Raw genomic sequence first — 54,867 nt, 5'->3', positions numbered from 1 at the left:
TCGGGGCGGCGACGTTCTCCGGACTGCTGTTCTATCTGCCGGCGCGACTAGGAGAGAACGTCTCGCTGGGCGGCACTCGCGCACCCGGCAACATCGTCGACGCGGTCGCCGGATTCGCGTCACTTGACCCGCTCCCTCTCCTCGCATACACCATTAGCAACGTCAGCACGCTCCGGTTCGTGCTCATTGGCGTCGTCCTGATATACATCATCCAGAACCAGCCGGACGGGCTGCTCGGCCACCGGAACGAACCTGCAACGAGTGTGAGTCTGGACAGACCACAGTCCGGGTCCGGAGGTGAGGCCGATGAGTGAACCCGAGGCCGCAGAGCAACGGGAGACGGCCGTCACGAGCGACGCTATCGACTCTCCCCTGCTCGTAGTCGACGGCCTCCGCAAGGAGTTCGGCGGCGTCGTCGCGGTCGACGGGGCGACGTTCTCCGTGGCAGAGGGGTCGCTCACCGGTCTCATCGGGCCGAACGGGGCCGGTAAGTCGACAACGTTCAACTGCATCACGGGCATTCACGAGCCGACCGGTGGGCGGGTCACCTTCGACGGTCAGGACATCACCGGACTCGCACCGTACACGCTCGCGAACCGGGGGCTGGTCCGGACGTTCCAGATCGCCCGTGAGCTATCGGACATGACCGTTCTGGAGAACGTGATGCTCGCACCGGGCGGACAGGCCGGGGAGTCAGTCGTCCGGTCGGTGACGCCGGGGCTTCGCGGGGACGTAATCAAGGACGAGGTGGCTGTCCGGGACCGCGCGTGGGAGACGCTGGAGTTCTTCGAGATCGACCACCTCGCCCACGAGAACGCCGGCAATCTCTCCGGTGGTCAGCGGAAACTGCTGGAGATGGCGCGGGTCCTGATGACCGACCCCGAGATGATTCTGCTGGACGAGCCGCTTGCCGGCGTCAACCCGACGCTGGAGGAGAAACTGCTGGAGCGGATCCACGAACTCCGCCGGGAGCAGGGGCTGACCTTCCTGCTCGTCGAACACGACATGGACGTCATCATGAACAACTGCGAACACATCATCGTCATGCACCAGGGAAGCGTCCTCGCCGAAGGGGACGCCGAGACTATCACGTCGGACGAGCGGGTACTCGAGGCGTACCTCGGAGGTGACGTATGAGCCAGCGCGCGACGGAGTCCGAGACCGTCACCCTCCCCGACCCGAGCGAACGCCTCCTCGCAATCCGGGACCTCGATGCCGGCTACGGCGACCTGCAGGTCCTCAGCGACGTCCACATGGACGTTGCGGACGGCGAGTACGTCGTTATCGTCGGCCCGAACGGGGCCGGCAAGTCGACGGTGATGAAGTCCGTCTTCGGCCTGACGACGTACATGGGCGGGGACGTCATCTTCGACGGGACCGACATCAGCCGGCGCAACCCCGACGAGATCATTTACGAGGGCATCAGCTACGTCCCCCAGACCGGCAACGTGTTCGGGTCGCTGAGCGTGCGCGAGAACCTCGAAATGGGCGCGTACATCCTCGATGAAGTCCCAGAGGACCGCATCGAGGAGGTGTACGAGCGGTTCCCCATCCTCCGGGAGCGGTCCGACCAGTCGGCCGGGACGCTGTCGGGCGGGCAACAGCAGATGCTCGCCATGGGCCGGGCGCTGATGCTCGACCCCGACCTGCTGTTGCTCGACGAGCCCTCCGCCGGGCTGGCCCCGGACCTCGTCGACGATATGTTCGACCGTATCGACCGCATCAACGACGACGGGACGGCGATTCTGATGGTCGAGCAAAACGCCAAGGAAGCGCTCCGGCGGTGTGATCGGGGCTACGTGCTCGTCCAGGGTCAGAACCGCTACGAGGACGAGGGGACGGTTCTCCTCAACGACGAGCAGGTCCGTCAGGACTTCCTCGGCGGGTAACTCGAAAAAAGAGCCGGCGCTGACAGACCCGTTATTGGTTCATCGCGCTGTTGATTTCAGACGTGTAGGAGGACTGCTGTTGCTCGAAGCCGACCTGGTTCACGATGGTCCCGCCTTCCGCTTCGAACGCGCCGGCGAACGCCTCCTGTAGCGCCTGGCCGTAGCTGTTGTTCACGTACAGCGTCGATGCGGTCTCGGCACCGAGTTCGTCCACGCCGACTTGCGCCAGAACCTGCCCCTGCAGCGCGTCGCTGGGCGGGGTTCGGAACATATAATCGTTGTCTTCGAGGTCGGTAATCGTCGGCGACGTGGACGCAGGCGAACAGCCGACGACGCCGCTGTCGACGAGCACGTTTCTGGCGACCTGTATCGACGTCTCGGAGCTGGCCGCTCCGGTGATCGACGGATACCCCTCGCTGACGAGGGAGTTGGCCGCGTCGATGCCCGCCTGTGCCTGGGTCTGGGTGTCACCGACCTGGTAATCGAACTCGAAGTCGACCTCGCCTTCGAGTTGCAGGGCCGGGAGGATCGCCCCGTCGCGGATCGGCCTGCCGAGCGGCCCGAGATCGCCGGTCTCAGGCATCAGCACACCGAACCGGACCGTTCGTCCGGGGTCGCTGCCAGAGCCGTTCGGTTCCGGTTGCGGGATGTCGTCGCCCGCGTCGAAGTCGACGGTGTTGAGCGTATCGACGCCCCCACCGTCCTGAAAGCCGAAGACCTGGTACTGCGCCGAGGCCATGTCCCCGTTTTCGTCGAAGTCGACTGCACTCGAAGCCCCCTCGTACTGAATGTTCTCGCCCGCGGCGGCCGCTTCGACGGCCGCTGGCAGTTCGGAGGGGCCGTACGTGTCGCCGCCCGGATTGGCGACGACACGCATATGATCTCGGACGGCCTGTCCGTCGTTTTCCCCGGCCAGCAGGTTGGCGAGAATCTGGACCGCTGTCGCGTCGTAGGCCTGTGACGTGAACACGCCGGCCTCGTCGTAGTCGAACTCGGAGGTGAACTGCTCCGTGAACGTATCGACGCCGGGCCCGGCCGCTGACGGGGCTGTGCCGCGGACGTTCGACATGTCGTCACCGACGTTACTCGGCAGTTCGCCGTCCTGCAGTCCGTCGGTGACGAGGATGTCGGCGGCGTCGTCGCCGTAGTCGGCGTAGAAGTCCTTGAACAGTTGCACACCGCTCTGGGGATAGCCGACGACCATCAACACGTCCGGCGATTCCGGGCCGCTGTCGCCACCCGAGTCGGTCCCGGTACCGGTCATCCCACCATCGCCGCCGTCTCCGCCGTCTCCGCCGTCAGTCTGTTCGGTTGAACAGCCTGCCAACCCACCAAGCAGACCCACGGTGCCTATCGCCCCAGTGCGCTTCATGAACGCTCGCCGATTGGTATCGCGACTCATACCACTTACCACTGATTCACATCTTATAAAACTATATCCTCCCGTAACCTTGCTGTTCCGTAGTCTGCTCCAGTCACGCCGATATTTTTTGTTGTCGGCGTTAGATATTAACGCCGGAGAAACCGCTATCGGCCCAGACGTCGCTCGGACTCTCAGCACATCCGCGAAAAAACGTCGAGTGTCGCCCCTTATTCGACGCGGCCGACGACCTTGTCGTACTCTTCAGCGGCCTTGTCCCAGTCGACAACCTCGAAGAAGGCGTCGATGAAGTCGCCGCGAGCGGGGCCGTAGTCGTAGTAGTAGGAGTGCTCCCAGACGTCGAGCGCGAGGATTGGATGGGAGCCCCAGAGCGCGCCCTGGTCGTGCTTGTCGACCGGCACGTTGCGCAGTTGCTTGGCAACGGGGTCGTACACGAGCAGCGCCCAGCCGCCGGCGGCTGATGCGGCGGCTTCGAACTCGCCCTTCCAGCCTTCGTAAGAGCCGAAGTCCTCCTCGATGCGGTCGAGGAGCTCGCCTTCCGGCTCACCGCCGCCGTTGGGGTCCATGTTCTCCCAGAACAGCGTGTGGAGATAGTGCCCACAGCCGTTGTGGGTGACGTTGCCCATGGCAGCCGCGCTCGAACCGAAGTCACCGGATTCGCGGTTCTCTGCGAGCGTCTCCTCGGCCGATTCGAGGCCGTTTACGTACCCCTGGTGGTGGGTGTCGTGGTGCCAGGTGAGCACCTGTTCGGAGATGTGTGGCTCCAGTGCGTCGTAGTCGTACGGGAGCGGTGGCAGTTCGGGATTGGAATGTTCGGGCATATGAAAACGCCTCCATCACTATCTGTCGCGCGGCTGCCTGTTAAACGTTTAGGAGCCATTTGGTATCACTGTACACGGACAGCGGGACGGAACCGTAACTGTCCGTTGTTGCACCGCCACATATCGGCTCCGCCGCGGGTGTAAGTGTTCAGGAGAGTCCAGCACAGCAGAATGTTCCCATCCTAGTCGTCACCCCTGGCCCGCTCGAACATCGAGAGGGCCTGTTCGCGGCGCTTGCTGTGGTCGACAACGGGGTCAGGATACTCCGGGGCGGCGTTGCGCCGCTGGGTGAGCGAGCAGTCGTTCCAGTCGTGGATTACTTCGGGCGCGGCGTCCCGCAGTTCCGGGACGTACTCCTTGATGTACTCGGCGTCCGGGTCGTAGTCTTCGCCCTGCGTCATCGGATTGAAGATGCGGAAGTAGGGCTGAGCGTCGGTCCCCGTGGAGGCCGCCCACTGCCAGCCGCCGTTGTCGTTGGCCGTGTCGTGGTCGACCAGTTTCTCCCGGAACCACTCGTAGCCGTGGCGCCAGTCGACGAGCAGGTCCTTCGTGAGGAAGGAGGCGACGATCATCCGGACGCGGTTGTGCATGTACGCCTCCTCGCGGAGCTGTCTCATTCCGGCGTCGACGATGGGATAGCCCGTCTCACCGTCCTTCCAGGCCTGCAACAGCTCCTCGTCGTTTTCCCACTCGATAGGGTTCTCGTAGGACTTGTAGTTCGAGCTGACGACGTGCGGATGGGCAAACAGCACCTGTGTGTAGAACTCCCGCCAGGCTAGCTGGGACTGGAACTCCCGGACGGACTCCCGTCGGTCACCGCCAGTCCCCTCTTTGGCGTCCTCGGTGCGGTCGTACACTTCGCGGATGCCGATGGTCCCGAACTTCAGATGAGCCGAGAGCCGCGAGGTGCACTCGTCGGCCGGGAAGTCCCGGCGCTCCTCGTACTCGTAGACGTTCTCGTCGAGGAAATCATCGAGCAGGGCGCGTGCTTCGTCGGTCCCCGCTGCGGGCACGTCCGCCTCTGGCTCATCGAAGCCGAGGTCGGCCAGCGTCGGGAGCGCGTCGCCGTCGACATCAGCCAGTTCGTCGGCTGACGGGGGTTCGTAGGGGGCCGTCTTCTCGCGGTCGTGCCACTTCCGGCCGAAGTAAGTGAAGACGCTGTAGGGGTCGCCGTCGTTCGTCGTGATCTCGCCCGGTTCGTGCAACACGGCGTTCTGGACCGCTTCGCGAGCAACGTCCGCGTCGTCGAGCGCTTGCCGGACCACTGCGTCGCGATCCCGAGCGAGTCCGGAGTAGTCTTTGCCCCAGGTGACCGTGTCGACGCCGTATTCGACCGCCAGGTCCGGGATGACGGCGGTCGGGTCCCCGCGGGCGACGACGAGGTCACTGCCGCGGTCGCGGTACCACTCGCGCAAGCTGTCGAGAGCGTCCAGCATGAACGCGACCCGGGGCGGGCCGGCGTGGTCGAGAACGGCCCTGTCGAAGACGAACACCGGGACAACGGGGTCGGACGGGGTCGCCGCGGCGAGGCCGGCGTTGTCCGTCGCCCGGAGGTCACGGCGATGCCAGTGCAGGCGCATACCTAGTACACGGACTAGCCCGGGCAAAAGGTACTGCCCAACGATGTTGGTCTGGCAGGCGCTGACGGACACCACTGTTATCTTTCCGCCGGTCGAGAGCCACCACATGGAAGATGCGACAGTGACGCTGTCTGTCGACGACGGGATTGCCACAGTGACGCTGAACCAGCCGGAGTCGCGAAACGCTCTGTCGGCGGAGTTGGCCGAAGCACTCACTGCCCGGTTCGAATCGGTGACCGACAGCGACGCCCGGTGTGTCGTGCTGGAGGGCGCGGGCCCGGCGTTCTGTGCCGGCGGGGACATCAATGCAATGCTACAGGGAGTGAAGCACGACCGACCGCCGGCCACACAGGTCGAACTGGTGGTCTCGTCACTCCACGAAGCGATCCGGACCGTCCACAGCTGTCCCCTCCCGGTCGTCGCGAAAATCGACGGCCCCGCCTTCGGTGCCGGTGCGGGACTTGCGCTGGCCTGTGATATACAGGTTGCGAGCACTGCCGGCCAGATCGGCTTCGGCTTCCGCCAGGTCGGACTGGCGAGTGACTCCGGCGTCTCCTATTTCCTTCCGCGAATCGTCGGCCCGAACAAGGCCAAGGAACTGCTGTTCACCGGCGAACTGCTGGACGCCGAGGCGGCCGGGGAACTCGGGCTGTTCACCCGGGTGTTCGACGCGGAGACGTTCGAATCGGAGTTTTCGGAACTCGTCGCCGACATCGCCGCTGGACCGACGGTCGCGCTCGGCCACGCCAAGCGGTTAGTCAACCGGAGTCTGGACAGTTCGCTGGAGCAGGCACTCGAAAACGAAGCCACCGCACAGGGCGTCGCTTTCACGACCGACGACCACGAGGAGGGCGCAACCGCGTTCGTCGAGAAACGTGACCCGGAGTTCACGGGTCAGTAAACTGATTACTGTGACCAGCGTCAGGACTGGTCCACCCAGCCACCACCGGAGAGACAGATGCCAGCTACGATCCATCTCACACCGGACCGAGCATCGACCGGAACCACGACTACCCGCTCTTTCTCCCACAAGTGGAGGGCGACTGTAGCATGACCGACGACCCCCCGGACTGGGAGTTCAGCGAGCGGGACATGTACATTCTGCGCGAACTCTCGGCGGACCCACAGCGGTCGTCCCGCGAGCTTGCGGACTTGCTGGAGTCCGAATACGGCATCGACGTGTCCCATGTAACGGTCAGCGAATCGATCCGGGAGATGCGCGCCGCGGGCGTCTTCCGGGAGACAATCGTCCCGAACGAGGAACTGTTCAATTTCGCGCTGTTCGAGTTCAAGTTCAACCCCGAGCATTTCGCCGACTCTTGGCACGACGCGATGGTCGCTATCCGGGACGACCGGCACACGCTGTTTTACTTCCTCTCCGACGGCGAGTATCAGTGGAAGTCAGTGATGATGTTCCCGAGTCGGACGGCCGAATCCCGCTGGATACACGACTTCTACAAGGACCACGGCGACGTGATTCAGAACATCCGGAACTCAGTCGTCCACAACGTCCTGAAATTCAAGACGGACCCGGAGCTGTTCACCGAACTCGACGGAGAGCGGTCGTAACCAAGGGGGAGAGCGATCGTAACCAAGGGAAGGCAGATCGAGATAAAGACGAGAGAGACTGCGACTCGATAGCGTCGTGCTTACAGTTTCCGCTCGGCGTCTTCGGCCAGTTCCTTCATTCGCTTGCTGACCCGGCCCGCATCCGAGAACTCGTCTTCGCTCATCGCCGTCGCCAGGGAGTTCCCGAGCACGAACACGGCGTGTTTATGCTCGCTTTTCGACTTGTGGACATCCGATGGCCGCACGTCGAGTTCCTGATAGGCGTCGAAGAGGTCCGGGTCGACCGAGTCCATGTCGTCGCGGAAGTACTCCATGATCGTCACCATCTGCTCGTGTAGCTCGAGAAGCTCGTCTTTGTGCATAGCTACAGTATGCGGTGGCACGTCCATAAGAATTGCTTGAGAAGGGATACCAGACGCTCACGCCCGTATTTTCAGAAGACGTACTCGTCGTCGTGGCCCATCATGCCGTCTTCTTCGAACCCTGGCTCCTCGTCTTCGTCCTGTGGTCCGGAGGTTTTGTACGCCTTGAGCCCGGTCGACAGGAGGTCCTCGATGGCTTCCTCGCGGTTGAGGAACTCGCCTTTCTCGACGAGCTGCGCGATCTGCATCTCCAGGTGTTCCGGGATATTGATCTCTACCTTAGGCATCGCAACATAGGGGGCTTCGACTATGCCCTATTTAAACCTGACGGGGGTGTGTTCGCAGATTGCAGAATTACAATTGTAGAACCGTGAGAGGAAATTCGTAAACTCGGAGATTAATTTCCGCGAATCTGAACCAATAGCCGGCAGAGTACGTGGCGGGCCAGAACGGCGTGAAATCGACAGTTCCACCGTGTCCCTCTGATTGATTCCGACTACGCAGAATCGAGCGTATAGTTAGGCTCAAAGGTGCGCAATCCTAAGGCATTGCTGATGGAACCACTGCGTGGTGACGAGACGACGGTTGGTGAGACAACGGTCGTCGCACGCGGGTGTCGCCTCGACGATGCACCGGTTCGGGCGGTACTCGAAACGGACGCTCGCCCCCGGTTCTTCTGGGCGGCCGGTACAGAGTCAATCGCGGCCCGCGGGAGCGCGGCGACTGTGACTGCCGACGGGCAGTCGCGGTTCGACGACGTGCGGACAGCGCTCGAGGCGCTGTTCGCTGACTGCTCAGTTCCCGACGACCTCCCGAGCGCCGCCCGACCGCGAGCGTTCGGTGGGTTCGCTTTTCACAACGGAACGCACGAGGAGGCGGACTCTCCCTGGGACGGGTTCCCCAGTGCGGCGTTTTTCCTCCCCGAGATACAGGTAACCAAGAAAGACGACGACGCCTGGCTCACAACGGTCGCGACAGGTCCCGAGGCCGCGACCGAAGCGGAGACGCTGCTTGAGGAGTGGCGCGACCGACTGGTCGCAGACTCCGAGAGCGAGCCGGGAATCCCACCGGGGATCTCACACCGGGAGCGCACGCCGACACAGGACGGCTGGCGCGAGCAGGTGGCGGCCGCCGTCGCGAGCGTCGACCGCGGCGACCTGCAGAAGGTCGTGCTCGCCCAGAGCCTCAGCGCCACGTTGGACACGGAGCTCTCGGTCCCGGACGTGATGGCGCGGCTGTCTCGAACCTACCCGGACTGCTACCGGTTCATGCTGTCACCGGATGCCGGCGGCACCTTCTTCGGGGCCACGCCGGAGCGGCTGGTGTCGGTCCGCGGACGGACGGTGCGCACGGAGGCGCTCGCCGGCTCGACGGGGCGGGGCGACACACCTGCCGAGGACGAGTGGCTCGCCGCCGAACTCCTCGACAGCGAGAAGGACCGTCACGAACAGAAGCTCGTCGCCGACGCGATACGAGACCAGCTGGAACCGTTCGCCTCGACAGTCCGTATCGGCGACCGGACCATCCGCCGGCTCGCCACGGTCCAGCACCTCCGGACGTCGATAACGGCCGAACTCGACGACGACGAGCACGTCCTCTCGCTAGTCGAAGCGCTTCACCCGACACCGGCTGTCGGCGGGCTGCCGCCGGACGCGGCGCTGCGAACTATCCGCGAGACAGAGGCGTTCGACCGCGGCTGGTACGCCGCCCCGATTGGCTGGGTCGACGCCGCCGGCAACGGCACCTTCGCCGTCGGCATCCGGTCGGCCGTCGCCACGGAGCGCGAGGCGACGCTGTTTGCGGGCGCGGGCATCGTCGCTGACAGCGACCCCGACCGCGAGTGGGACGAGGTCCAGCTCAAATACCGGCCGATACTCGACGAACTAGAATGACTGCCCCGAACGTCAACACGCTGTGGGCGGAGACGCTCGTTTCCGAACTCGCCGAGGGTGGCGTCGACGCGGTGTGTCTCTCCCCCGGCAGTCGCTCGACGCCGCTGACGGTGGCATTCGCCGAGCACCCCGACATCGACGTGTTCTCCCACCTCGACGAGCGCTCGGCGGCCTTCTTCGCGCTGGGACGCGCCCGCCGGACCGGCGAGCCGACGCCGCTGGTCTGTACTTCCGGGACCGCCGCGGCGAACTACCACCCGGCGGTCATCGAGGCGAACCAGTCGGGCGTCCCGCTGCTCTTGCTGACGGCGGACCGACCGCCCGAGCTCATCGACAGCGGAGCAAACCAGACCGTCGACCAGGAGAAACTGTACGGCGACGCCGTCCGCTGGTATCGGGACATGCCCGAACCCGAGGCCGAGCCACGGAAGGTTCGGATGCTGCGGACCACCGCGGCCCGCGCGCTCGCGGAGAGTACCGGAGCCGACCCGGGACCGGTCCACCTGAACTGTCGGTTCCGGAAGCCCCTGGAGCCGACGCCGATACCCGAGGAGGACCCGGCGGGCGTTTCGGCCGACTGGGCGGACGGCGACGACGCGGCCGAAACCGGACGCGACGGACCGTTCGTCACGACGAGCGAGGGCGTCGCCACTCCGGACGAGCGGACGGTGCGCCGCGTGCGAGACGCGCTCCGGGCCGCCGAACGGGGACTCATCGTCGCCGGGCCCGCCGATGACGGGCTCAGTACCGCATCGCTGGAACGACTGGCGTCAGCTACCGGCTTCCCCGTCCTCGCGGACCCGCTCTCTGACCTTCGGTTCGGCCCGCACGTCGACCGGCTTGACGTGCCGGTCTGTGGCGGCTACGACGGCTATCTCGGCAGCGACGGCGTCGACGAGTGGAGCGACCCCGATGTCGTCGTCCGCTTCGGCGCGTCGCCGACCTCAAAGCCGCTGCGTCACTACCTCCGGGACGCCGACTGCCAACAGTTCCTCGTTGACCCGGCCGGCGGCTGGTCGGAGGCCGAGTTCACGGCGACGGACCTGCTCGTTGCCGACCCCGACGCCACCGCGGATGCGCTCGCGGCAGGGTCGCTGGGTAGCGTTGCGGCGTCGTGGCGCGAACAGTTCGCCAGGGCGGAACAGACCCACTGGGACGCCGTGAGCGAAACCGCCGCGGAGACCTACTGGGAAGGCGGCGTCCTCTCTGACGTGGCCGCGCTGGCCCCAGACCCGGCCACGCTGTTCGTCTCCAACAGCATGCCGATACGGGACATGGACCGCTTTGGCCGCCCCCGTGACGCCGACCTGACCGTGCTGGGCAACCGCGGGGCCAGCGGTATCGACGGCATCACGTCGACGGCGCTCGGGGCCGGGAGCGCGACGGCGGACCCGCTCGTGCTCGTCACCGGCGACCTGGCGTACTACCACGACATGAACGGCCTCCTCGCGCTCGGTCGCTGTGCGGTGGACGCGACGGTCGTCCTCATAAACAACGACGGCGGCGGCATCTTCCACATGCTCCCAATCGAGGACCACCCAACCTTCGAGGACCAGTTCCGGACGCCACACGGGCTCGATTTCGCGCCGACGGAGGCGCTCTATTCGCTGGAGTTCGAACGGGTGGCTGACCGCCGGCAGTTCCGCGAGCGGTTCGCCGAGTCAGTCCGGGCCGACGGGACGCAGGTCATCGAGGTCCAGTTCGACGCGGACGACAGCCACGCAGTCAGAGACCGGCTTGCCGAACAGGTCGCCGAGAGCATCGCTGGCGACTGATCTTTCAGAGCCGTAACACGGACGCTGTCAGCAGCGACAGTCCGAACGGAAGCCACGTCCCTGACAGCGCGAGCGCCCCAATGAGCGAGAACGCGCTGATGTTCAGCGTGACCAGCAGCACCGTCGTCGTCAGACTCCAGCTCCCGAACACCATGATCGCGATAGTGGGTTCGGACTGGAGGTAGCCCACCATGAAGAGGGTACAGACCCCGATTGTCAGGTTGACCCACAGCGGGAACGCCGGGAGCAGCGCGCTGAACAGCATTACCGGATAGAGCGCAAAGGTGATGGCAAACAGCGTCAGCCCCCGGCCGGTCGGCATTTCGAGGAGCGGCCCGCGCGAGAGTGTGTCGGTCTGGCGGACGGAGTACGCGGACGACGAACTCCAGGTGGCACCGCTGCCGGCATTGTCGCTGAAGCCGCTGGTCGCGGTAGTCTCGGAGCGCCGGGCCGACTCTGCGTTCGACGCAGTCGCCGTCCCGCTGGCCCCATCTGTCGACTGCTCGTCGTTCGACGACGCCTCTGCAGCAGCGGTCGAGCGTCCGTCCTCGGCGACGCGGTCCCTGGCGGCCCGTTCGCGTTGTGCTCGCTCTCGGGCGTTCGTCCGAGCTGTACTGCGGTCAGTGCTCGCTTCGGCCCGGTCGCCAGCCGACGCAGACCCGTCATAGCCCGCACGCCGTGCCGCTTCGGCCGCGTCACTGCCGCTGCCCTCCACTATGTTGCTCTCGCCCGCGACGTAGGCGTCGTGACCCACCCGGTCGTACCGCGCCCGCTCGTCCTCGTCGGTGAGCACGTCGCGGGCTTCGATGAGCCGCTGTGTCGCCTCGCCGGCGTCGGACGCGTCGCTCACGTCGGGATGGGTCTCCTTCAGTCGCTCCCGATAGGCCGCTTCGATAGCTGCCGTCGACGCGTCGGTTGAAACGCCCAGTACCTCGTAGAACGACTCTGTCATGCCGGGCCTAGCACCTGCCGGCGAGCGACCGACGCTAGCCGCCGGCTACCGCGCTCTGTCACTCGTTCTCGACGCCCCCTTCGGTCTCTGTACCGCGTTCGTAGGACTCCGACGGCCGCTGGTAGTCCCCGGCAGATCCAGTGGACTCCTGCTCCCGGGCGCGAACCGAAGCGAGCTGTTCCAGCGCCGTGGCAATTCGTTCGAGCGTGAAGATGAACCGCACGACCAGATACAGTAGCCAGGGGACCACGGCCACGATCAGCCCGAGCAGAATCTGCTGGACGATGATGAGACTGTACAGGACAACAACGATGGAGAGGCCCGCGAGTATCCCCATCATTGTTTTCTTATTCGATGTGGAGGGCATCGCTAGTCGGTTCAGGTGCGCGACACCAAAGGGTTTCCTCCGCTATGGTAGCACGTACGAGGAATCTTTTTGCGAGGGCCGTCCCGAGCCACGGTATGGTCTCTGAAATATTCGACCCGGAGCGGTGGGCGGCCATCGACCGGTTCGACTTCGCCGACATCACCTATCACCGCTCGACCGACACGGGCGCGGTGCGTATCGCCTTCGACCGGCCGGAGAAGCGCAACGCCTTCCGGCCGGAGACAGTCGACGAACTCGCGACGGCGCTGGACCACGCCAAGCGCCAGACCGACGTTGGCTGTGTCCTCCTGACCGGGAACGGCCCCTCGCCGAAGGACGGCGGCTGGGCCTTCTGTTCCGGCGGAGACCAGAGCATCAGGGGCGAAAGTGGGTACGAGTACAGCGAGTCGCCACGCGACTCGAACACGACGAGCGGGGAGCAAAGCGACCCGCGAGACACAGAAGCCAGCGACGGTGTGGAAGACGACGCGCCAGAGAACGTCGGCCGGCTCCACATTCTCGAAGTCCAGCGCCAGATCCGCCACATCCCGAAACCCGTCGTCGCCGTCGTCCCGGGATGGGCCGTCGGCGGCGGCCACTCGCTGCACGTCGTTTGTGACCTCACGCTCGCCAGCGAGGAGCACGCGAAATTCCTCCAGACGGACCCCGACGTGGGGAGTTTCGACGGCGGCTTCGGCTCGGCGTATCTCGCGCGACAGGTGGGCCAGAAGAAGGCCCGGGAAGTGTTCTTCCTCGGCAAGACCTACGACGCCAAAGAGGCCGCCGACATGGGGATGGTCAACGACGTGGTGGCCCACGAGGACCTGGAAGACACCGCTATCGAGTGGGCCGAGCGGATGAACGAGAAGTCACCGACGGCGATGCGGATGCTGAAATACGCGTTCAATCTCGACTCCGACGGGATGGTCGGCCAGCAGGTGTTCGCCGGCGAGGCGACGCGGCTGGCGTACATGACCGACGAGGCCCAGGAGGGACGGGACGCGTTCAACGAAGGGCGCAAGCCGGACTTCGACGACGTGCCGTGGCACTACTGACTCACGCCGCGGGACTGTCGGTCAGTCCTCGTAGGCGAGGGTCATGACCCACTGCGAGAAGGTGTCGTCGTGGGGGTCCACCTCTTCGTCGCCGATGAACGGCGAGAGCTGGTCACCGGCCATCAGAAGCGAGAAGTCGAGGTCGCGGGCCGCGGGCGTCAGGTAGTACGTGTTGTGCCCCTCGTACACCGTCTCCTCACGCTGGATGAGGTCCTTCTCGAACAGGGACTCGACGATGCGACTCCCCTTCCGCGAGGAGACGTCGAGTTCCTTCCAGAAGTCGCTCTGGTGGATGCCACCGGACTCCCGAATCAGTTCGAGCCCGGCCCGCTCGCCGTCAGAAAGGTCCGCCTCCGACGCTGCTGAACTCATGTATTGTGTACACCGTGAGACGGCCGCTTAAATCTGACCTTCGACCGGGCGGTAGGGCGTCCGGCACGGTGGCCCATCTGCGTACTGATACTCCCTGTCGGCACCCAGCGTGATGAGCGACGACGACCGCGTGCCGAACCCGTTGCCGTGGACGCAGACGCCGTACTCGTGGTCGCTGATGGTGTCGCCCGCGCGGTCCATCCACTCGTCGGCGGATTCACCGGGCTCCGGAACCAGCGCCTCGCGCAGCCGCGTCGCGTTGTTCGCCTGCTCCTCGCCGGCGTCGGGACGGTGGGCCGGAATCCGGTAGTCGCCGTCCGCGCCGACGTTGACGACGACGTGAACGCCGGGCTGGAAGTTCCGGACCGCGAGTTGGCCGTCCCATTCCAGCAGGACGGCGGCGTTCTCGTCGGCCAGCAGGAGGTTGAAACCGTCGTACTCGGCGTCTCTGGTCGCCTGTTCGACGGCCCGAGCGGCCGACTCAGCGCTCTCGTGGCTCAACGTGTCCCGGACGAGGAGCCCGCGCGAGCGGTCGCCAGCTAGATCGGCGTCGACCCAGCGATTGGTCACCGCCGCCAGCAGCCCCTGCTCGTTGTAGCCGATCCACGTCCCGTCGGCCTCTTCGTCGGCCGGCGCGACGACGCGACTGCCCCAGTGACGCTGCTGTGGCGGCTGCGACGGCCTTTCAAGCCGCTCGTCGCGGTTCGCCGCGACCGCGACCGGCGTGTCGTCAAAGACCTGCCACGCGAGGACGATTGTACACACAGGACTGCATACACTGCGGACGTAGAAAACCGCTTGGCTCGGCGTCCCGAACTACTGGGTTGAGTCGCCAGATTCGCCATCTTCATAAAGCCGCGACCGAACCGCAGACCGGTCGACAGTCCCCGAGGCCGTCCGCGGGAGCGCGTCAGCGATCTGAACCGTCTTCGGGACTTCGTACGGCGCGAGTCGCTCGGCGCAGTGGTCGCGAACCGCCGCGGGCGAGATGTCCCCGACGACCAGCGCGGCGACGCGCTGGCCCCATTCCTCGTCGGAGAGCCCCACGACGGCCGCTTCGGCAACTGCTGAATGGTCGCGAATCGCCGCGGCGACCGTGCTCGCGTCGACGTTCTCCCCGCCGGTCACGATCTGGTCGTCGACACGACCCTCGACCCAGAGATGGCCGTCCGCGTCCCGGTAGCCGATGTCGCCGGTCCGGAACCCGTGGTCGCTGAACGAGCCGCCGTCGCCGTTCAGGTAGCCCGGTGTCACCGTCGGCCCGTCGACGACGATTTCTCCTCGCTCGCCGGGGCCGCACGGTTCGCCATCAGCGACGACCGTCACGTCGGTGAACACGAGGGGCTGGCCGACGGTGCCGCTGTGCTCGAACGCCGTCTCGGGTCGCGCCGTCGCTATCTGCGAGGCGGTTTCGGTCATCCCGTAGGTCGGACAAACCGGGAGGCTCCGTTCCTGACAGCGCTCGATGAGTGATTCGCTGGCCGGCCCGCCGCCGAGCAGGACGAAGCGAAGCGAGGCCGGCGGTTCCCAGCCCGCCTCAAGCAGCCGCGAGAGCATCGTCGGCACCAGCGAGACGCCCGTCACTGACCGGTCGGCGATGACCTGCTGTGTCGCCTCGGCGTCGAAGGAGCGCTGAACGACGACGGCGGTGCCGTACAGCGCGCTTCGGACGAACGGGGCCAGCCCGCCCATGTGGTAGGTCGGCAGGCAGACCAGCCAGCGGTCGGTAGGCACGACGCCGAGGCGGTACGAGGACGCGACGGCGCTGGCGACGAGGTTGCCGACGGTCAGCCGGACGCCCTTCGGCTCGCTGGTGGTTCCCGAGGTGAAGATGACCAGTTGGGTGTCCGTCCGGGACAGGGTCGCTGGTGTCACGCGGGCAGATATGTCCGTAGGCTCGTGGTCTGTCGCTGCCGCCCCAGACAAGCCTTCGTCGACGGAGACGACCGGATAATCGGCTGTTTCGGCGGCCAGCGAAGCAGTTCCCTCCCCGCAAACCAGCAGGTCAGCGTCGACCGCCGAGAGCTGCGTCCGGAGCGTCTCCGCGTCGAGTTCGACGTTAAGTGGCGCGAGCGTCGCGCCCAGTCGCATCGTCGCGAACAGGACCGTCCCGACCGCTGGCTGGGTCGGCAAGAGCGTCGCGACGGTGGCGTCCGGGGCGTCGATCCGCCGGTCGAGTTCGGCAGCCACCGCATCGACAGCGGCGTCGAGTTCCCGGTAGGTGACCGCGTTCCCGGAGTCCGCCGCGACCATCGCCGTCCGGTCAGGCGTCGTGTCGGCGCGGTGGGCGACGAGGTCTTGTGTCGGCCAGTCAACAGGGTCACGCATCCGTTCCCACCTCCGCCGGGTCCAGGCCGATGCCGGTCTCTTGGGGGACCGACATCGTCCCGTCGGTTACTGTCGTCGGGTCCACTGCGAGGTCGGCAGCGAGTCGGTCCCCGGTCGCCAGGCCACAGGCCCCGACGTCGGGAATCGCGGCAGCGACGTGCAGCGCCGCGAGGCGGGCGACGACGGCATCGATGGTCGTCGTGACGACCGGTTCGACGCCCTGCTCGCGGGCCCGGAGCGCCAGCGTGTGGGCGTTGCCGGGGCCGCCGAGCACCATCGGTTTCAGTATCAGCACGTCGGCCGCGTCGGCGTCGAGCACGCTGTCGACCCGGCGGTCGGCGAGCGACTCGTCGAGCGCGACGCCGACGCCGTTGCCCCGAAGCACCGCGTGCCCGGCGAGGTCGTCGGCCGGGAGCGGCTGCTCGACGTAAGCCACGTTCAGCGGCGCGAGGCGGTCGAAGGCGTTCTCGGCCTGGTCGCGGGACCACGCACCGTTGGCGTCGGCGCGAAGCGTCACGTCGTCGCCCACCCGCTCGCGGACGGTCCGAACGCGCGCGACGTCCTCGTCGACGGTGCGCTTCCCGACTTTGAGCTTACAGCAGTCGTAGCCGGCTTCGACAGCCTGCTCGACGGCGTCGGCTGTCTCGGCCGGTGACCCGTCGCCGACCGTCGCGTTGACGGGAACCCGGTCACATCGCCTGTCAGAATCGAACCACTGGTACAGCGGCACGCCGTCGGCCCTGGCGTCGGCGTCCAGCAGCGCGGTCGCAAAGCCGTGCCGGGCGGCGGGGACGGACGCGGCGTCGAGCGAGAGGAGAATGTCGGTGTGGCCGCCGTCGATTGCAACCGTGGCCGCGTCGTCGAGCCCGCGCCGGCAGTCGTCGAGCGACTCCGTCCAGCCTGGGAGCGGCGTGGCTTCGCCGACGCCCGTTTCGCCGCGGTGGTTGTAGCGGACGACGAACCCTGAACGCTGGCTGATAGTCTCGCGGGCGGTGGCGAGCGGACTCGAGAGCGGGAGCGAGAACGGGTCGACCTTCATAGTAGCTGTGGGACAGCGAGTCCCAGCGCGAACAGAACGGAGTGGACGAACAGCGTCTGCCCGACCCGTTCGAGCGTCGGATTCAATGCGTCGCCGCCGGTCTGTGTGAGGACTGTCTTCGAAATAATCGCCGCCAGTGGTAGCGTCAGCAGGGGGGTCAGTGCCGGCAGGCCGTACTGGCTGTCGAGGGCGAACACGACCGGGACGACGTAGGCCATCCCGACCATCAGGAGGAACTCGACGCGGCTCCACCCGTAGCCCAGATAGACGGCCAGCGTCTTCTTGCCGGCGGCGCGGTCCGTCTCCCGGTCGCGGATGTTGTTGACGACGAGAATCGCGGTCGACAGGCCGGCCGCCGGGAGACTCGCTGTAATGGCGGCGGCAGTGACCGACCCCGGCGGTAGCGTCATCGGGAACGTGCCGACGCCGCTTGCGCTCGCAACGGCCTGCACGTAGTAGGTCCCGGTAACAGCGACAAGGCCGAAGTAGACGAACACGAACAGGTCGCCCAGGCCGCGGTAGCCGTAGGGGAACGGACCGCCGGTGTAGAGAATCCCGGCGGCGATACCCGAAAGGCCGACGACGACGATGGGCAGACCGCCGACGGCGACGAGATAGATACCGATGACGACTGCGAGCCCGTAGGTCGCGATCATCGCTCGTTTGACCTCGTCAGCGTCGATGAGGCCGCCAGCCGTCACGCGGGTGAACCCCTCGCGCTCATCGGTGTCGGCCCCCTTCACCGCGTCGTAGTAGTCGTTCGCGAAGTTCGTTCCGACCTGGATGAGCAGCGCGCCCACCAAGGCTGCGACTGCCGGCAACGGAGCGAAGACGCCGGCGTGGACTGCCAGCCCCATTCCGACGATGACCGGCGCGGCCCCGGCAGGCAGTGTCTGTGGCCGCGCGGCCATCACCCACGCCTGCCGCTTCGAGACGTCCGCCGTCGCTGTACTCATTGGTGAAATCTGGGGACGCTATCCTCAAAGCGGCTGTGGTTCGACGGAACTCCCCAAATATGACCCGTTCGCGTGACAGCAAGATCAGGGGTGTATCACAACCACTTTATCATGATTAACCATACGATAGCCTGAGATGCATAAGCCACTGCTGACCACGGATTTTCTCGACCGGGCGCGGGAATACTACGGCGACAAAGAGGCTGTCGTCGCCACGACCGGTGAGCGGTTCACGTACGACGAGTTCGGCGAGCGAGCTGACGGGTTCTCGGCGGCGATGGCTGCCCGTGGCATCGAGAAGGGGGACCGGGTGGCCGTGCTGGACCCGAACACGCACTACCAGCTCGAAGCGGCCTACGGGACCATGCAACTGGGCGCGGTCCACACGCCGCTGAACTACCGGCTCGTGCCGGACGATTTCGAATATATCCTCTCGGACGCCGAGGTCGACGCCGTCTACGCGGACTACGAGTACGCGGATAAAATCGAGCCGATCCGCGACGAGGTTCCCACTGACATCTTCGTGACCAACGACACGGACGCCGTCGACGGCGACTGGGAGTCCTTCGACGAGATCATCGAGGAGGCGGGAACCGACTACGAGCGCCCCGAGATGGACGAGGACGACCTCATCACCATCAACTACACGTCCGGAACCACCGGCGACCCGAAGGGCGTCTGCCGGACCCACCGGACCGAGACGCTCCATGCCTACATCGTCGCGCTCCACCAGGAGATCTCGGACGACGACGTCTACCTCTGGACGCTGCCGATGTTCCACGTCAACGGCTGGGGCCACATCTTCTCGGTCACCGGCATGGGCGCGAAACACGTCTGCACTCGCGGCGTTGACGCCGAGGGCATCTTCGACGCCGTCAGGACCGAAGACGTCTCCTATCTCTGTGGCGCGCCGACGGTACTGAACATCCTTGCGGACCGCTACGAGGACCACGACGGGGAGATCGAGACGACCGGTGCCAACGACGTGCGCATCGCGACGGCCGGCAGCGCGCCGCCGGAGGCCGTCATCCGAACCGTCGAGGACGACTTCGGCTGGTATCTGAAACACGTCTACGGCGCGACCGAAACCGGCCCGCTCGTCACGACCTCCGACGCTCGCCGCTTCTTCGAGGACGGCAGCGACGCCCGCTTCAGCGTCAAGAAGCGCCAGGGCATCGGCTACCTCGGAACGGACGTCCGGGTCGTCGACGAGGACGGCAACGACGTACCACACGACGACGAGACGCTCGGGGAAGTCGTCGTCCGCGGCAATCAGGTGATGGACCGCTACTGGAACAAGCCCGAACAGACGGAGGAGGCCTTCTCCGACCGCGTCGAGGGCTACTATCACATGGGCGACCTGGCGACAGTCGACGAGGACGGGATGATCGCCATCCGCGACCGCAAGAAGGACATCATCATCTCAGGCGGCGAGAACATCTCCAGCATCGAACTGGAGGACACGCTCTACGAACACGACGCCGTCAGCGACGTCGCGGTTATCCCCGCGCCGAGCGACGAGTGGGGCGAGACGCCGAAGGCCTTCGTCGTCCCGAACTCCGGTGACCCCGACAACCCGGGCGTGACGGCCGAGGACCTCCGGAACTTCACCCGAGAAGAACTGGCGACCTACAAAGTCGTCCGCCGCGTCGAGTTCGTCGAGGAACTGCCCACGACAGCGACCGGGAAAGTCCAGAAGTACGAACTCCGCGAGCAGGAGTGGGAAGACGAGGACGAGATGGTCGGTCAGGGATAGAAGCAGCCAACAGACAGAAAATATCAGAAAAGTGTGATATTCTTCGGGACGAAATATATCCCAGAATGACCGTTAACGGCGTCGATATGTCACCTTCTGAGCACAGAGACGGTCTTTTAACTCGGCGTCCTGTAATGTGTGACTACTGGGCAAAGTTATGACTGATATCGCTGGGACGATGCGTATTCTCCACGTCGACGACGAGCCGGGATTCGCCGACATGACGGCGACGTTTCTCGAACGCGAGGACGACCGGCTGGACGTGCAGGCCGCGACGAGCGCCGCGGCGGGACTGGAAATCCTGACCGACACCGACATCGACTGTGTCGTCTCCGACTACGACATGCCCGACCGGAACGGGATTCAGTTCCTCGAAGCCGTCCGTGAGAAGTACGGTTCGCTCCCCTTCATTCTCTACACCGGCAAAGGCTCCGAAGAGATCGCCAGCGACGCGATCTCGGCCGGCGTCACCGACTATCTGCAGAAGGGGAGCGGCACCGACCAGTACGCGGTGCTCGCCAACAGAATCACGAACGCTGTCGAGTCTCAGCGCGTCAAGCGGGAGCGTAACCGCCAGCTCGATGCTATCGAGACCGCACAGGAGGGGATCAGCATCCTCGACGAAGACGGCCAGTTCATTTTCGTCAACGAGGCCTACGCCGACCTCTACGGCTACGAACCGGACGAGATGGTCGGCGAACACTGGGAGCTGCTGTACGAAGATACGGATGTTCCACACGTCCACGAAGAGATAATGCCGACTGTCGAAGAAACCGGGTACTGGAGCGGGACGACGACCGGGCTCCGCGCCGACGGGAGCACGTTCACCGAAGACCACGTACTCGCGCGGACCGACCGTGGTGAGTTAGTCTGTACTGTCCGGGATGTCACCGATCAGCGAGATGGTAAACAGGAACTCGCCCGAACCAAACGTGCCATGGACGAGGCACCGGTCGGGATTACGATTACCAGCCCCGAACAGGAGGATAACCCGATCACCTACGCGAACAGGCGGTTTCTGGAGCTGACCGGCTACACGGAGTCTGAGGTCCTCGGCCGAAACTGCCGGTTCCTGCAGGGCGAGGAGACCGAGTCCGAGCCAGTCGACACGATGCGAGCGGCCGTTGACGAGGACGAACCCGTGTCGGTCGAACTCCGGAACTACCGGAAGGACGGAACGATGTTCTGGAATCAGGTGACTATCGCCCCGGTCCGCGACGACGACGGCACAGTCGTCAACCACGTCGGGTTCCAGCAGGACATTACTGAACGGAAGGAACACGAACACCGCCTCAAAGCGCTCAGTGAGTCGGTACAGGACCTCCTTCAGGCAGACACACGCGAGGAAGTCGCCGAGATCGGCGTCGAGACGGCGCGCACCGTGCTCGGGCTCGAAGCGAACACGATCCACCTCTACGACCCGGACGAACGGACCCTCGAACCGATCGCCGCCTCCGACGGAGTGTATGATATAGTTGACGAATTGCCAACATTCAGGCCGGGAGACAGCATCGCGTGGCGCGTCTACGAGTCCGGCGACGCACTCGCTATCGATGACGTCCATGCAGATCGGGACGTCTATAACCAGGACACGCCGGTCAGAAGCGAGCTATTTCTCCCCCTCAGCGGGCACGGAATCCTGTTGGCCGGATCAGAGACAGCCGCGGCGTTCGACCAGCAGGACGTCGTCCTCGGGGAGATTCTGGCCGGGCACGTCACCAGCGCGCTCAACCAGATCGAAGGAACCGAACAGTTACGCGACCGCGAGCGGGACCTCAAACAGCACAACGACCGGCTCGAAGCGTTTACCAGCGTCGTCTCGCACGACCTGCGGAATCCGCTGAACGTCGCCCGGGGACGACTGCAACTGGCACGCGAGGAGTGCGAGAGCGAGCATCTGGCCGCTGTCGAGCGGGCACACGAGCGGATGGACACGCTGATAACGGATCTGCTCACACTGGCACGCGACGGTGAGACCGTGACCGACCGGGAGCCGGTCGCGCTCGAACCGCTCGTGGATAGTTGCTGGTCGAACGTCGAGACGGCCGATGCCACGCTCGTCACAGATATCGACCGGACCGTCCTGGCAAACGAGAGCCGTCTGAAGCAGCTATTCGAGAACCTCGTTCGGAACGTGGTCGAGCACGCCGGACCGGACGTGACCGTGACGGTCGGGGCGGTAGACGACGGGTTCTACGTCGCGGACGACGGCCCCGGAATCCCCGAGAAGGACCGTGAGGCGGTGTTCGAAGCCGGTTACTCGACGAGCACGGAGGGGACCGGGTTCGGGCTGAGTATCGCCAGACAGGTCGCAGAGGCACACGGCTGGGAGATAAGCGTTCGCGACAGTGCAGACGGCGGCGCACGCTTCGAAATCACCGGCGTCTCGTTTGGCGATGTGTAGCGACTGGCGGGGCGTCCTTTTGCAGTCTTACTGGCAGCCGCACAGAGACGGCCGTCGCTTCGCCACCGTTCGATGATGAGCGACGCTAGCTATCAGGAGCAGATATCTCTGCCCCGTTCGGCCGCAAAAACGTCGGCAAGTCGTGTTCCGTTAGTCTTCGAGCGCGTCGGCGATGCGGTCGAGCGAGCGTCGCATGTCGTGGACTTCGTCCCGGAGCTTTCGCATCTCACGGGTAAGTTCCTCGTTGTCGTTGCCGCCCGATTCCTCGTGCTGCCCTGGCGGGCCGCCGCCCATGCCGCCGGGGCCGCCCGGACCGGGGCCGCCGGGGCCGCCGCCCATCATGCCGCCCATCATCTGCGCGAAGGGGTTGCCCCCGCCCATGCCGCCGGGGCCGCCGCCACCGCCCATCATCTCTTCCATGCGCTCTTCGCGGCTCATCTCTTCGCCGTCGCCCTCGCCTTCTTCGCGCTCCTCGGCGCGCTGCTGTCGGATCTCCTCGACCCGCTCGCGGAAGGACTTCTCCTCGCCGCCGTCCTCGGTCGCGTCCGCCGATTCGTCAGCGTTTTCGGGTTCGTCGTCTGCCATACGCCCGGTTTTGGTTGGCCCGCTGAAAAGGGTTGTCGTCCGAAGACAGGCCGCGTAAACGGCCGGCCAGCGAGGGACGCTGGTCCGGAGAATCGTGCCGTCTTCGGGGGGTCGTCGCCCCGGTACAGTTAGCCAGACTCATATCATCGATGGCACTGCAACTCGTCTGAGACCTCGGAACACTGAAACGGCGACTGCGGGCGCTTGATATGGATGGTATCGGGCTCAGGCGAGCCGTCGGACCAGCACCGAGAGGCCAAGCCCACAGGCGAGCACCACGGCGAGGTTGAACGCCGCGTTGAAAAGCGGTCGATACCGGTCAGTGACGAACGTATCAATCGCCGACGACGCGGAGAAGTAGAACTGCAGTGTCGCGATGAGCGCAACGAGCGTGAGAATAGCGAACACTGCCCACTGCGCGTAGACAGCTATTGCCGGACCGGAGTCGTCGTCCGACTCGTCAACAGTATCGCCGGTCTCCGCGTCGATATCCTGTGCCACTGTGTCGGTATTGGAGGTATCACTCATTGGTCTGTCTCCGTGCGATGAGGAGCGCGCTTGCGAGGACCGCAATCAGTCCGATCAGCGCCGTGAAGCCGGGACCTTCTTCAGCCATCGTCTGCCGTGGTTCGTCCATCTCTCGTTCTTCGGGGCGGTCCCGTTCGAAGTCGCTGGACTGGAAGCCGACTTCCTGCCGGGTTTCGTTCTCCTGGAGACGCTCCGTCGGATGGAGGTTCGCCGGGGAGCTCTCCGTCCCGACGATGACGCTGTCGGAGAGCAGCATGCCGTCGAGCCAGTAGTTGTAGCCGTCAGGCACCGTCAGCTGGGTTCTGACGATCTCTGTTCGGCCGGGGCGAATCTGGCCGACCCGTACGGTCGACTCGTCGGCGATGACGTTCGAGTCCGCCTGCCGCGCCCGGAGCCGGAGCGAAAGGTCATCAGACGGGTCGTTGCCGGCGTTCGTGACGTACACTGAGACGTTCAGTGTCGTCCGGTTGTCCGAGACGCCGTCGATTCGGTAGGTGATGGAATCGAGCGGGACGCCGGCGTTCTCGAACCGCTGGAAGGTCACGCTACTCCGGGCGTACGCCGGCGTGAGCGCGTCGACGTTCTGGACCGACTGCTGACCGGTCTCGACGCGGTCACCGTCCTCGTAGACGATTGTGTCGATCCGATAGCCGCCTGCCCGCTCGACCGTGATGTTCGACCGCACCGATACCTCTCGTTCCCCTTCGATTGTGCCGACCGACTGCCGCGTCGTCGTCGCGACGAGGCCGGTGTCCGCGTCGATGGCCCGCGTCTCGACGGTGACGTTCTCGGCGGGACCGCCGCGGTGCGAGAGCCGAGCGTCGATAGAGAGCGTCACTGTCTGGCCGTCGACCGACGCCGGTTCGATGGTCGTCTCGCGGAGGTCGAGATAGCTCTCGCGAACGTTGTCCTGGGGTTCGGAGAGCGCGCCGGGGACCGCTGTTGCGCCGATGAGCATGGCCAGGACGACCGCGACCACGCCACCGGTCAGGAGGGTTTCACGTCGCACACGAGGATGGGCAACAGCCGCCACTAAATGTCTTCTGCACAGACAAGTGCGGATTACAGCGACGCCAGTCTCGCGTGTTACCTGAACGCGCCGAGACTCGACTGGAGATCGCGGTCCGTTCCGCCGTCTGTGAGTTCGTAGCCGACGAGCTGTCGGAGGTCAACGGCGTAGACGCTGCCGTTGTTCGCAAGCACGGCGACTCGCCCCTTCGTCCCCCGGACAGTCCCCGTCGCCAGGGTTTCGGCCATCGGACGGTCCGAGAGGTCGAGCCCGTATTCGAAATCGTAGGTTGTCAGCGGGTCGTAGCGCTCACAGAGCGACGCCCACCAGTCGGTGTCGACGGACTGGTCGAAGCCCGCTATTTTGGTGGGTACTCTGACCCGGTCCCCCAACTCGACGGCGATGTCGGCCTCGACCTGCCGGGCGATTCGGCCGTCGGCGACGGTCTGGAGGTGGGCGGCCCTGTCGGCCCCCTGCTCGCGGAGGCGGGTCTCCAGTCGCCAGGATCGGGTGACGCCGACCTTGACGACGTCCGGCGCAAACGCCGCCAGATACACCGCGTGTTCCTCGTCACACGTTTCGAGCGGCTTGTTGCAGTCCCCGGTACAGCGGGCACACGGCCAGATGTCCGTGTGTTCTGGACAGTACGGCGCGGGGTCGTTGTCGCATCGAAAATGCTGCCCCCCGTCCACCGCGCCGGCGCAGTGGCGCTCCCCGAGCGTATAGGAGAGTTCGGTTCCCGGGTCAAGTCGCTCAGTAGTGACGCTCCTATCCTCGGCTAACAGGAGCGCGGCGTGTTCGTCGACCCGTGCGCGGTAGCCCACGACCTGCACGTCCGGCGGTTCGGCGCGGAGCCGCAAATGGCTGCCGGGACGACGTTTTTGTGTTTGTCTGTCAAATATCCGTACATGGCAGACCTACAGCTCCGGAGTCCGGCCTTCGACGACGGCGAGCGCATCCCCGAGGAACACGGCTACTCGGCAGCGAACACGAACCCCCCGCTGGAAGTCGAGAACGTCCCGTCGAACGCGTCGTCGCTCCTCCTCATCGTCGACGACCCGGACGCCGAGGAGCCGGCCGGGAAGGTGTGGGACCACTGGCTCATCTGGAACATCCCGCCGGATATCGACCGGATTCCGGGGGGATGGCGGCCCGACGAGGCCACAGAGGGACAGAACGACTTCGGCGAGGTCGGCTGGGGCGGTCCGAGCCCGCCGGACCGGGAGCACACGTACCGTTTCCTGCTGTACGCACTAGACACGACGCTCGACCTCTCGCCGGCAGCGGACAAGGACGACGTGTACGACGCGGCCAGCGGCCACGTCGTCGATAAAGCGCAGCTGAACGGTACGTACCCAGCCTGACGCCGCGCTCAGAGTTCTTCGAGTAGTTCGCGGGTCGACTGCCGCACCGCGTCGTCGCTCGACTGTTCGGGTTCCCAGCCTAGCGCCGAGAGTTTGTCGACGGAGAGGCGCATCCGCGGGACGTCGCCGGTCCAGCCGCGGTCACCGCCGGTGTATTCGTACTCGGGGTCGATGTCCATTTCGTCGGCGACGATGCTGGCGATGCGGTCGACTGACGTGGTGGTCCGCGTCCCGAGATTGAACACGTTGTGGTCCTTGTCGGCGTGTTCGACGGCGAACAGCATCGCGTCGATGCACTCGGAGATGTGCATGTAGGACTTCTCCTGGCGGCCGTCGCCGAGAATCGTCAGCGTCGACGAGTCTTCGGTGAGCTTCTCGATGAAATCGGGAATAACCGCGCCGCGCAGGCGCGGGCCGACGATGTTCGCAAACCGGAACACCCAGGACTGGATGTCGTGGCTGTGGGCGTACGTCGAGACGAGCGACTCCTCGGCGAGTTTCGTCGCACCGTAGACGCTGATCGGTTCGAGCGGCGCGTAATCCTCCGGAGTCGGCCGCGGCGCTTCGCCGTACACAGTAGATGACGACGTAAACACGAGGTTCTCGACGCCGGCCTCCTGCATCCGTTCGAGGATGTTGTACGTGATGTCGCTGTTGTCCTCGAACTGTCGGCGGGGCGTGTCCGTGTCGACCAGTTTCGACGCCGCGAGGTGGACGACGAGGTCGACATCGCTCGTGATGGCCTCGGCGACGACGTCGGGGTCGGTGAGGTCACCATCCAGATAGGTCGCGTCCTCGTGGACCCACTCGGATTGCCCGTTCGCTTCGTTGTCGACGACCACTACGTCGTTGTCCGGAACGAGGCGCTCGACCAGGTGCGACCCGATAAAGCCCGCCCCGCCGGTGACGACTATTCGTTTCTCTGATACGTCCATAGGTGCGATGCTTCCCATGCGAGAAAAAACGTTGTGGTCGCGGCCGATTCCGGCGGAGTCGGTAGGCAAGTAACGGATGACAACGTCGTTTTATAGCTTCCCCTATGAGAGTCGGCTATGACTCGATTCACTCGCCGCGGGCTGCTGGCGGCCACCGTCGGCGCTGTCGGCGCGATCGCCGGCTGTTCCGGCGGTAGCTCGGAGTCGGAATCAGCCGGGACAACGGAGACGGCAACTCCCCTTCCCGGCCAGCCGCTCTCGACGCCTGTCGCGGGCGACCCCGAAGCTGACGTGACCGTTGCAGTGTACGAGGACTACGCCTGTCCACATTGTGCGACCTACTCGGAGTCCGTTTTCCCGCAGCTCAGCGACGACTACCTCGCTGACGGAACCGTCCGCTACGAGCACCACGACTTCCCGATTCCGGTCGACGAGGAAGTCTCGTGGCAGGCCGCAAGCGCCGCGCGCGCCGTTCAAGATAACGTCGGCGCGGAGGCCTTCTTCACGTATTCCAAGCGCCTGTTCGCGAACCAGAACCAGCTTGGCCCAGACACCTACGCCGAACTGACGGAGGGGCTGGACGTCGACGGCGAAACGGTTCGAGCGGCTGCGACGGGAGAACTGTACCGCCCGACAGTCTCCGGCGACCGCGATGCTGGTATCGACCGCGGCGTTCAGGGGACTCCGACGGTGTTCGTCAACGACGAGCGGGTCGAGTGGAGCGAAATCGCCTATGAGCCCGTCCGGTCAGCTATCGAAGCGGCACGGAGCGACGGATGAGAGAGTCGCCGCAGGTGACGGTGCTCCGACTGGGTCACCGGCCCGGCCGGGACGAGCGGATGACGACCCATGTCGGGCTGACCGCTCGCGCGCTCGGGGCTGACAAGGTCGTGCTGGCCAACGCCGCACGCAATCAGGCCGACACCGTCATCGACATCACCGACCGGTTCGGTGGCCCCTTCGACGTGGCCTCGACCGAGGAGCCAAAGGGGCTCATCCGCGATTTCGAGGGTCGCGTCGTCCATCTGACGATGTACGGCGAACCGGTGCAGGATATCGAGGACGAGGTCCGCGAGGCCCACGCCGAGGACCCACTGCTTGTCGTCGTCGGCGCGGAGAAAGTCCCCTTCGAGGTTTACGAACACGCCGACTGGAACGTCGGCGTCACCAACCAGCCACACTCCGAAGTCGCTTCCCTGGCCGTCTTCCTCGACCGCCTCTTCGAGGGCCGGGAACTGGACCGCGAGTGGGAGAACCCCGAGAGAGTCGTCGTCCCGCAGGAAACCGGCAAACGAGTCGTCGACCCCGACGAGTAGCGATACCCACGCAGTTGTGCCGCGGGCCTTTTATCGCTCGACGCTAACTGTGGTGCAGATGTCGCGTCACAACGTGTTGGTCGTCGTCGCCGACAGTCTCCGCGCCCGGAACACCTCCGTCCTGGGCTATCGCCGGGAGACGACGCCCTTTCTCGACGCTTTCGCTGAGGAGGCGACGGTGTACACGCAGGCTCGCAGCCCGAGCAACTGGACCGTCCCCAGCCACGTCAGTCTGTTCACGGGCCACGAGGTCCACGAACACGGCGTCGACCACAGCGCTAGACTCGACGCCGGCCACACGATCTTCGAGGAACTGGCAGCAGCGGGCTATGACACGGGGTTGTTCTCCGACAATCCGTTCCTGACTGACCACGAGTCGGGGCTTGACGAAGTGTTTCAAACCGCCGTCGGTTCGCCCGAGCAGTACGACTCAGCCTACGAGACGAACGGCTCGCTGGGCGACTGGCCAAACGGCTTCTGGTACGCCGACCGGACGCTGGAGTGGATTGACGAGCGTGAGAGCGAGTGGGCCGCCTGCATCAATCTGATGGACACACACCGCCCGTACGAACCGCTCGCCGAGTACGACGAGTGGAGCGACGAGCGCTCCCGCGAACTCCAGGAGTCGATGGGGTTCAAGTGGCACTGGGAGTTCCTCTCGGGGAACCTGTCGCTTGGCTTTGCCAGCATTCTCGAACAGATATACGACGGCGCGGTCCGGCAGGCCGACGCCATCTTCGAGACGCTCATCCGCGGACTGGACGAGCAGGGCGTCCTCGACGACACGCTGGTCGTCTTCGCCGGTGACCACGGCGAGGGCTTCGGCGAACCGACGGCGATTCCCGAGGAACCGCCGGCCGTCAGCCACCGTATCGGGACCCACGACGCGATGTACCACGTCCCGCTCGTCGTCCGTGCCCCCGGCCAGCGGCACGGACACCGCGTGACCGATCTGGCGACGCTCAGCCGCTTCCCCGACGCCGTCCGCGCGATGGCGCTCGGCGACGGCAACGCGGACGGCCCGGCCTTCGCCTCGCCGAACGGGACCGTCGTCGCGTCCCAGGCCCCCGTCGGCCCGGCGATGCGTGAGGAAGCCGAACGGATCTGTGGCGACGCCGCACCCTTTGCGAAGCACGCCCGGCTGGTCTACCACGACCGGCCCGGCGACGAGGTCCGAAAGCGGGCGGCGTGGGGCGACAGCGCCCACGAATCTGTCATCAAGGGCTGTGGGGGTACGACCGAGGACAGCGATATCGACGCCGCTGTCGTCCGGAACCACTTCGACAGCGACCGGTACGCCGATGTGGATATCGCGACGCCGCTCGACGGATACACCGAGTTCGAGGACGCGTCCGACACACAGTTCGCCGGGGCGCTCGACGACCGACTGGAGGCACTTGGTTACAAATGACAGCACCCCACACCGAACTGGTCCTCGTAGTCGCAGCCGACGAGAACAACGTCATCGGCCTGGACGGCGGCGTCCCCTGGCACTATCCCGAGGACGTGCGCCAGTACAAGGACCGCATCGCGGGCCACCCGGTCATCCTCGGCCGCCGGACGTTCGATTCGATGGACCCGCTCCCGGACTGTTACACCGTCGTCTTGACGAGTGACGACAGCCGGAGCGCCGACTCGGAGACGGTCGAGTACGCCACGACGCCACAGATAGCCGTCGATGCTGCCGCCCGCGCCGGCGCGACTGAGGCGTTCAGCGGTGACGTCACTGGAACGGGCGACTCGCCACCGATCACCTACGTCATCGGCGGCGAGGCGGTGTACGACCTGTTCCTCCCGTTCGCAAGCCGGGTTTTCCTCAGCCGCATCCACGAGCACAACGATGGGGACCGCTACTTCCCGGACCTGGGAGCGGAATGGACGGAGTTGACCCGGGAGTCCCACGACGGGTTCGACGTTATCGAATACGAACAGGCGTCGCCGCGACCGCTCGACGGCCTCTGACAGCTCGTCAGGGGAAAACCGACTAGAGTTGTCACTGTCTGGGAAATCACAGCTATTAAAGTAATACAAGTGACTAGTATATTGTAACAACTCGCGATGCTAGACAAAATCAAAAAATCCGTATCGGACGCGCTATCGGGTGGGAAGCGGCAGTCGGACAACGGACCACAGGCCGGAACAGTGACGGAGAAACGCGTTCAGGCCAGCTCTGCCGGCGATAGCGGTACGGACGCGGCCGACCAACCCGAATCGAATCTCTACGAGTGCCCCTCCTGTGACTCCGTCTTCGTCGCTATCGACAAAGAGACCTGTTCCTCCTGTCGGACCTCGGTCGAGAAAATCGAATAGCGGTTTTTCGCAGTTGAAACGGCGCTTTCGGTTTCAGTGGAACGAAGAAGCGACTGCTGTCCGTCGTTGTTGCCCGTCTGCAGGCACATCGGGAACTCCCCGACAGCATCATGGCCCCGCCCTCTGCGTCAGCGTTCGAGAGAGTACGACCCGATGGTTTTAACCACATGACTCCCGGATGTGCGGGTAATGGCTTTTGAGGAACTCTTGGAGGACCCCGTCATACAGAAGTACCTCCACGAGCTGGTCGGACCGAAAGGGATGCCGGTCGCCGCCGCGCCGCCGGACGGCGAAGTGACCGACGAGGAACTGGCCGAGGAGCTCGGGCTCGAACTGAACGACGTGCGCAGAGCGCTGTTTATCCTCTACGAGAACGACCTGGCGACGTACCGCCGGCTCCGCGACGAGGACTCCGGGTGGCTCACGTACCTCTGGACGTTCCAGTACGAGAAGATCCCCGAACAACTGCAAGAGGAGATGTACCGCCTGCTCGACGGCCTCGAAGAGCGCCGCGAGTACGAGCGGGAAAACGAGTTCTACCTCTGTGAGCACTGCGGCATCCGCTTCGAGTTCGGCGAGGCGATGGAGTTCGGCTTCGAGTGCCCCGAATGTGGCAACCAGGTCGAGACGATGGAGAACACCCGTCTCGTCACCGCGATGGAGAACCGCATCGACGAGCTCAGAGACGAACTGAACGCTGACGTGGACGTGGAAGCCTGATGGTCGTTCTCGGTACAAAAGTGTACGTCGCCGGCGACGCCCGGGACCGTACGCTCGACGGACTGCGCTCGATGGTCGGCAACGAACTCGGTGACCTCGACGTGGAGTACGACATCGGCCTCCGGGACGACGAGTTCCCGACGGTGACCGTCGACGGCCCCGACGAGACCGTCGCGAAGAACCTGCTGCGCGAGGAGTTCGGCGAGATGGTCGCCGACCACGAGGACGGCGAGACGTACGTCGGAACGCTCGATAGCTGGGACGAGGACGGGTTCGTCCTCGACGTCGGCTTCGGGCAGACGGTCCGGATTCCGGCCGATCAGCTCGGTCTCGGGCAGGGGACGCCGACCCAGATCCGGAAACGGTTCGGACTGGTCCAGCACCTCCCGCTCCGGTTCGTCGCCGGCGACCCAGCACGCCTCGCGGAGGTCGAGCAGGACCGCCTGTACGAGTGGACCCGTGGCGACAACGGTCGCATCAACGCGAACAGCGTCACGCGCTCTGAGGCACGCGCGACGGTCAACCGCGCCGGCCACGCACAGGACATCGTCACTGTCGAACGAATCGGCCTGTTAGAACAGAGCATCATCTGCAACCCGGACACCGACCCGCCGGGGCTGCTCGCCGACATCGGGCAGTACATGCCGTCGGAGCTGCTGGCAATCGTGCCCTGACTTTCGAGCTATGAAACGCCGTCACCTCCTGTTGGTCGCCGTTCTCGCACTGGTCGCCCTTTCGGGGTGTAGCGGCTTCTTCGGCTCCGAAGAGGTCGACCCGGAGCGGTTGAACGAGAACGCGAGCTACGACTGGAACACCTCCGCTGACGGGACAATCGTCATCGAGGAGTCGAAGTACACTGCCGTCTACGCCGTCGAAAACGAAACGACGTTCGACGTGTACACCGTCGACGGCCTCGGGCGCGAGCGGAGCGTCCCCATCAGTGCGCTTCGGTTCCGGTACGCGAACGGGACAGTCGTTAGCCCCGCAAACTCCTCGCTGAGCGCTTCGGAGAGTCGCCAGCGAACGACAGTCAATCTCTCCGGGAACGTCTCCGGAAAGGTGGGCTACTCGGTCGCTCGGACCGGCAAGCGCTTTGGCTCACCGACGCTCGTCGAGGACGGTTCGTACACGGTCGTCCTTCCGCCTAATACCGGGGCAGGGATTCCGTTCCTCTCGCGGATCAGTCCCGGTGGCTACGAGTCCGAGACTGTCGACGGTCAGCAGGTCATCCGCTGGGACGAGGTGACCTCCGACCAGATCGTCGTCCGGTACTACCTCGACCGCGACCTGTGGCTGTTCGGCGGCCTGTCGGCCATCGCCACCGTTATCGGCGTCGTGGGGACGCTGTACTACTATCGGCAGTTGCAGGAAGTGATTCGCCGACGCAAGGAGGCCGGTATCGACCTCGAAGAGGACGACGGTGACGACGACCCGCGGGACCGTGGTCCGCCGCCAGGGATGCGTTGAGGCCGGATCGAAAGCGAGATCCGACGCGTTTCGCAGGCGCTAACCGGGTCACTTTTTCGCGTCGGGCGTACACACACGGCTATGAGCAACGGGTGGTTCGCCGGGCTGGACCCGGACGACGACGCGGCCGCTGTCGAACAGATAGAGGCCGGGCGAGCCGAGACGCCGGAGGACTGGCCACAGCAGGCCGTCGAGGCAGGGTTCGCTGACGACGAAGCGGCCTACTACGACCGCCTGCACGAGGTGACGATGGCGGCCACCAGCGCGGCGGTCGCCGAACGGGAGGGCGCTGACGATCAGCAGCTCGTCCACGCTGTCCGGGCGATGGCCGACTGCGAGCGGACGGCCAACGAACTCGCCGAGCGGGTCGCCGAGTGGGGCGGGAGCCGGCACGGTGACAGCGGGAGCGGCGTCGAGTACGCCCGCTCGCTGGCCGACCGGACCGACGAGGACGAGGGAGACACCGCACTCCGGGCACTCGCCGAACAGACGGCCGAGCTAGCTGACGAGGCGGACTCACTCCGGGCGTACATCGAGCGGACCGCGCCCGCCGTCGCGCCGAACCTCTCGATGCTGGCCGGGCCAGTGCTTGCGGCCCGCCTGATTTCACTGGCCGGCGGGCTCGAAGCACTGGCGAAGAAACCGAGCGGGACGGTGCAGGTTCTCGGTGCGGAGGACGCGCTGTTCGCCCACCTCAAAGGGAACGCGCCGTCGCCGAAACACGGCGTCATCTTCACACACGAGTATGTGCGCGGGACCCGTCGTGAGGACCGCGGGTCAGCAGCGCGGGCATTCGCCGGAAAGCTCTCGATTGCCGCCCGTATCGACCACTATAGCGGCGACCGCCGGCCGGACTTGCAGGCGGAACTCGACGAACGAATCGAACGGATTCAGGCGCGGGCCGAGGAGGGCGACGAATGACGCTCCCGACTGGCGTCGATCGCCACGACTTCGACGGCGAGACGAGCCTCGCCACGCAGGGGCAGCCGGTGTACGGCGAGCGGACCGACGGCGACTGGCGGCGGTGGGACCCGCACCGCTCGAAGCTCGGCGCGATGCTCGAACAGGGGATGGACACCGGTCTGGAGGGCGGCGAGACCGTCCTGTACCTCGGCGCGGCGGCCGGGACGACCGTGAGTCACGTCGCTGATTTCGGCGGCCCGACCTACGCCGTCGAGTTCGCGCCCCGGCCCGTGCGGGAACTGCTGGACGCCGCGGAGAGCCGGCGGAATCTCTTCCCGCTGCTCAAGGACGCACGCAAGCCCGAGAGCTACGCCCACGTCGTCGAACCGGTCGACGTCGTCGTGCAGGACGTGGCGACCAGGGGGCAGGCTCGGGTGGCGACGCTCAACAAACAGTTCCTGACTGACGACGGGCGACTCCTCGCGGCTATCAAAGCCAGAAGCGAAGACGTGACCGCCGACCCCGACGCCGTGTTCGACAGTGTGCGTACGGAACTCAGCGCTGAGTACGAACTGCTTGAGACGGCGCGTCTGGACCCGTTCCACGAGGACCACCTCGGTATCGTTGCCCGGCCGCGAGAGGACTAGTTGGGATTGGTACCGCCCGCGAGAATCGCCCGAGACGGAATCCAGTTGTGCGGGCTGAGCGGGCGGGGACGGAAGGCTTTACCGGGTCGATTCCGATGTGCTGAGTAATGGACGCGACGGGATCTGCCGAGCATTTTACCCGGATGGGGACGCTCGGCATCGAGGAAGAGTTCTACGTCGTCGACGAGTTCGGTCGCCCGACGTCTGGCACGGACGAACTCGTCTACGAGACGGAGCCGCCTGCGGTTCTCGACGGTCGGCTCGACCACGAACTGTTCAAGTGCGTTATCGAGACGCAGACGCCGCGTATCGACGACCCGACCGACGCTGGTGAGCATCTTCGGTCAGTCCGGGATGCGCTGGTCGACCACGCCGAAGCGAACGGGTTCGGTATCGCCGCCGCTGGCCTGCACCCGCTGGCGAAGTGGCGCGAACTCGAACACGCCGAGAAGCCCCGGTACAAGTCCCAGCTAGACCGAATCCAGTACCCACAGCACCGCAACACGACCGCGGGCCTGCACGTCCACGTCGGCGTTGACGACGCCGACAAGGCCGTCTGGGTGGCGAACGAACTCCGCTGGCATCTCCCGTTGATGCTTGCGCTGTCGGCCAACTCGCCGTACTGGAACGGCTTCGACACCGGGCTGCAGTCCGCCCGCGGGAAGATATTCGAGGGCCTGCCCAACACTGGGATGCCGACGGCGTTCGACGACTACGACGCCTTCGAGACCTACGAACGGCGGATGCTCGAAACTGGCAGTATCGACGACCGCGGCGAACTCTGGTTCGACGTTCGGCCCCATTCCGGCCACGGTACTGTCGAGGTACGTGCTCCGGACGGGCAAGCCGACCCGGACCGGGTGCTGGCCTTCGTCGAGTACGTCCGCGAACTCGTCGTCGATCTCGCCGAGCGCTACGAAGACGGGGAGTCCGACCGGCGACTCCGCCGGGAGTTCCTCGACGAGAACAAGTGGCGCGCGATCCGCCACGGCCAGTCCGCGGAACTGATATCGCGTGACCTCTCGACGACGCGCTCGGTCGAGGAACTGGTCGAGATGGAAAGCGACCGGCTGGGTATCGACGGACTGTGGGAGCTGTACGACCGCGAAAGCGGCGCCGAGCGACAGCGCCGGCTTCGTGCGGAGGAGGGCGTCATGGCGCTCGCTGACTCGCTTCGCCTGTCCTGATCTGGGCTGTCGTCCGCGGCCGGACTTGACTGCTCGATACTGCGGAGCGACAGGAGAGTCTGAGCCAAGGGTTTTTATCCAGCTGTAGCTTTTGTCCTCACAGAGACAACGCATGTCTGCAGACGACAACGATCACGACGACCCCGAGGACACAGGCGATGTCCGTGAACGAATCGAACAGGAGGCGGACCGCGCGGTCGAGCAGTTCGACGAAGGGATCGTCGAACTGCTGGCGTGGGTGCTCGACACGGAAACGCGGGCGCGGATCTACGTCCACCTGCGACAACATTCCGAGAGCACCAGCGAGGAGATAGCTGAGGGGACCGGTCTGTATCCGAGCACGGTCCGCGAGGCCCTGGCGGCGCTCACCGAGGAGGAGGTCGTGACCCGCCAGAAGCGTGAGAGCGACGGTGCGGGCAACAACCCCTACGAGTACAGCGCTATTCCGCCGAGCGACCTCGTCAACACCATCGTCGGTGACATCCAGTCGGAACTGAACACGGTGTTCAACCTCGACGACCACATCGGCGGCGAAACGACGCTGGAACCCGACGACGAGCCCGTGACGATTTCGGTCGAGGACGCGGACGACGACGCCACCGACACCGATGCAAGCGGGGAAGCAGGCGACGATGCGGGCGACTCCGAGGACGAAGACGACGGTCCCGCTGTGTAGTCAAAGCCGGCTCCGGCGACCGTTTCGCGAGTCGATATTACTAAACCTACCCGCGCCGTTGCCCGGGATATGAATGTCGCGCTGGGGGGAACGTTCGACCCGATTCACGACGGACACCGCGCGCTGTTCGAACGCGCATTCGAACTCGGGGACGTGACAGTTGGCCTCACCAGCGACGACCTCGCGCCGAAGACGCGCCACGACCAGCGCCACGTTCGGCCGTTCAGCGAACGGAAATCTGCACTCGCCGACGAACTCGCGATGCTCGCCGCCGACCAGGAGCGCGAATGGGCGGTCCGGGAACTCACCGAGCCGACCGGTATCGCCACGGAGCCGCAGTTCGATACGCTCGTCGTCTCGCCCGAGACGGAGACTGGCGGCCGCCGAATCAACGAAATCCGCGAGGAGCGGGGCCACGACCCGCTCGAAATCGAAGTCGTCCCGCACGTCCGCGCCGAGGACGGCGACATCATCTCTTCGACCCGGATCGTCGAGGGCGAAATCGACGAACACGGGAACCTCACGCCGAACCGCACCGGCCGTCAGAACATTTCGTAGCTACCAGCCCGGCGCTTCCAGCCCGGCCGTCTCCAGCAGGTCCTTCCAGCGCTGTTGAATCGTCAACCGGGAGACGCCAGTCGCCTCCGCGACAGCGGACTGGGACCGCTCCTCGCCGGCGACCAGCGCGGCGACGTACACGCTGGCAGCCATTGTCGCCTGTTTCGACCGGTCTTCCTCGGGAACTGTCGAGAGGAACAGGTCGACCGCGTGGGACCGCGCCTCCGTCCCGAGGTCGAGCCTGTCCGACGCGGCTTCGATGTCGGAGAGCCACTCGTCGTGCTCGATTCGGTCACTGGCGCGGTACATACAGCGTCGTTGGTCCCCATCCTACCTAAACCTTCGTCGCCCGCAAGCGAAGGGTTCTTGATGCCAACGCGGATACCGACTGGTGCGCGCGGGTTGCCGAGCCAGGCCAAAGGCGTAGCGCTTAGGACGCTATCCCGTAGGGGTCCGCCGGTTCGAATCCGGTCCCGCGCATTCTTGCTGCGAGCAAACCGCGAGCAGCAGAATCGCCAGCGGATTCCGAACCCTGGGAGTCGCAGCGGCCGAGCAACGCGAGGCCGACCGTCTCCATCCGGTTCGAATCCGGTCCCGCACACCGCTCTACCCGAACAGTTACTGGGGCGATAGCATCCACCGCCTCTACTGGCTGATTCTCACACCGCAGGAATCACAACTGCCGCTTATGAGGAGTGTCCACGTCGTTTCAAACGAGGGACTGACGATGTCGGTGTATGACCCACTCCGTGATTCGTCTGCTCGCCCCGCGGGATCGGCTCGCTTCGACTATGCGGTTGACGACGCGGACAATCCGACAGAGCTCACTGTCTTCAGCGATCAGGACGACGAGCTCCCCACCCACTGGATTTCGGTCGACATCGAGCACGCGGTCGCGCTCGACGAGATGCGGTGAGCGAGGAGTGGGCTCGCTCAGGCTCGCGGTCATCTATTTTGACGAGAGACGGGACAGCGAGCGCTCTGGAAGCGTTGTGTCCGAAGTAAGTTTGCGTGGGTGCAGTCCCAAGGGAATGCACCTGCGCTCTGAGAGTGCGTGGGACCGGATTCGAACCGGAGCAAGAAATGCTCGCTCACAACAGTTCGCTGCGCGTTCCTCGCAAGGTTCGAATTCGCTCCGACCGATATGCAGAGCGCTCACGATATGTTCGCGCTCAGAGAATGCGTGGGACCGGATTCGAACCGGCGGACCCCTACGGGACAGCGCCCTCAACGCTGCGCCGTTGGCCTGGCTTGGCTACCCACGCGCGCTCTTGCTGAGTGCATTCAACCGTTCCCGGTGGGTCAATAAAAGCGCTTTCGTTTAGACCCGCCCCGGGAGGGTGTGTCACTCGCGCGAACCGGACGTTTGAAATATCACGAAACCGCTACGGGGGGCATGGCCAAATACTCGACCGGCAGTGGTGGCGATAGCGCCGGCGGGAGCTGTGAGCTCTGCGGTAGCGACGGCGGCGACCTCCAGACCGCGAACGTCGCTGGTGCGACCCTCCAGGTGTGTGACAGCTGTGCGCGTGACCACGGGGAAAACGAGCGAACGACGGGCAGTGACAGCTCGCGCGACGGGCAGAACCGGAAACGCAAAGCCGCACAGAACGCGGCGAAGATGCAGGACGCACAGCAGGCCGACACGTCTCACTGGGAGGACGGGGCCGACTACGACGACGACCAGCTCCCGTATCTGGTCAGCGAGTACGGCGAGCGCGTGACGGAGGCGCGTCAGGACGAGGGCCTCCAGACGGGCGAACTGGCCGAGGAACTCGAACTCGACGAAGCGGACATCCTCGCTGTCGAGCAGGGGCGCGCGACGCAGGCGAACGTCGGTGGGTCGACGATCAAGGCACTCGAACAGTACCTCGACATCGACCTCGTCGAGTCCAACTGACCCCGAATATTTTCGTGACTCCGGTGTAACGGTCGGTATGGATCTCTCCGCCGAGCAGCGAGCCATCCGCGACACCGTTCGAGAGTTTGCCGTCGAGGACATCCGTCCGAAAGCCGCCGCTGCCGACCGCGAGCAGTCCTTTCCCGAGGAGTGCTGGGACGGGCTCGCGGATATCGACATCACTGGGCTGACGACACCGGCCGAATACGGCGGCTTCGACGCCGACAAGCCGACGTACGCGCTGGTCAACGAAGAGCTCGCGTACGGGTCGCTCGCGGTCGCGACGGCGCTGTCGGTCCACTGCCTCGCGACATCGTGTATCGCCCAGTTCGGCTCCGAAGCGGTCCAGGACGACTGGCTCCCCGACATGGCCGACGGCCGGCCGGTCGGCGCGTTCGCGCTCTCGGAGCCACAGGCCGGGTCGAACCCGCGGGAGATGTCGACCACCGCCCGGCGGGACGGCGACGAGTACGTCATCGACGGCGAGAAACAGTGGATTACCAACGGCAAGCGGTCGGGCGTCGTCATCGTCTTCGCGAAGACCGATCCCGACGACCCGGACTCGATAACGCAGTTTCTGGTGCCGAAAGACACCGACGGGCTCACCGTCGGCGAGAAAGAGGACAAGCTCGGGCTCCGCGCGAGCGACACGACCGCGCTCCAGTTCGATGGCGTCCGGGTCCCCAAGCGCTACCAACTGACTGAGGAGGGCAAGGGACTGGCCGCGGCGCTGTCGATTCTGACGACCGGTCGGGTCGCCATCGCCGCGCAGGCCGTCGGACTCGCACAGTCCGCGCTCGACGAGGCCCTCGACTACGCACAGGAGCGCGAGCAGTTCGACCAGCCGATCAGCGAGTTCCAGACGATTCAGCACAAGCTCGCGGACATGGCGACGAACGTGCAGGCGGCACGGCTGTTGACGTGGGAGGCCGCACAGCAACTGGAACGCGGCGAGCGAGCGAGAGCGGCGGCGAGCATGGCGAAGTACTTCGCGAGCGAGACGGCGGTGGACGTGGCCAACGAGGCGATCCAGATCCACGGCGGCTACGGCTACACGACGGACTACCCAGTCGAGCGCTTCTACCGCGATGCGAAGGTGACTACCATCTACGAGGGGACTAGCGAAATCCAGCAGAACATTATCGCACAAGACTTGCTGGAGTGAGTTCGAGGGGGCGAAGCGGTTTTGCGGGCGTCGCCCCTATCGTTTGATGTGACACACGACGCCGTCATCTACGACCTCGACGGGACGCTCGTCAGGCTGGCTGTCGACTGGGGTACGGTGACCAGCGACGTCGCGACGGTCCTGCGGGAACGAAACGTCGACCCCGAGAACCGCGACCTCTGGGAGATGTTGACGCTGTCCTCGGAAACCGGCCACCGTGACGCCGTCGAAGCAGCCATCACCGACCACGAGCGGACCGGTGCGCACGAGTCGGAGCGACTGGCCCTCGCCGACGGCCTTCCACACAGCGTTCCCGTCGGCGTTTGCTCGCTCAACGCCGAGGAGGCGTGTCGGGCCGCGCTGGCTGTCCATGACCTCGACAGTCACGTTGGGCCGGTCGTCGGCCGTGACACCGTCGAGTCACCGAAACCTGACCCGGAGGGTCTGCTGGCGATTGCCGAAGAAATCGGGGTCGACCCCGGCGCGGCCGTGTTCGTCGGCGATTCAGAGAGCGACGCGACGGCCGCCCGGCGGGCCGGGATGGCGTTCGAGTGGGCGAGCGAGTTCGATCAGGCCCGGTATCGCGCGTAGAGGTAGACGCAGACGGCCGTCAGGAACCAGATGAGCGCGCCGACGCGGACCGCGAACATCGCCCGCGCGGTCCAGGTCTGGAGCGTGACCGCGGTCGACGCGAGCACGACGAGCGGCGAGCCGACCAGGATCGTCGTCACGAACGTGACCTGCATCACCCACCCGAAGTCCACGCCGTCCGGGTCCGTCTTCTCGACTGTTGGCACGGCTGATGGTACAGCTAGGTACGGCAAGCACCTTGCGGTTTCCCGAGCGAACTGCGCAACCCGAACAGGTAAGGCGCAGGCGCGCCCCCGCTCGGATATGCCAACTGTCCGGGACCTGCAGGCGATGGCTGGTGAGGAGCCGATCACGATGCTGACAGCGTACGACGCTGTGACCGCGAGCATCGTTGACGACACCGGCGTGGACGTCATTCTCGTCGGCGACAGTATGGGGAACGCCGTCCTCGGCCACGACGACACGCTCCCGGTCACGCTCGACGAGATGGCCTCACGGGTCGGAGCGGTCGCACGCGGTGCGGACGACGCGCTGGTCGTCGCCGATATGCCGTTTCTCTCCTTCGGGGCGGACGAGAGCGAGAGCATCCAGAACTGCGGGCGAATGCTGAAAGAAGAGGGCGCGAACGCGGTCAAACTCGAATCCGGGCCACACACCGTCGAGCTGACCGAGCGGCTGACGGAGCTGGGCATCCCGACGATGGCCCACCTCGGACTCACGCCACAGAGCGTGAACCAGACCGGCTACACGAGGCAGGCGACCGGCCGCGAGGAGGCAGAGGAGATCCTCGAACTCGCGCGTGAGCACGAGGCCGCCGGCGCGTTCGCGCTGGTGCTCGAACACATACCGGCCAACCTCGCCGCCCAGGTCACCGAGGCCGTCGATATCCCGACCATCGGCATCGGGGCCGGCGGCGACTGTGACGGGCAAGTGCTCGTGTTCACCGACGTGGTCGGCCTCTCCGAGTCCAGTCCGCCTTTCGCCGAGCAGTTCGGTGACGTTCGCGGCGAGGTCGCCGACGCCGTCGACGAGTACATCGACGCCGTCGAATCCGGCGAGTTCCCGGCTGAGTCCCACAGCCACACCGAGGGTGAACTCGACGACCTGTACTGACGCTTTTCACGCCTACTCAGCAGTCCGGTAGTCGGCCGAAGCCGTCTGATTCTCCATCCAGGCGTCGTAGGCGGACTGGTTCTTGACGACGACAGTGGCGTTCATCTTGCTGTGTCCGGCCCCGCACATCTCGGCGCAGTACAGCCGGTATTCGCCGGGTTCGGTCGCGTGCGTTCGGGCCGTTATCGTCCGGCCGGGGAAGATGTCCTGTTTGACGCCCAGTTGCGGGACGTAGATGGCGTGGATCACGTCCGTCGTCCGCAGCCTGAACGTGACGTTCCTGTCCGCTGGAAGGACCAGCCGTTCTTCAGTCGTGACGTTCGCCTCGGTGTAGGAGAACTCCCACCCCCACTGGTAGGCGAGCACGTCTATCTCCGTATCGTCCGCGAAGGCGTCCCCCTCGTCGGCGGATATCTCGGCCGCTGCAGGCGTGATGTAGGGGTTAGCCATCACCACGAACGCCGAGATCCCGACGAAGACAAGTATTGCGCCCGTCGCGGCCGTCCAGGTCACCTCTAGCGCCGGGTCGTCGACCGTCGGTTGCGGGTCGTCGTTGTTCCGGAACCGGTAGATCACGTACACGAGCGTGAGTTCGACGAACAACGTCAACGGCAGAGCGACGTACAGGAGCTGTTCGTTGAGGTCGTCGATAGCCGCCCTGTTGACCGACTGCGCTGTGGCTGGGGCAGCAAGTAGCGAGAGCCCGACCACGACAAGGCCCGCCTGAATCACGCGTCGTCGGAGACGCATTGTCACACTGTACCAATCGCCGTGTCAAATAACTTGCCCAAAGCAGCGCTAGCTGAGGGGTGACCGCTACTGGACCCAGGTTCCCAGCGTAGTTTTATCAGCGTGGGCGTGTCAGAGATTGGTAACGTGTAGCATGACGAAACGAGCAACCGTTCCGACACGACCGATTACACACAGATGCTGAACAGGGCTATCGTCGAGGGGACCGCCCTGGCCGTGCTGGCGCTATCAGTGCTTTTCGTGTGGGTCCGGGAGCGGCGAAAGGCGCGACCCGAGAGCGACGGCGGCTACACGACTCGGGAGGAGATCGAGTTTGAGATCGGTCGAATCCAGTCCGAAGTGTACCGCTGGCTGACGACGACAAACCACCGCGATATCGGTCTGCTCTACATCTTCTTTGGCACCGCCGCCGGTCTGTGGGGCGGCGTCGATGCAATGATGCTCCGGACGGAACTGCTGACGCCGCCGGCGGACATCTGGACGCCGGAGACGTACAACGCGCTGTTTACCACCCACGGCCTGACGATGCTGATATTCTTCGTCCTGCCCGTGTTCTTCGGCATCGGGAACTACGTCCTGCCGCTGCTCATCGGGGCCGACGACATGGCGTTCCCGCGGGTCAACGCTATCGGGTTCTGGCTCCTCCCGCCGGCGCTGATTATGGTCCGGATGGGACTCATGATTCAGGTACTCGGCCAGATTCTGAATCTCGTGCTCCCGGCGGACGCCATCCGGTTTTTCCTCACGATGCGCGAGGTGAGTATCGGGTGGACGCTGTACGCCCCGCTGTCCGTGCAACAGCCCAATCCACAGATAGACCTGCTGTTGCTCGGCTTGCATCTCTCCGGCATCGCCACGACGGTCGGCGCTATCAACTTCATCACCACAATCGTCTACGAGCGCGGCGAGGGCGTCACCTGGGCGAACCTCGATATCTTCTCGTGGAACATGCTCGTCACGAGCGGGATTGCACTGTTCGCGTTCCCACTGCTGGGGAGCGCGCTCGTGATGCTCCTGCTAGACCGGAACCTCGCGACGACGTTCTTTGCGACGGAAGGCGGTGGTGCTATCCTCTGGCAACACCTGTTCTGGTTCTGGGGCCACCCGGAGGTGTACATCCTCTTCCTCCCGGCAACGGGGCTGATGAGCCTGATCTTGCCGAAGTTCGTCGGCCGCAAACTGTTCGGCTACCAGTTCATCGTCTACTCGACGCTGGGGCTGGGCGTCCTCTCCTTCGGCGTCTGGGCGCATCACATGTTCACGACGAGCGCGGACCCGCGGGTCAAACTGTCGTTCATGGCGGTTTCCATCGCTATCGCCGTCCCGAGCGCGATCAAGGTGTTCAACTGGATCACGACAATGTGGGAAGGGAACATCCGCCTGACTGCGCCGTTTATCCTCTGTGCCGGCGGGATAGGGACGTTCATCATCGGTGGCGTCACCGGCGTGTTCCTCGCAGTTATCCCGATCGACATCCTCTATCACGGCACCTACTACGTCGTCGGCCACTTCCATCTCATCGTCGTCGGCATCATCCCGTTCCTGATGATCGCCGCGAGCTACTACTGGTACCCGCTCATCACTGGCCGGTGGTACGACACGCGGATGGCGAGATTCCAGGCGCTGCTGATCGTCTTCGGCTCGTTCGTGACGTTCATGACGTTGCTTGTCATCGGCGGGCTTGGGCTCCCGCGACGACAGGCCATCTACCCGCCGGAGTACCAGTTCGCCCAGCAGATCGCGACCGTGGGCGGCTACATCATCGGCCTGAGCGCCCTGCTGTGGCTGTACAACATGCTCGTCTCTTACTGGCGGGGGACGCCCGTGTCGACGACGGACCCGTGGGGCTTGAAGGCGACGAGCCAGTTCACCCGAGAGTGGCAGTGGTTCGAACAGCACATGATGGACAAGTACGATATGGAGCCGACCGAGCCCGAGACGACGCGGCGCTCCTACGCCCCTGAAGCCGAGCCGACCGGACTGGCCGGCGGCGTCGGGACCGTCGCCGAGACCGTCTCCCGGAACGCCTGGATGGCCGCAGCCGGCGGGTTTGTCGGCACGGTCCTGATGAGTGGCGGACTCATCACGGCGATACTCATCGGCGTCCTCGACCCGGTTTCCTTCAGTGAAATCGCCGAACTGGTCGGCCTGCCTTCGAGCCCGGCCATCGGGGCCGCCCTCTTCCTCGTCGGCGGGACCGTCACCTGGCCGCTCCTGTTCCTTGCGTTCTCCGACTACCTCCCCGGTCGGCTGCTGTTCGAGACCGGGCTGGTGTTCGCGACGCTGATATCCAGCGGGTTCGCCATCGCGTTCTACACCGGGCAGAGCGGGCTCGCGTTCGTCGGGTATCTCACTTTCGTGCTCGTCTCCCACTGGGCGTACGGCATCGGGCTGACTGTGACCTTCCAGTACCTCAAATCCGACGAGTCGCTTCGGACACGGACCGACGGGGGCGGCTGACAGATGAGCGACGGCGCTGACTCGTTCGTCTTTCAGTATCTCGCGCCCTTCGTCGGCGTCCTGCTCATCGCGGTCGGTATCGCCGGAGCCGTGCCCGGCGGCTACGCGATTATCGAGCCGGACCTGGAGAACTGCGGGAACCCGACCATCGGTGTCGAATCACCCGAAGCAACGGCGGAGCGGTTCGGCGGGGACGAGCCGGGACCGCGGCTCCCGCAGTTGGCCTTCGACGACCTCTCCCCGGACGAACAGACGGCGTTCCTGACGGCCGTAGACGACCCGGTTGGCGAGGAGCAGGTCGTCGGTGACGTGCCCAACGCCGACGCCTTCCGCCGCGGAGCCATCGTTACCTACGAGGGCGAAGAGTATTACGTCACCCTCGTCGCCGAAAATACGTGTTTCGCGGCTCTCCCGCTCCAGTTCCCGCTCGGCGTGTTCGCCATTGCGCTTGGGTTCCTCGGTGTCCTGGCTCCGCCGCTGTACCGGCGGCTGGTACGGCTGGATCAGCGGGCCGGCCGGTCGAAATAGCGGTTTCATGCCCGCAACGGCGGAATCAGAGCGCAGCGCCGACGTACAGCACGACGACGAGGAACACCCACACGAGGTCGACGAAGTGCCAGTACAGCGACGTGGTCCGGATAGCCGTGTCTCGCTCGGGCGTGTAATGGCCCCGGAGCGCACGCCCGAAGGCGATAGCGAGCAGCAGGACGCCAAGCGCGACGTGGAGGCCGTGGAGACCGGTCAGGCCATAGAACGCGCTTCCGAACGCACCGGAGCCGATGCTAAATCCCTCGACGGCAACGAACTCGTAGTACTCGTACACCTGTCCGGCGAGGAAGACGACGCCGAGCGCGAGCGTCACCCCGAGCAGGCCGAGGAACCGCCGCCGGTTCCCGCCTTCGAGCGCCTCGTGCCCGTAGTGGAGCGTCACGCTGCTGGCGAGCAGTAGCGCCGTGTTGATGACCACCAGCGAGCCAAGCAACGGCGGGAGGTGGGCCGGGGGCCACGACCCGGCCCGAATGAAGGCGTAGTAGATGAAACCGGCGGAGAACGTCGCCACGTCGGAGACGAGAAACAGAACCATCGTCGTGGCGTACAGGTCGGAATCGCCGTCCCCGCGGTTCCGGACGTAATCGGCGATGAACGCCTCGTTGGCCCACCCGGCGAGTCCAGTCAGCAAGCCAATCGCACCAGCGCCGCCGAGTACAATCGGGACCACAGACGGGACCAGGTCGAGCCCGACAAACACCAACCCGACGCCCAGGTACAGCGACGCAGCACCGATTGCAGCTAGCAGCGGCCATCGGCTCCGGTGTTCGTGGCCGTCTTCGGCGGCGTGCTCGGTTGCCGTCTCCGTCGAACCAGCCATGTGAGCCTGTAGCATCGGGGCTGGTAAAACGGTACCCCCGCGACTGACACGTCCGTCGCCGGACCCACCCGAATCTTTATCAAACCGTCAACCGACAGCGAGTATGTGGTTTACGAGACGGGCAACCAAACGGTAGACGACGCTGTCGCACGCGTGCTGGACGGCGAACGCCTCGATCGACGGGACGGATTGGCTCTCATCGCACAGCCGGTCGACGACCTGGCGGTCGGGGCCGACTACGTTCGTACGCAACTGGGTGACGACACCGTCGACGCGTGTTCGATCGTAAACGCCAAAGCCGGGAACTGCGCGGAGGACTGTGGCTTCTGTGCCCAGTCTGTCCACTTCGACACCGGCATCGACAACTACGGCTTTCTCGGCCCGGAGAAGATACTGGAGGCCGCAAAACGCGCCGAACGCGACGGCGCACAGCGGTTCGGTATCGTCGTCGCCGAGAAGGGCGTCTCGAAGGAGAACCGCCCCGAGGAGTGGGCGGAAGTCCTCGAAGCCATTCGCCTCGTTCGCGACGAGACGGACGTTGAGGTCGACGCCAGCCTCGGTATCCTGACTGAGGAGGAGGCCGCGATTCTGGCCGACGAGGGGCTCAACCACTACAATCACAACATCGAGACATCACCCCGATACTTCCCGGAGGTCGTTCAGACCCACACCTTCGAGAAGCGGGTCGAGACGCTCCGGGTCGCCAAAGACGCCGGCATGGACCTCTGTGCCGGCGTCATACTTGGGATGGGTGAATCGCCGACAGACAGGGTCGATGCGGCGATGGCTCTGCAGGACATCGGTATCTCCTCGCTCCCGGTCAACATCCTGAACCCGGTCGCTGGCACCCCCATGGCCGAACAGGGGCTGCCCGACATCACGACCGAGGAGGTCGTCAAGACCATCGCGGTGTACCGCCTGCTCCACCCCGAGTCCCGCGTGCGCCTCACCGGCGGACGCGAGGTCAACCTCGACACGGACGGACAGGTGGCCGCGCTGGAGGCCGGTGCTGACGGTATCCTCACTGGCGATTATCTCACAACCGAGGGCCAGACGGCGGCCGACGACCTCGAAATCATGGCGGAGGCCGGGCTTGAACCGAACACCGAGGCCAACGAGTTCGACCCCGAAGCGGTCAAAGAACGCGCGGCTGACGAGACGGAAACCGAGACGGCGGCAGGGACAGCACAGACCAAATCAGAACTCAAATCCGACGACTGACAATGGACGACATACGCTTTGCAGTGCTTGGAACCGGTGGCATCGGACGGCGGACGCTCGAAGTCTCACAGCACAAGGACGGCCTCACTGCCGTCGCAGCCTGTGACCGCAACGGCGTGGCTATCGACCACGACGGTCTCGATGTGGACGAACTGCTGGAGTCGACGGAGGGTAATATTGCGAGCGGGCCGCAAGATGACGGCCCCGACGACGTTGCGACCGACGGCGGCGCGGCCGCCGCCAAAGCCGACGGCGTCAAACAGCACGGCGAGCAGGCCGGCATCGTCGCCAGTACGCAGGGCGAACCGACGGAAACGCCCATTGACGACATTATCGCCGAGAGCGATGCCATCAACGCGGTGCTGTTGGCGCTCCCGAACCTCGAACACGACTTCATCCCGCGCGTGGCCGAGCGCTTCGCCGAGGCCGGTTACGAGGGCGTCATGATTGACGTGCTCAAGCGGTCCCGGGTCATCGGGATGCTCGACGACCGCGAGGACAAACTGAAAGAGTCGGGCATCACGTTCGTCTGCGGGGCCGGTGCGACCCCCGGCTTCCTCACCGGCGCGGCGGCCCTGGCCGCCCAGTCCTTCGTCGAGGTCGAGGCGGTCGAAATCTGGTGGGGCGTCGGTCTCAAGTCCGGCTACGAGGACAACCGCGGCACGGTCCGGGAGGACATCGCCCACCTCGACGGCTACGACATCGAGACGGCCCGCGAGATGAGCGAGGCCGAAATCGAGGCACTCATCGACGACCACGACGGCGTGCTGGAGTTCCACGACATGGAGCACGCCGACGACGTGCTGCTTGAGCGGGCCGGCATCTGTGACGCCGAGGACGTCCACGTCGGCGGCGTCCTCGACGTGCGCTCGGACGAGAAACCGACCACCACGACGGTCAGCGTGACGGGTACGACATTCGACGGAGAGACCGGCACGAACACCTTCGAACTGGACGACGTAACTAGCATGGAGGCCAACGTCAACGGGCCGGCGCTTGGCTACCTGAAAGCCGGCGTCCGGAACAACCGCGCCGGCCACTACGGCGTGTTCGGCCCCGCCGACCTGATGCCCGGCTTCTGAGGCAGCCTGATTCTGTTTTCATGACTCACGGCTTCGATTTGAACGACCGACTCGAACAGCGCGACGCACAGAACCTCCGCCGGCATCTGGAAGTCACCGAATCCGTCTCAGCGCGGACTCGTTTTGCTGACGACCCGAAAGGCGAACCACCGGATTTCGGCGACGAAATGGTCGTCTTCGCCTCGAACAACTACCTCGGGCTGGCTGACGACAGCCGGGTCCAGCGAGCGGCGGAACTGGGCGCACGGACCGTCGGCACCGGGGCAGGGGCTTCGCGGCTGGTCACCGGTGACACGCAGGTCCACCGGGCGCTGGAACGTGACCTCGCAGCCTCGAAAGGGGCCGAGCGAGCGTTGGTGTTCTCGTCGGGATACGCGGCCAATATTGGAACAATCGACGCGCTGGCCCCGGATATCGTCTTTTCGGACGAACTGAACCACGCCTCGATTATCGACGGCTGTCGCGTCGGAGCGAGCGAGACGGTGGTGTACGACCACTGCGACGCCGACGACCTACGTGCGAAAATGGAACGGCGAGCGGCGGACGCGCCCGGGGACGAACAGTGGCTCGTCGTCACTGACTCCGTGTTCTCGATGGACGGGGATATCGCGGCGCTATCAGCCATCTGTGACGCAACCGACGAGTACGGCGCGTGGCTGATGGTGGACGAGGCCCACGCGACAGGACTGTTCGGCGACAGCGGCGGTGGCGTCGTACAACGCGAGGGGCTGAGCGACCGCGTCGACGTGCAGTTGGGCACGCTCTCGAAGGCATTGGCGAGCCAGGGCGGCTATATCGCCGGCGACGAGACGCTTATCGAGTATCTGCTGAACGCCGCGCGGTCGTTCGTCTTCTCGACCGGGCTATCCCCACCGAACGCCGCGGCGGCCCGCGAAGCGCTGCGAATCGCTCGCGAGACCGACCGCGCGACAGAACTCTGGGACACTGTCGCCACCCTCCGGGACGGGCTGGAGACGATGGGCTACGAGGTGCTCGGCGAGACGCATATCCTCCCGGTCGTCGTCGGTGACCGCGGGGACGCGCTGGAACTGGCCGATAGACTGCGCGACCACGGTATCGTCGCCCCTGCGATCCGGCCACCGACGGTACCCGAAGGGACCGCTCGTATCCGGGTCGCGCCGATGGCGACACACACCGCCGACGACATCGCGCAGTGTCTCGACGCCTTCCGAACCGCCGGCACAGAGGTGGGCGTGCTATGAGCGATACGAGCGAGGATTCGGGCCCTGACCGCGAGACCGGCCACATCGCCGAGGACGGTGTGTTCGTCGTCGGCACCGACACCGGCGTCGGCAAGACGGTCGTGACCGCCGGGCTGACGGGCTGGCTGCGGGAGCAGGGGACCGAAGCAGTCGCCGTCAAACCCTGCCAGACCGGGCATCCGCCCGATGACGACGCGGCGTTCGTCCAGTCCGTCTGCGGTACGACCGAGGCCGCGGTCTGTCTGAAGTGGTTGTCGCCACCGCTGGCACCGGACGTAGCTGCGAAGGAATCAAACGACGACGTCACGCTTTCCTACGAGTCGATCCGCGACGGGGTCGCCGATGTCGTGGCAGGAAGCGAGACGGCTGTCGTCGAGGGTATCGGCGGCCTGCGCGTCCCACTCGCGGACGGACGGGAGGTCATCGACCTCGTTTCGGATGTCGGGCTTCCCGCGCTGGTCGTCGCCCGTTCGGGGCTCGGAACGCTCAATCACACGGCGCTGACGGTGCAGGCGCTCCGTCAGAGAGGCGTGCCGGTCGTCGGTGTCGTTCTCAACGAGTACGAAGGCGCGACGACCGCAGAGCGAACGAATCCGAACGTTATCGAGCGGATGACCGGATGCTCCGTCTGGCCCGTTCCGCCGCTGGACGTCGAGTCGTCAGACAGCGTGATTTCGGGGATCAGCACAGATCTCCCGCAGTCGGTGGTACGGCCAGCTATCGACCAGTAGCTGTCCATACGTGGCCGAGCAAAGGGGATAGAACGGGGGCAAACCCCCGTCGTGTGACACTACGGAGCCGGTAAGGCTCCATCTGATACTTGACTACCAACCACTAAAATAGTAAGGCACGTTTCATGTGGAGGTTTCGCCCTAGCGCGGGGCCATGTTCCGTTAGGAACGGACTAACGCCCAGCCGAAACGACGGTGCTACAGATCGATTGACAGCAGCGCCTCGATATCGACACCGTCGTCGAGTAGCGACTGCATACGGTCGACTGTTGCCTCGTTGCGCGTCTGGCCGGTCCGGAGCACCTCCTCGACCCAGTCTATCGTCGTCCGCGTGTCCGACTGGACTGACAGCACTGGGACATTTTTCTCGGCTGCCTGTCCGATGACCGCACTGGGGGGCTGGAACCCACCCGTGAGGAGTAGCGCCTTGATACCGGACGCTTCGAGGGCCGCGGTCTGGACCTCCGAGCGGTCGCCGCCGGTGACGACGACGGCATCGCGCGTCCGCCGGAAGCGTTCGAGTGCGCTGCTCCCGCTCATCGCACCGACGCTGAACCGCTCGACGTGGACGTCGGTGTTGGCATCGCCAGTGAGGATGTCCGCGCCGAGGTTCCGGGCGAGGTCGGCAACGGTGACGCCGGCGAGCGAGCGGTCACGCGGCAGAATGCCGTGGACTGGAATCCCCTCGCCTTCGAGGAACGGAACCACGTCGTCGGCGAGTTCGTCCACCGTCGCGTCGGTGACGCCGTTGAACAGGACGCCGTCGAGCCGATCACCGATCGCCCGGGCCGCGGACAGAATCTCGTCCGTATCACTGGGCGTATCGTAGCCGGTGACTAACAGCACGCGGGCGTCGAGCAGTTCCGCGATATCGATGTCCGTGAGGTCGACGATACTGCCGGTCGTCAGGTCGCTACTCCCCTCGACGAGGAGCAGGTCGGTCCCCTCTGAACACGTCTCGATGCCCTCTTGCAGTCGCTTGCGGAGGTCGTCCGGGTCCTCACGCCCGCGGATGGCTTCTTGAATAAACGTCGGCGAGTAGACGATGGGTTCCATGTCGTGGAGGTCGGTCTCCAGATCGAGCAGTTCGCGGGCGAGCATCGGGTCCTCGTCCCGCGTCTTGCCGACCGCGCTCCGCAGGCGCGTCCCCTTGGGCTTCATGTAGCCGACGTCGTAGCCCGCGTCGTGGGCACGCGTCGCTAGCGCGAGCGTGATAGCCGTCTTGCCGATACCTTCCTCCAGTGACGTGACGAGTAGCGTGTTCGTGTCGGTCATAGTTTCTCCTGGTCGAGGGTGAGTCGCAGGTCGACCGCCTGCACCCCGTCGGGCGTCGCGACGAGGGGGTTGATGTCCAGTTCGACGATAGCGGGGAAGTCAGTGACGAGTTGCGAGAGCCGCTGGATGGTTTCCACCAGCGTCGCTTCGTCGACGGGGTCGCGGCCTCTCGCACCGCGCAACAGCGGTGCGGAGTCGATGTCGTCGAGCATCCCTTTCGCCTCGTTCTCGCTGACGGGGGCGACACTGACAGTGTTGTCTTCGAGCACCTCGACGAAAATACCGCCGAGGCCGAACAACAGCAGCGGCCCGAACTGCGGGTCGCGGTTCATCCCGAGGATCGTCTCGACGCCGTTGTCGAGGTCGACCATCTCCTGTACCTGAACGCCGAGAATTGTCGCATCCTCCTGGTAGTTGCGCGCCCTGACGACGAGGTCCTCGTAGGTGTCCCGGACGTCTTCGACGGGGACACCGACCTCGACGCCGCCGATGTCCGACTTGTGCAGGATGTCCGGGCTGACGATTTTCATCACCACGTCGTCGCCGATCTCCTCGGCGATAGCCTCCGCTTCGACGGGCGAGGAGACGACATCGCCCTGCGGTGTCGGAATCCCATACGCGTCGAGCAGGTCCATCGCTTCCACGCCGAGCCGGTTCGACCCGCGGCGGGCACCGGATTCGAGTATCTCGCGGGCCCGCTCGCGGTCTACGTCGAACGTCGTCGGCTCCTCGTACTCGGTCGCCCTGATCTCCCGATAGCGTCTGAGAGCGTCCAGACTCCCGACCGCGCGGGCCGGATCGAAGTAGTTCGGCACGCCCGCCTCGCTCAGGACGTTCGCACCGGCGTCGACTGACTTCCCGCCCATCAGCGTCGCCGCGACGGGTTTCTCGAACCGCTCCTGCTGTTCGACGACCCGTTCCGAGAGTTCCTCGAAGGAAAGCACTGCCGTCGGACAGGCGACGACGACGGCCATCGAGACGCTGTCGTCCGCAAGTACCGTTTCAAGCGCCGTTTCGAAGCGCTCCGCGGGAGCGTCCCCGATGATGTCGACCGGGTTGTAGATGTTGGCTTCCTCGGGCATCTCCTCGCGGAGCCGGGAGAACGTCTCGTCGCCGAACTGCGCGAGTTGCAGGTCCGAGTCGCCGACGGCGTCGGTCGTCATCACGCCGGGGCCGCCGGCGTTCGTGACGATGGCGATTTCGTCCCCGTCCGGGAGCGGTTGGCCGGCGAGAATCTGGGCGTAGTCGAACAGTTCCTGTACGGATTCGACGCGGAGCGTCCCAGCCTTGTCGAGGCCGGCCTCGTAGGCCCGCTCCGATCCGGCCATCGCACCGGTGTGGGAGGCCGCCGCGCTCGCACCCGCGTCCGTGCGACCGGACTTGACGAGGACAATCGGCGTGTCCTGTGTCACTTCACGGGCTGTCTGTACGAACGACGACCCGTCGTTGATGTCCTCCAGATAGCCCAGAATGACGTCGGTATCGGGGTCGTCGCCCCACTCGGCGACGAAATCGCTCTCGTCTAGCACCGCTTTGTTCCCGAGCGAGACGATGTCTTTGAAGCCGACATCGCGCTCGGCGGCCCAGTCCAGCACGGCGGTGATGAACGCGCCCGACTGGCTCATAAAGGAGATGTCGCCGTCGCTGGCCATCTCATTGCCGAAAGTGGCGTTGAGCCCGACGGGGGTCGACATCACGCCGAGGCTGTTCGGGCCGACCAGATTCAGGTCGTATTTGCTGGCCGCCTCGCGGAGCCGCTGCTCGCGTTCGGCCCCATCACTGCCGGTCTCACCGAACCCGGCAGTGATGACGACGACGTTTTCGATACCCGCTTCCCCGGCGTTCTCGATGACGTCGACCGCCACCGTCGGCGGCACGACGACGACAGCCACGTCGACCGTCCCGGGGTCTTCCAGGCCGGCGAGGTTGTCGTAACACGGCAATCCAAGCACTGTCTCTTTGTTCGGGTTTACGGCCACGACCTCCCCTGCAAACGAATCGAGCAGGTTCGTGGTGACCGCGTGACCGACGGACCCCTCCGAATCGGTCGCCCCGACCACTGCGACACGTTCCGGCGCAAACAACGTCGATAATCGTCCCATGCCTCTACTCGGTGGTTACAGGGGGGCCCGAATATAGATGTGGGGAACTCCCAGCAAGCGGGAATCTAGACGATTCATTACCGCGATTTCGGTGTGACGGTGTTTTTGTTCGTCACCCCCGTAACGACATCCGATGACTGACGTAGCGCTCTTAGCACCGTTCGACGACGAAGTGGTCCGTGGAGTCGCAGGGGCAAACAGCGTCGACGAGGAACAGTTGCGAACCGCGCTCGCTGACCACCAGCAAACGATGCGTGACAATCCCGGTGTCGAGGACCTCGTCTACGAGTGGCGAAAGCGGTTCGACGACGCAGTGCTACGCCGCACGCCCGAGACGTTCTTTATGGCGGTCAGAGAAACTGTCTGGGAAGAGTACGGCGCACATCTCGGTCTGGACGACTACCTCCTCGCCGCGGTCGTCGCAGTCCATCAGGAGCAAGTCCTCCGTGAGACAGCGGTCGACAGCAGCGCAATCGACGAGGACACCGTCGCGCTCGTCGTTTCCCGGCCGTCGTCGGAGTAGTCCTATCCCTTTTATATCAAGCGCAGAGTGCTGACTCGAGCGAGGGTTGGTATCAGCGGATAATATTTCTGTTCAGGTAACCAGCCATTCTATCTTAGAACATATTTTTTGGGTTCCCGAAAACATATTTTCACAAAACAATCTTTAAGTGGCTTCCCCCTGTACAATAAGATGACTATGGCAACACAAGAGCACGTCCGACGCGAGTTCGGGGAAGTCGAAGAGAACGAACTCCGCCTCGACAAAGAGAAGTCCGAGCAGGTTATCAACGCGCTGAATCAGGACCTTGCGGACACGTACACACTGTACCATCAGGTCAAGAAGCACCACTGGAACGTCGAGGGTGCCGAGTTCCGCGACCTCCACCTGTTCCTCGGCGACGCCGCCGGCAACGCCGAAGAGGCAGCCGACGAACTCGCGGAGCGGGCCCAGGCCCTCGGTGGCACGCCCGTCGCTGGCGGCAAGGCACAGGAAGAGCACGCGTCGGTAGAACCGGAAGGACAGGACGTGTACGACATCCGGACGTCGCTCGAAAACGACCTCGAGATGTACGGCGACATCATCGAGTCGCTCCGTGATCACATCGACCTTGCGGAGAACCTCGGTGACCACGCGACGGCGCAGATCCTCCGGGAAATCATCGTGCAGACCGAGGAAGA

Annotated in this window: 60 protein-coding genes and 2 tRNA genes (2 of these 62 only partly in view); 38 read left to right on the top strand and 24 right to left on the bottom strand. The window is 65.0% G+C overall.

Annotation, left to right across the window (positions count from 1 at the left end):
• The 3 genes in view from VI234_RS14970 to VI234_RS14960 are tightly spaced (each overlapping or abutting the next) and all read left to right on the top strand, a layout consistent with a single transcriptional unit that may run on beyond the window.
• On the top strand, positions 1-314 hold the 3' portion of the coding sequence (locus tag VI234_RS14970; RefSeq protein ID WP_336330466.1) for a branched-chain amino acid ABC transporter permease. 970 nt of this gene lie to the left of the window's left edge; 314 of the gene's 1,284 nt are visible here — the last part of the coding sequence; its start codon lies beyond the left edge, outside the window; the stop codon is at positions 312-314.
• Positions 307-1,137, top strand: a complete 831-nt coding sequence (locus tag VI234_RS14965; protein WP_336330465.1) for an ABC transporter ATP-binding protein — start codon at positions 307-309, stop codon at positions 1,135-1,137. Before VI234_RS14970 ends, VI234_RS14965 begins: the two co-directional genes overlap by 8 nt.
• Entirely contained in the window at positions 1,134-1,889 is a 756-nt protein-coding gene (locus tag VI234_RS14960) for an ABC transporter ATP-binding protein (RefSeq protein ID WP_336330464.1), read from the top strand. Before VI234_RS14965 ends, VI234_RS14960 begins: the two co-directional genes overlap by 4 nt.
• A gap of 31 nt (positions 1,890-1,920) precedes the next feature.
• Here VI234_RS14960 and VI234_RS14955 read toward each other — a convergent pair whose 3' ends face one another.
• The 3 genes from VI234_RS14955 to VI234_RS14945 all read right to left on the bottom strand — a co-directional run bounded on the left by VI234_RS14955 (position 1,921) and on the right by VI234_RS14945 (position 5,671).
• Complete coding sequence (locus VI234_RS14955; RefSeq protein ID WP_442905026.1) at positions 1,921-3,291, bottom strand: ABC transporter substrate-binding protein; 1,371 nt, start codon at positions 3,289-3,291, stop codon at positions 1,921-1,923.
• Between the two features lie 188 nt (positions 3,292-3,479).
• On the bottom strand, positions 3,480-4,091 hold the full coding sequence (sod, locus tag VI234_RS14950) for a superoxide dismutase (protein ID WP_008309249.1): 612 nt from the start codon (positions 4,089-4,091) through the stop codon (positions 3,480-3,482).
• A 182-nt stretch (positions 4,092-4,273) separates the two neighbouring features.
• Complete coding sequence (locus VI234_RS14945) at positions 4,274-5,671, bottom strand: cryptochrome/photolyase family protein (protein WP_336330463.1); 1,398 nt, start codon at positions 5,669-5,671, stop codon at positions 4,274-4,276.
• Positions 5,672-5,714: 43 nt separating this feature from the next.
• Here VI234_RS14945 and VI234_RS14940 point away from each other — a divergent pair, with 43 nt between their 5' ends.
• Complete coding sequence (locus VI234_RS14940) at positions 5,715-6,572, top strand: enoyl-CoA hydratase/isomerase family protein (protein WP_336330462.1); 858 nt, start codon at positions 5,715-5,717, stop codon at positions 6,570-6,572.
• A 149-nt stretch (positions 6,573-6,721) separates the two neighbouring features.
• A complete protein-coding gene (locus tag VI234_RS14935; protein WP_008309246.1) occupies positions 6,722-7,240 on the top strand; it encodes an Lrp/AsnC family transcriptional regulator in 519 nt (172 codons plus the stop codon).
• 80 nt (positions 7,241-7,320) lie between these two features.
• Here VI234_RS14935 and VI234_RS14930 read toward each other — a convergent pair whose 3' ends face one another.
• A complete protein-coding gene (locus tag VI234_RS14930) occupies positions 7,321-7,602 on the bottom strand; it encodes a UPF0058 family protein (RefSeq protein WP_004517945.1) in 282 nt (93 codons plus the stop codon).
• Positions 7,603-7,673: 71 nt separating this feature from the next.
• A complete protein-coding gene (locus VI234_RS14925; RefSeq protein ID WP_004517946.1) occupies positions 7,674-7,889 on the bottom strand; it encodes a ribbon-helix-helix domain-containing protein in 216 nt (71 codons plus the stop codon).
• A gap of 267 nt (positions 7,890-8,156) precedes the next feature.
• Between VI234_RS14925 and VI234_RS14920 the strand changes: the two genes are divergently transcribed.
• Together VI234_RS14920 and menD are read left to right on the top strand one after the other, a co-directional pair.
• A complete protein-coding gene (locus VI234_RS14920) occupies positions 8,157-9,494 on the top strand; it encodes an isochorismate synthase (protein WP_008309243.1) in 1,338 nt (445 codons plus the stop codon).
• Positions 9,491-11,269, top strand: a complete 1,779-nt coding sequence (gene menD, locus VI234_RS14915) for a 2-succinyl-5-enolpyruvyl-6-hydroxy-3-cyclohexene-1-carboxylic-acid synthase (protein ID WP_336330461.1) — start codon at positions 9,491-9,493, stop codon at positions 11,267-11,269. Before VI234_RS14920 ends, menD begins: the two co-directional genes overlap by 4 nt.
• A gap of 4 nt (positions 11,270-11,273) precedes the next feature.
• Here the strand turns inward: menD and VI234_RS14910 are convergent, their stop codons facing one another.
• Both VI234_RS14910 and VI234_RS14905 read right to left on the bottom strand, forming a co-directional pair.
• Entirely contained in the window at positions 11,274-12,221 is a 948-nt protein-coding gene (locus VI234_RS14910; RefSeq protein ID WP_336330460.1) for a DnaJ domain-containing protein, read from the bottom strand.
• A 58-nt stretch (positions 12,222-12,279) separates the two neighbouring features.
• Positions 12,280-12,588, bottom strand: a complete 309-nt coding sequence (locus tag VI234_RS14905; protein ID WP_336330459.1) for a hypothetical protein — start codon at positions 12,586-12,588, stop codon at positions 12,280-12,282.
• 95 nt (positions 12,589-12,683) lie between these two features.
• Between VI234_RS14905 and VI234_RS14900 the strand changes: the two genes are divergently transcribed.
• Complete coding sequence (locus tag VI234_RS14900; RefSeq protein WP_336330458.1) at positions 12,684-13,643, top strand: 1,4-dihydroxy-2-naphthoyl-CoA synthase; 960 nt, start codon at positions 12,684-12,686, stop codon at positions 13,641-13,643.
• A gap of 21 nt (positions 13,644-13,664) precedes the next feature.
• On the opposite strand, the gene VI234_RS14895 is transcribed toward VI234_RS14900, so the two are convergent.
• The 5 genes from VI234_RS14895 to VI234_RS14875 are packed head-to-tail and all read right to left on the bottom strand — an operon-like array spanning position 13,665 to position 18,338.
• A complete protein-coding gene (locus VI234_RS14895; RefSeq protein WP_004517952.1) occupies positions 13,665-14,015 on the bottom strand; it encodes a helix-turn-helix transcriptional regulator in 351 nt (116 codons plus the stop codon).
• Between the two features lie 27 nt (positions 14,016-14,042).
• Complete coding sequence (locus tag VI234_RS14890; protein ID WP_336330457.1) at positions 14,043-14,780, bottom strand: NRDE family protein; 738 nt, start codon at positions 14,778-14,780, stop codon at positions 14,043-14,045.
• A gap of 51 nt (positions 14,781-14,831) precedes the next feature.
• Complete coding sequence (locus VI234_RS14885) at positions 14,832-16,343, bottom strand: AMP-binding protein (RefSeq protein ID WP_336330456.1); 1,512 nt, start codon at positions 16,341-16,343, stop codon at positions 14,832-14,834.
• The gene (locus VI234_RS14880; protein WP_336330455.1) at positions 16,336-17,382 is read right to left on the bottom strand and encodes a mandelate racemase/muconate lactonizing enzyme family protein; all 1,047 of its coding nucleotides are present in this window, start codon (positions 17,380-17,382) and stop codon (positions 16,336-16,338) included. The genes VI234_RS14885 and VI234_RS14880 overlap by 8 nt, the downstream gene beginning before the upstream one ends.
• The gene (locus VI234_RS14875; RefSeq protein WP_336330454.1) at positions 17,379-18,338 is read right to left on the bottom strand and encodes a 1,4-dihydroxy-2-naphthoate polyprenyltransferase; all 960 of its coding nucleotides are present in this window, start codon (positions 18,336-18,338) and stop codon (positions 17,379-17,381) included. Before VI234_RS14875 ends, VI234_RS14880 begins: the two co-directional genes overlap by 4 nt.
• Before the next feature lie 136 nt (positions 18,339-18,474).
• Between VI234_RS14875 and VI234_RS14870 the strand changes: the two genes are divergently transcribed.
• Positions 18,475-20,094 (top strand): long-chain-fatty-acid--CoA ligase, encoded by a 1,620-nt coding sequence (locus VI234_RS14870; protein WP_014040321.1) that lies wholly within the window; start codon positions 18,475-18,477, stop codon positions 20,092-20,094.
• Between the two features lie 157 nt (positions 20,095-20,251).
• Positions 20,252-22,498 (top strand): hybrid sensor histidine kinase/response regulator, encoded by a 2,247-nt coding sequence (locus VI234_RS14865; RefSeq protein ID WP_336330453.1) that lies wholly within the window; start codon positions 20,252-20,254, stop codon positions 22,496-22,498.
• A gap of 150 nt (positions 22,499-22,648) precedes the next feature.
• On the opposite strand, the gene VI234_RS14860 is transcribed toward VI234_RS14865, so the two are convergent.
• From VI234_RS14860 to VI234_RS14845, 4 genes are all read right to left on the bottom strand, one after another.
• Entirely contained in the window at positions 22,649-23,083 is a 435-nt protein-coding gene (locus tag VI234_RS14860) for a hypothetical protein (RefSeq protein WP_336330452.1), read from the bottom strand.
• A gap of 225 nt (positions 23,084-23,308) precedes the next feature.
• Positions 23,309-23,611, bottom strand: coding sequence for a hypothetical protein (locus VI234_RS14855; protein WP_008309221.1), 303 nt, complete (start codon positions 23,609-23,611; stop codon positions 23,309-23,311).
• Complete coding sequence (locus VI234_RS14850; protein ID WP_336330451.1) at positions 23,604-24,620, bottom strand: DUF7490 domain-containing protein; 1,017 nt, start codon at positions 24,618-24,620, stop codon at positions 23,604-23,606. The genes VI234_RS14855 and VI234_RS14850 overlap by 8 nt, the downstream gene beginning before the upstream one ends.
• 77 nt (positions 24,621-24,697) lie before the next feature.
• Complete coding sequence (locus VI234_RS14845) at positions 24,698-25,480, bottom strand: DUF2797 domain-containing protein (RefSeq protein WP_336330450.1); 783 nt, start codon at positions 25,478-25,480, stop codon at positions 24,698-24,700.
• Between the two features lie 48 nt (positions 25,481-25,528).
• Here VI234_RS14845 and VI234_RS14840 point away from each other — a divergent pair, with 48 nt between their 5' ends.
• Complete coding sequence (locus tag VI234_RS14840; RefSeq protein WP_008309218.1) at positions 25,529-25,984, top strand: YbhB/YbcL family Raf kinase inhibitor-like protein; 456 nt, start codon at positions 25,529-25,531, stop codon at positions 25,982-25,984.
• 8 nt (positions 25,985-25,992) lie between these two features.
• Here the strand turns inward: VI234_RS14840 and VI234_RS14835 are convergent, their stop codons facing one another.
• A complete protein-coding gene (locus VI234_RS14835; protein WP_008309217.1) occupies positions 25,993-26,919 on the bottom strand; it encodes an NAD-dependent epimerase/dehydratase family protein in 927 nt (308 codons plus the stop codon).
• A gap of 117 nt (positions 26,920-27,036) precedes the next feature.
• Here VI234_RS14835 and VI234_RS14830 point away from each other — a divergent pair, with 117 nt between their 5' ends.
• From VI234_RS14830 to VI234_RS14770, 13 genes are all read left to right on the top strand, one after another.
• The gene (locus VI234_RS14830; RefSeq protein ID WP_336330449.1) at positions 27,037-27,699 is read left to right on the top strand and encodes a DsbA family protein; all 663 of its coding nucleotides are present in this window, start codon (positions 27,037-27,039) and stop codon (positions 27,697-27,699) included.
• Complete coding sequence (locus tag VI234_RS14825) at positions 27,696-28,235, top strand: tRNA (cytidine(56)-2'-O)-methyltransferase (protein WP_336330448.1); 540 nt, start codon at positions 27,696-27,698, stop codon at positions 28,233-28,235. Before VI234_RS14830 ends, VI234_RS14825 begins: the two co-directional genes overlap by 4 nt.
• Before the next feature lie 58 nt (positions 28,236-28,293).
• Complete coding sequence (locus VI234_RS14820) at positions 28,294-29,646, top strand: sulfatase (protein WP_008309212.1); 1,353 nt, start codon at positions 28,294-28,296, stop codon at positions 29,644-29,646.
• Positions 29,643-30,197 carry a dihydrofolate reductase gene (locus tag VI234_RS14815; RefSeq protein WP_336330447.1) on the top strand — a complete coding sequence of 185 codons (555 nt, stop codon included), beginning with the start codon at positions 29,643-29,645 and terminating at the stop codon, positions 30,195-30,197. Before VI234_RS14820 ends, VI234_RS14815 begins: the two co-directional genes overlap by 4 nt.
• Before the next feature lie 96 nt (positions 30,198-30,293).
• Entirely contained in the window at positions 30,294-30,545 is a 252-nt protein-coding gene (locus VI234_RS14810; RefSeq protein WP_008309209.1) for a hypothetical protein, read from the top strand.
• A gap of 189 nt (positions 30,546-30,734) precedes the next feature.
• Positions 30,735-31,265, top strand: a complete 531-nt coding sequence (gene tfe / locus VI234_RS14805; protein WP_008309207.1) for a transcription factor E — start codon at positions 30,735-30,737, stop codon at positions 31,263-31,265.
• Positions 31,265-31,939, top strand: a complete 675-nt coding sequence (locus tag VI234_RS14800; protein WP_008309204.1) for a DUF2110 family protein — start codon at positions 31,265-31,267, stop codon at positions 31,937-31,939. The genes tfe and VI234_RS14800 overlap by 1 nt, the downstream gene beginning before the upstream one ends.
• A gap of 10 nt (positions 31,940-31,949) precedes the next feature.
• Positions 31,950-32,732 (top strand): DUF5803 family protein, encoded by a 783-nt coding sequence (locus VI234_RS14795; protein WP_008309202.1) that lies wholly within the window; start codon positions 31,950-31,952, stop codon positions 32,730-32,732.
• Positions 32,733-32,813: 81 nt separating this feature from the next.
• Positions 32,814-33,653 (top strand): NOP5/NOP56 family protein, encoded by an 840-nt coding sequence (locus VI234_RS14790; RefSeq protein ID WP_336330446.1) that lies wholly within the window; start codon positions 32,814-32,816, stop codon positions 33,651-33,653.
• Positions 33,650-34,282, top strand: coding sequence for a fibrillarin-like rRNA/tRNA 2'-O-methyltransferase (locus tag VI234_RS14785; RefSeq protein WP_336330445.1), 633 nt, complete (start codon positions 33,650-33,652; stop codon positions 34,280-34,282). Before VI234_RS14790 ends, VI234_RS14785 begins: the two co-directional genes overlap by 4 nt.
• 107 nt (positions 34,283-34,389) lie before the next feature.
• Positions 34,390-35,469, top strand: a complete 1,080-nt coding sequence (locus VI234_RS14780; RefSeq protein WP_008309198.1) for a glutamate--cysteine ligase — start codon at positions 34,390-34,392, stop codon at positions 35,467-35,469.
• Between the two features lie 112 nt (positions 35,470-35,581).
• Positions 35,582-36,145 (top strand): winged helix-turn-helix domain-containing protein, encoded by a 564-nt coding sequence (locus VI234_RS14775; RefSeq protein ID WP_336330444.1) that lies wholly within the window; start codon positions 35,582-35,584, stop codon positions 36,143-36,145.
• A 69-nt stretch (positions 36,146-36,214) separates the two neighbouring features.
• On the top strand, positions 36,215-36,703 hold the full coding sequence (locus VI234_RS14770) for a phosphopantetheine adenylyltransferase (RefSeq protein WP_008309196.1): 489 nt from the start codon (positions 36,215-36,217) through the stop codon (positions 36,701-36,703).
• Here VI234_RS14770 and VI234_RS14765 read toward each other — a convergent pair whose 3' ends face one another.
• Positions 36,704-37,012 (bottom strand): transcription factor TFIIB, encoded by a 309-nt coding sequence (locus VI234_RS14765; RefSeq protein ID WP_008309195.1) that lies wholly within the window; start codon positions 37,010-37,012, stop codon positions 36,704-36,706.
• An 86-nt stretch (positions 37,013-37,098) separates the two neighbouring features.
• Here VI234_RS14765 and VI234_RS14760 point away from each other — a divergent pair.
• A tRNA-Leu gene (locus VI234_RS14760) sits at positions 37,099-37,183 on the top strand.
• Positions 37,184-37,391: 208 nt separating this feature from the next.
• Positions 37,392-37,619 carry a DUF7511 domain-containing protein gene (locus tag VI234_RS14755; RefSeq protein ID WP_239642278.1) on the top strand — a complete coding sequence of 76 codons (228 nt, stop codon included), beginning with the start codon at positions 37,392-37,394 and terminating at the stop codon, positions 37,617-37,619.
• A gap of 264 nt (positions 37,620-37,883) precedes the next feature.
• Here VI234_RS14755 and VI234_RS14750 read toward each other — a convergent pair.
• Positions 37,884-37,968: transfer RNA gene (locus VI234_RS14750), tRNA-Leu, on the bottom strand.
• 131 nt (positions 37,969-38,099) lie between these two features.
• On the opposite strand from VI234_RS14750, the gene VI234_RS14745 reads away from it, so the two are divergent.
• The 3 genes from VI234_RS14745 to VI234_RS14735 are packed head-to-tail and all read left to right on the top strand — an operon-like array spanning position 38,100 to position 40,359.
• Entirely contained in the window at positions 38,100-38,603 is a 504-nt protein-coding gene (locus VI234_RS14745) for a helix-turn-helix domain-containing protein (protein ID WP_008309193.1), read from the top strand.
• A gap of 37 nt (positions 38,604-38,640) precedes the next feature.
• Positions 38,641-39,768: an acyl-CoA dehydrogenase family protein gene (locus VI234_RS14740; protein WP_336330443.1), complete on the top strand. Its 1,128-nt coding sequence runs from the start codon at positions 38,641-38,643 to the stop codon at positions 39,766-39,768.
• A 48-nt stretch (positions 39,769-39,816) separates the two neighbouring features.
• Positions 39,817-40,359 carry an HAD family hydrolase gene (locus VI234_RS14735; RefSeq protein ID WP_336330442.1) on the top strand — a complete coding sequence of 181 codons (543 nt, stop codon included), beginning with the start codon at positions 39,817-39,819 and terminating at the stop codon, positions 40,357-40,359.
• On the opposite strand, the gene VI234_RS14730 is transcribed toward VI234_RS14735, so the two are convergent.
• The gene (locus VI234_RS14730; protein ID WP_005534398.1) at positions 40,338-40,565 is read right to left on the bottom strand and encodes a DUF5822 domain-containing protein; all 228 of its coding nucleotides are present in this window, start codon (positions 40,563-40,565) and stop codon (positions 40,338-40,340) included. The two genes, VI234_RS14735 and VI234_RS14730, sit on opposite strands and share 22 nt — an antisense overlap.
• 97 nt (positions 40,566-40,662) lie before the next feature.
• On the opposite strand from VI234_RS14730, the gene panB reads away from it, so the two are divergent.
• On the top strand, positions 40,663-41,472 hold the full coding sequence (gene panB, locus VI234_RS14725) for a 3-methyl-2-oxobutanoate hydroxymethyltransferase (protein ID WP_336330441.1): 810 nt from the start codon (positions 40,663-40,665) through the stop codon (positions 41,470-41,472).
• Positions 41,473-41,484: 12 nt separating this feature from the next.
• Here the strand turns inward: panB and coxB are convergent, their stop codons facing one another.
• Complete coding sequence (coxB, locus tag VI234_RS14720; protein ID WP_008309184.1) at positions 41,485-42,222, bottom strand: cytochrome c oxidase subunit II; 738 nt, start codon at positions 42,220-42,222, stop codon at positions 41,485-41,487.
• Positions 42,223-42,399: 177 nt separating this feature from the next.
• On the opposite strand from coxB, the gene VI234_RS14715 reads away from it, so the two are divergent.
• Together VI234_RS14715 and VI234_RS14710 are read left to right on the top strand one after the other, a co-directional pair.
• The gene (locus VI234_RS14715; RefSeq protein WP_336330440.1) at positions 42,400-44,682 is read left to right on the top strand and encodes a DUF6789 family protein; all 2,283 of its coding nucleotides are present in this window, start codon (positions 42,400-42,402) and stop codon (positions 44,680-44,682) included.
• A 3-nt stretch (positions 44,683-44,685) separates the two neighbouring features.
• Complete coding sequence (locus tag VI234_RS14710; RefSeq protein ID WP_336330439.1) at positions 44,686-45,210, top strand: hypothetical protein; 525 nt, start codon at positions 44,686-44,688, stop codon at positions 45,208-45,210.
• A gap of 25 nt (positions 45,211-45,235) precedes the next feature.
• Here the strand turns inward: VI234_RS14710 and VI234_RS14705 are convergent, their stop codons facing one another.
• Positions 45,236-46,051, bottom strand: coding sequence for a cytochrome c oxidase subunit 3 (locus tag VI234_RS14705; RefSeq protein WP_336330438.1), 816 nt, complete (start codon positions 46,049-46,051; stop codon positions 45,236-45,238).
• A 105-nt stretch (positions 46,052-46,156) separates the two neighbouring features.
• On the opposite strand from VI234_RS14705, the gene bioB reads away from it, so the two are divergent.
• Genes bioB through bioD form a run of 4 tightly spaced genes read left to right on the top strand, consistent with a single transcriptional unit; the run spans position 46,157 to position 50,308 of the window.
• Positions 46,157-47,272, top strand: coding sequence for a biotin synthase BioB (gene bioB, locus VI234_RS14700; protein WP_336330437.1), 1,116 nt, complete (start codon positions 46,157-46,159; stop codon positions 47,270-47,272).
• A 2-nt stretch (positions 47,273-47,274) separates the two neighbouring features.
• Positions 47,275-48,354 carry a transcriptional regulator gene (locus VI234_RS14695; RefSeq protein ID WP_336330436.1) on the top strand — a complete coding sequence of 360 codons (1,080 nt, stop codon included), beginning with the start codon at positions 47,275-47,277 and terminating at the stop codon, positions 48,352-48,354.
• A gap of 20 nt (positions 48,355-48,374) precedes the next feature.
• A complete protein-coding gene (locus tag VI234_RS14690; RefSeq protein WP_336330435.1) occupies positions 48,375-49,577 on the top strand; it encodes an aminotransferase class I/II-fold pyridoxal phosphate-dependent enzyme in 1,203 nt (400 codons plus the stop codon).
• A complete protein-coding gene (bioD, locus tag VI234_RS14685) occupies positions 49,574-50,308 on the top strand; it encodes a dethiobiotin synthase (protein WP_008309169.1) in 735 nt (244 codons plus the stop codon). The genes VI234_RS14690 and bioD overlap by 4 nt, the downstream gene beginning before the upstream one ends.
• A gap of 198 nt (positions 50,309-50,506) precedes the next feature.
• On the opposite strand, the gene VI234_RS14680 is transcribed toward bioD, so the two are convergent.
• Together VI234_RS14680 and acs are read right to left on the bottom strand one after the other, a co-directional pair.
• Entirely contained in the window at positions 50,507-51,583 is a 1,077-nt protein-coding gene (locus VI234_RS14680) for a phosphotransacetylase family protein (protein ID WP_336330434.1), read from the bottom strand.
• Positions 51,580-53,685 carry an acetate--CoA ligase alpha subunit gene (gene acs / locus VI234_RS14675; RefSeq protein ID WP_008309166.1) on the bottom strand — a complete coding sequence of 702 codons (2,106 nt, stop codon included), beginning with the start codon at positions 53,683-53,685 and terminating at the stop codon, positions 51,580-51,582. Before acs ends, VI234_RS14680 begins: the two co-directional genes overlap by 4 nt.
• Positions 53,686-53,818: 133 nt before the next feature.
• Here acs and VI234_RS14670 point away from each other — a divergent pair, with 133 nt between their 5' ends.
• Both VI234_RS14670 and dpsA read left to right on the top strand, forming a co-directional pair.
• The gene (locus tag VI234_RS14670; protein ID WP_336330433.1) at positions 53,819-54,208 is read left to right on the top strand and encodes a hypothetical protein; all 390 of its coding nucleotides are present in this window, start codon (positions 53,819-53,821) and stop codon (positions 54,206-54,208) included.
• A gap of 177 nt (positions 54,209-54,385) precedes the next feature.
• A protein-coding gene (gene dpsA / locus VI234_RS14665; RefSeq protein ID WP_008309164.1) for a DNA starvation/stationary phase protection protein DpsA crosses the window boundary here: on the top strand, positions 54,386-54,867 show its 5' portion. 52 nt of this gene lie beyond the right edge of the window; the window shows 482 of its 534 coding nt (coding positions 1-482); its start codon is at positions 54,386-54,388; its stop codon lies beyond the right edge, outside the window.

The organism is Haloarcula sp. CGMCC 1.2071 (genome assembly GCF_037078445.1).
GTDB lineage: Archaea > Halobacteriota > Halobacteria > Halobacteriales > Haloarculaceae > Haloarcula > Haloarcula amylolytica.
Note: the sequence above shows the minus strand (reverse complement) of the source record. Positions and strands in the feature narration are given on the sequence as shown.

What these genes read in the sequence shown, in the direction of transcription:
- panB (WP_336330441.1), top strand. Translation starts at nt 40,663, where the DNA reads ATGCCAACTGTCCGGGACCTGCAGGCGATGGCTGGTGAGGAGCCGATC.
- VI234_RS14855 (WP_008309221.1), bottom strand. Translation starts at nt 23,611, where the DNA reads ATGAGTGATACCTCCAATACCGACACAGTGGCACAGGATATCGACGCG.
- sod (WP_008309249.1), bottom strand. Translation starts at nt 4,091, where the DNA reads ATGCCCGAACATTCCAATCCCGAACTGCCACCGCTCCCGTACGACTAC.
- VI234_RS14755 (WP_239642278.1), top strand. Translation starts at nt 37,392, where the DNA reads ATGAGGAGTGTCCACGTCGTTTCAAACGAGGGACTGACGATGTCGGTG.
- menD (WP_336330461.1), top strand. Translation starts at nt 9,491, where the DNA reads ATGACTGCCCCGAACGTCAACACGCTGTGGGCGGAGACGCTCGTTTCC.
- VI234_RS14670 (WP_336330433.1), top strand. Translation starts at nt 53,819, where the DNA reads ATGACTGACGTAGCGCTCTTAGCACCGTTCGACGACGAAGTGGTCCGT.
- VI234_RS14810 (WP_008309209.1), top strand. Translation starts at nt 30,294, where the DNA reads ATGCTAGACAAAATCAAAAAATCCGTATCGGACGCGCTATCGGGTGGG.
- VI234_RS14945 (WP_336330463.1), bottom strand. Translation starts at nt 5,671, where the DNA reads ATGCGCCTGCACTGGCATCGCCGTGACCTCCGGGCGACGGACAACGCC.
- tfe (WP_008309207.1), top strand. Translation starts at nt 30,735, where the DNA reads ATGGCTTTTGAGGAACTCTTGGAGGACCCCGTCATACAGAAGTACCTC.
- VI234_RS14925 (WP_004517946.1), bottom strand. Translation starts at nt 7,889, where the DNA reads ATGCCTAAGGTAGAGATCAATATCCCGGAACACCTGGAGATGCAGATC.
- VI234_RS14960 (WP_336330464.1), top strand. Translation starts at nt 1,134, where the DNA reads ATGAGCCAGCGCGCGACGGAGTCCGAGACCGTCACCCTCCCCGACCCG.
- VI234_RS14955 (WP_442905026.1), bottom strand. Translation starts at nt 3,291, where the DNA reads ATGAGTCGCGATACCAATCGGCGAGCGTTCATGAAGCGCACTGGGGCG.
- bioD (WP_008309169.1), top strand. Translation starts at nt 49,574, where the DNA reads ATGAGCGATACGAGCGAGGATTCGGGCCCTGACCGCGAGACCGGCCAC.
- VI234_RS14800 (WP_008309204.1), top strand. Translation starts at nt 31,265, where the DNA reads ATGGTCGTTCTCGGTACAAAAGTGTACGTCGCCGGCGACGCCCGGGAC.
- VI234_RS14780 (WP_008309198.1), top strand. Translation starts at nt 34,390, where the DNA reads ATGGACGCGACGGGATCTGCCGAGCATTTTACCCGGATGGGGACGCTC.
- VI234_RS14695 (WP_336330436.1), top strand. Translation starts at nt 47,275, where the DNA reads ATGGACGACATACGCTTTGCAGTGCTTGGAACCGGTGGCATCGGACGG.
- VI234_RS14900 (WP_336330458.1), top strand. Translation starts at nt 12,684, where the DNA reads ATGGTCTCTGAAATATTCGACCCGGAGCGGTGGGCGGCCATCGACCGG.
- VI234_RS14795 (WP_008309202.1), top strand. Translation starts at nt 31,950, where the DNA reads ATGAAACGCCGTCACCTCCTGTTGGTCGCCGTTCTCGCACTGGTCGCC.
- VI234_RS14775 (WP_336330444.1), top strand. Translation starts at nt 35,582, where the DNA reads ATGTCTGCAGACGACAACGATCACGACGACCCCGAGGACACAGGCGAT.
- VI234_RS14920 (WP_008309243.1), top strand. Translation starts at nt 8,157, where the DNA reads ATGGAACCACTGCGTGGTGACGAGACGACGGTTGGTGAGACAACGGTC.
- VI234_RS14870 (WP_014040321.1), top strand. Translation starts at nt 18,475, where the DNA reads ATGCATAAGCCACTGCTGACCACGGATTTTCTCGACCGGGCGCGGGAA.
- VI234_RS14820 (WP_008309212.1), top strand. Translation starts at nt 28,294, where the DNA reads ATGTCGCGTCACAACGTGTTGGTCGTCGTCGCCGACAGTCTCCGCGCC.
- VI234_RS14895 (WP_004517952.1), bottom strand. Translation starts at nt 14,015, where the DNA reads ATGAGTTCAGCAGCGTCGGAGGCGGACCTTTCTGACGGCGAGCGGGCC.
- VI234_RS14940 (WP_336330462.1), top strand. Translation starts at nt 5,715, where the DNA reads ATGTTGGTCTGGCAGGCGCTGACGGACACCACTGTTATCTTTCCGCCG.
- VI234_RS14930 (WP_004517945.1), bottom strand. Translation starts at nt 7,602, where the DNA reads ATGCACAAAGACGAGCTTCTCGAGCTACACGAGCAGATGGTGACGATC.
- VI234_RS14910 (WP_336330460.1), bottom strand. Translation starts at nt 12,221, where the DNA reads ATGACAGAGTCGTTCTACGAGGTACTGGGCGTTTCAACCGACGCGTCG.
- VI234_RS14835 (WP_008309217.1), bottom strand. Translation starts at nt 26,919, where the DNA reads ATGGACGTATCAGAGAAACGAATAGTCGTCACCGGCGGGGCGGGCTTT.
- VI234_RS14745 (WP_008309193.1), top strand. Translation starts at nt 38,100, where the DNA reads ATGGCCAAATACTCGACCGGCAGTGGTGGCGATAGCGCCGGCGGGAGC.
- VI234_RS14785 (WP_336330445.1), top strand. Translation starts at nt 33,650, where the DNA reads ATGACGCTCCCGACTGGCGTCGATCGCCACGACTTCGACGGCGAGACG.
- VI234_RS14740 (WP_336330443.1), top strand. Translation starts at nt 38,641, where the DNA reads ATGGATCTCTCCGCCGAGCAGCGAGCCATCCGCGACACCGTTCGAGAG.
- VI234_RS14840 (WP_008309218.1), top strand. Translation starts at nt 25,529, where the DNA reads ATGGCAGACCTACAGCTCCGGAGTCCGGCCTTCGACGACGGCGAGCGC.
- VI234_RS14715 (WP_336330440.1), top strand. Translation starts at nt 42,400, where the DNA reads ATGCTGAACAGGGCTATCGTCGAGGGGACCGCCCTGGCCGTGCTGGCG.
- VI234_RS14860 (WP_336330452.1), bottom strand. Translation starts at nt 23,083, where the DNA reads ATGGCAGACGACGAACCCGAAAACGCTGACGAATCGGCGGACGCGACC.
- VI234_RS14680 (WP_336330434.1), bottom strand. Translation starts at nt 51,583, where the DNA reads ATGACCGACACGAACACGCTACTCGTCACGTCACTGGAGGAAGGTATC.
- VI234_RS14935 (WP_008309246.1), top strand. Translation starts at nt 6,722, where the DNA reads ATGACCGACGACCCCCCGGACTGGGAGTTCAGCGAGCGGGACATGTAC.
- VI234_RS14690 (WP_336330435.1), top strand. Translation starts at nt 48,375, where the DNA reads ATGACTCACGGCTTCGATTTGAACGACCGACTCGAACAGCGCGACGCA.
- VI234_RS14790 (WP_336330446.1), top strand. Translation starts at nt 32,814, where the DNA reads ATGAGCAACGGGTGGTTCGCCGGGCTGGACCCGGACGACGACGCGGCC.
- acs (WP_008309166.1), bottom strand. Translation starts at nt 53,685, where the DNA reads ATGGGACGATTATCGACGTTGTTTGCGCCGGAACGTGTCGCAGTGGTC.
- VI234_RS14825 (WP_336330448.1), top strand. Translation starts at nt 27,696, where the DNA reads ATGAGAGAGTCGCCGCAGGTGACGGTGCTCCGACTGGGTCACCGGCCC.
- VI234_RS14875 (WP_336330454.1), bottom strand. Translation starts at nt 18,338, where the DNA reads ATGAGTACAGCGACGGCGGACGTCTCGAAGCGGCAGGCGTGGGTGATG.
- VI234_RS14880 (WP_336330455.1), bottom strand. Translation starts at nt 17,382, where the DNA reads ATGAAGGTCGACCCGTTCTCGCTCCCGCTCTCGAGTCCGCTCGCCACC.
- VI234_RS14885 (WP_336330456.1), bottom strand. Translation starts at nt 16,343, where the DNA reads ATGCGTGACCCTGTTGACTGGCCGACACAAGACCTCGTCGCCCACCGC.
- VI234_RS14865 (WP_336330453.1), top strand. Translation starts at nt 20,252, where the DNA reads ATGACTGATATCGCTGGGACGATGCGTATTCTCCACGTCGACGACGAG.
- VI234_RS14765 (WP_008309195.1), bottom strand. Translation starts at nt 37,012, where the DNA reads ATGTACCGCGCCAGTGACCGAATCGAGCACGACGAGTGGCTCTCCGAC.
- VI234_RS14705 (WP_336330438.1), bottom strand. Translation starts at nt 46,051, where the DNA reads ATGGCTGGTTCGACGGAGACGGCAACCGAGCACGCCGCCGAAGACGGC.
- VI234_RS14815 (WP_336330447.1), top strand. Translation starts at nt 29,643, where the DNA reads ATGACAGCACCCCACACCGAACTGGTCCTCGTAGTCGCAGCCGACGAG.
- VI234_RS14905 (WP_336330459.1), bottom strand. Translation starts at nt 12,588, where the DNA reads ATGCCCTCCACATCGAATAAGAAAACAATGATGGGGATACTCGCGGGC.
- VI234_RS14965 (WP_336330465.1), top strand. Translation starts at nt 307, where the DNA reads ATGAGTGAACCCGAGGCCGCAGAGCAACGGGAGACGGCCGTCACGAGC.
- coxB (WP_008309184.1), bottom strand. Translation starts at nt 42,222, where the DNA reads ATGCGTCTCCGACGACGCGTGATTCAGGCGGGCCTTGTCGTGGTCGGG.
- VI234_RS14770 (WP_008309196.1), top strand. Translation starts at nt 36,215, where the DNA reads ATGAATGTCGCGCTGGGGGGAACGTTCGACCCGATTCACGACGGACAC.
- VI234_RS14710 (WP_336330439.1), top strand. Translation starts at nt 44,686, where the DNA reads ATGAGCGACGGCGCTGACTCGTTCGTCTTTCAGTATCTCGCGCCCTTC.
- VI234_RS14830 (WP_336330449.1), top strand. Translation starts at nt 27,037, where the DNA reads ATGACTCGATTCACTCGCCGCGGGCTGCTGGCGGCCACCGTCGGCGCT.